At 60.1% G+C, this 56,940-nt stretch carries 54 protein-coding genes (1 of these 54 only partly in view); 36 read left to right on the plus strand and 18 right to left on the minus strand.

Annotated features, from left to right (window positions below; genetic code table 11):
• Positions 1-341: 341 nt before the first annotated feature.
• Complete coding sequence (locus DMP08_RS01345; protein WP_123191220.1) at positions 342-1,304, minus strand: AraC family transcriptional regulator; 963 nt, start codon at positions 1,302-1,304, stop codon at positions 342-344.
• Between the two features lie 202 nt (positions 1,305-1,506).
• Between DMP08_RS01345 and DMP08_RS01350 the strand changes: the two genes are divergently transcribed.
• From DMP08_RS01350 to DMP08_RS01370, 5 genes are all read left to right on the plus strand, one after another.
• On the plus strand, positions 1,507-2,124 hold the full coding sequence (locus tag DMP08_RS01350; protein ID WP_123191221.1) for an MptD family putative ECF transporter S component: 618 nt from the start codon (positions 1,507-1,509) through the stop codon (positions 2,122-2,124).
• A 37-nt stretch (positions 2,125-2,161) separates the two neighbouring features.
• Entirely contained in the window at positions 2,162-2,836 is a 675-nt protein-coding gene (locus tag DMP08_RS01355; RefSeq protein WP_161555396.1) for a CbiQ family ECF transporter T component, read from the plus strand.
• A complete protein-coding gene (locus tag DMP08_RS01360; RefSeq protein WP_123191223.1) occupies positions 2,833-4,212 on the plus strand; it encodes an ATP-binding cassette domain-containing protein in 1,380 nt (459 codons plus the stop codon). The genes DMP08_RS01355 and DMP08_RS01360 overlap by 4 nt, the downstream gene beginning before the upstream one ends.
• Positions 4,213-4,276: 64 nt before the next feature.
• Positions 4,277-6,106 (plus strand): ABC transporter ATP-binding protein, encoded by a 1,830-nt coding sequence (locus DMP08_RS01365; protein WP_123191224.1) that lies wholly within the window; start codon positions 4,277-4,279, stop codon positions 6,104-6,106.
• A complete protein-coding gene (locus tag DMP08_RS01370) occupies positions 6,099-7,853 on the plus strand; it encodes an ABC transporter ATP-binding protein (protein WP_123191225.1) in 1,755 nt (584 codons plus the stop codon). The genes DMP08_RS01365 and DMP08_RS01370 overlap by 8 nt, the downstream gene beginning before the upstream one ends.
• A gap of 100 nt (positions 7,854-7,953) precedes the next feature.
• Here DMP08_RS01370 and DMP08_RS01375 read toward each other — a convergent pair whose 3' ends face one another.
• Positions 7,954-8,814 carry a GGDEF domain-containing protein gene (locus DMP08_RS01375; RefSeq protein ID WP_123191226.1) on the minus strand — a complete coding sequence of 287 codons (861 nt, stop codon included), beginning with the start codon at positions 8,812-8,814 and terminating at the stop codon, positions 7,954-7,956.
• Between the two features lie 845 nt (positions 8,815-9,659).
• Between DMP08_RS01375 and DMP08_RS01385 the strand changes: the two genes are divergently transcribed.
• The 3 genes from DMP08_RS01385 to DMP08_RS01395 all read left to right on the plus strand — a co-directional run bounded on the left by DMP08_RS01385 (position 9,660) and on the right by DMP08_RS01395 (position 13,107).
• Positions 9,660-10,316, plus strand: a complete 657-nt coding sequence (locus DMP08_RS01385) for a hypothetical protein (protein ID WP_148042314.1) — start codon at positions 9,660-9,662, stop codon at positions 10,314-10,316.
• Between the two features lie 499 nt (positions 10,317-10,815).
• Entirely contained in the window at positions 10,816-12,723 is a 1,908-nt protein-coding gene (locus tag DMP08_RS01390) for a sensor domain-containing diguanylate cyclase (protein WP_123191229.1), read from the plus strand.
• 132 nt (positions 12,724-12,855) lie between these two features.
• Entirely contained in the window at positions 12,856-13,107 is a 252-nt protein-coding gene (locus tag DMP08_RS01395) for a GlsB/YeaQ/YmgE family stress response membrane protein (RefSeq protein ID WP_123191230.1), read from the plus strand.
• Positions 13,108-13,163: 56 nt separating this feature from the next.
• Here DMP08_RS01395 and DMP08_RS01400 read toward each other — a convergent pair whose 3' ends face one another.
• The 3 genes from DMP08_RS01400 to DMP08_RS01410 all read right to left on the minus strand — a co-directional run bounded on the left by DMP08_RS01400 (position 13,164) and on the right by DMP08_RS01410 (position 15,843).
• A complete protein-coding gene (locus tag DMP08_RS01400; RefSeq protein ID WP_123191231.1) occupies positions 13,164-14,240 on the minus strand; it encodes a DUF4179 domain-containing protein in 1,077 nt (358 codons plus the stop codon).
• Positions 14,230-14,724, minus strand: a complete 495-nt coding sequence (locus DMP08_RS01405) for an RNA polymerase sigma factor (RefSeq protein ID WP_123191232.1) — start codon at positions 14,722-14,724, stop codon at positions 14,230-14,232. Before DMP08_RS01405 ends, DMP08_RS01400 begins: the two co-directional genes overlap by 11 nt.
• 147 nt (positions 14,725-14,871) lie before the next feature.
• Positions 14,872-15,843, minus strand: a complete 972-nt coding sequence (locus DMP08_RS01410) for a helix-turn-helix transcriptional regulator (RefSeq protein ID WP_123191233.1) — start codon at positions 15,841-15,843, stop codon at positions 14,872-14,874.
• 241 nt (positions 15,844-16,084) lie between these two features.
• Between DMP08_RS01410 and DMP08_RS01415 the strand changes: the two genes are divergently transcribed.
• The 19 genes from DMP08_RS01415 to gluQRS all read left to right on the plus strand — a co-directional run bounded on the left by DMP08_RS01415 (position 16,085) and on the right by gluQRS (position 37,483).
• Complete coding sequence (locus tag DMP08_RS01415; protein WP_123191234.1) at positions 16,085-17,668, plus strand: YfcC family protein; 1,584 nt, start codon at positions 16,085-16,087, stop codon at positions 17,666-17,668.
• A 304-nt stretch (positions 17,669-17,972) separates the two neighbouring features.
• Positions 17,973-19,421, plus strand: coding sequence for an MATE family efflux transporter (locus DMP08_RS01420; protein ID WP_123191235.1), 1,449 nt, complete (start codon positions 17,973-17,975; stop codon positions 19,419-19,421).
• 313 nt (positions 19,422-19,734) lie between these two features.
• The gene (locus DMP08_RS01425) at positions 19,735-21,570 is read left to right on the plus strand and encodes an NADH-quinone oxidoreductase subunit 5 family protein (RefSeq protein WP_244596734.1); all 1,836 of its coding nucleotides are present in this window, start codon (positions 19,735-19,737) and stop codon (positions 21,568-21,570) included.
• 18 nt (positions 21,571-21,588) lie between these two features.
• Positions 21,589-22,476, plus strand: coding sequence for an NADH-quinone oxidoreductase subunit H (locus tag DMP08_RS01430; protein ID WP_114566070.1), 888 nt, complete (start codon positions 21,589-21,591; stop codon positions 22,474-22,476).
• A gap of 13 nt (positions 22,477-22,489) precedes the next feature.
• Positions 22,490-22,933, plus strand: coding sequence for an NADH-quinone oxidoreductase subunit B family protein (locus tag DMP08_RS01435; protein WP_114566071.1), 444 nt, complete (start codon positions 22,490-22,492; stop codon positions 22,931-22,933).
• 1 nt (position 22,934) lies between these two features.
• Complete coding sequence (locus tag DMP08_RS01440; RefSeq protein WP_123191237.1) at positions 22,935-23,621, plus strand: NADH-quinone oxidoreductase subunit C; 687 nt, start codon at positions 22,935-22,937, stop codon at positions 23,619-23,621.
• Between the two features lies 1 nt (position 23,622).
• Positions 23,623-24,711 (plus strand): hydrogenase large subunit, encoded by a 1,089-nt coding sequence (locus tag DMP08_RS01445; protein WP_123191238.1) that lies wholly within the window; start codon positions 23,623-23,625, stop codon positions 24,709-24,711.
• A gap of 8 nt (positions 24,712-24,719) precedes the next feature.
• Entirely contained in the window at positions 24,720-25,076 is a 357-nt protein-coding gene (locus tag DMP08_RS01450) for a 4Fe-4S binding protein (RefSeq protein WP_123191239.1), read from the plus strand.
• A gap of 439 nt (positions 25,077-25,515) precedes the next feature.
• The gene (locus tag DMP08_RS01455) at positions 25,516-26,175 is read left to right on the plus strand and encodes a CDP-alcohol phosphatidyltransferase family protein (protein ID WP_123191441.1); all 660 of its coding nucleotides are present in this window, start codon (positions 25,516-25,518) and stop codon (positions 26,173-26,175) included.
• Between the two features lie 288 nt (positions 26,176-26,463).
• Positions 26,464-28,434 (plus strand): VanW family protein, encoded by a 1,971-nt coding sequence (locus DMP08_RS01460; RefSeq protein ID WP_244596735.1) that lies wholly within the window; start codon positions 26,464-26,466, stop codon positions 28,432-28,434.
• A 54-nt stretch (positions 28,435-28,488) separates the two neighbouring features.
• A complete protein-coding gene (locus DMP08_RS01465) occupies positions 28,489-29,799 on the plus strand; it encodes a phenylacetate--CoA ligase family protein (protein WP_123191442.1) in 1,311 nt (436 codons plus the stop codon).
• Positions 29,796-30,221 carry an amino acid-binding protein gene (locus DMP08_RS01470; RefSeq protein WP_123191241.1) on the plus strand — a complete coding sequence of 142 codons (426 nt, stop codon included), beginning with the start codon at positions 29,796-29,798 and terminating at the stop codon, positions 30,219-30,221. The genes DMP08_RS01465 and DMP08_RS01470 overlap by 4 nt, the downstream gene beginning before the upstream one ends.
• Positions 30,214-31,629, plus strand: a complete 1,416-nt coding sequence (locus DMP08_RS01475) for a D-alanyl-D-alanine carboxypeptidase family protein (protein ID WP_123191242.1) — start codon at positions 30,214-30,216, stop codon at positions 31,627-31,629. The genes DMP08_RS01470 and DMP08_RS01475 overlap by 8 nt, the downstream gene beginning before the upstream one ends.
• A gap of 24 nt (positions 31,630-31,653) precedes the next feature.
• A complete protein-coding gene (locus tag DMP08_RS01480; RefSeq protein ID WP_123191243.1) occupies positions 31,654-32,094 on the plus strand; it encodes an FHA domain-containing protein in 441 nt (146 codons plus the stop codon).
• Positions 32,095-32,287: 193 nt separating this feature from the next.
• Entirely contained in the window at positions 32,288-34,042 is a 1,755-nt protein-coding gene (locus DMP08_RS01485) for a thiamine pyrophosphate-dependent enzyme (RefSeq protein WP_123191244.1), read from the plus strand.
• Complete coding sequence (locus tag DMP08_RS01490) at positions 34,035-34,646, plus strand: indolepyruvate oxidoreductase subunit beta (RefSeq protein WP_123191245.1); 612 nt, start codon at positions 34,035-34,037, stop codon at positions 34,644-34,646. The genes DMP08_RS01485 and DMP08_RS01490 overlap by 8 nt, the downstream gene beginning before the upstream one ends.
• Positions 34,643-35,080, plus strand: a complete 438-nt coding sequence (locus DMP08_RS01495; RefSeq protein ID WP_123191246.1) for an amino acid-binding protein — start codon at positions 34,643-34,645, stop codon at positions 35,078-35,080. Before DMP08_RS01490 ends, DMP08_RS01495 begins: the two co-directional genes overlap by 4 nt.
• A gap of 5 nt (positions 35,081-35,085) precedes the next feature.
• Positions 35,086-36,450, plus strand: coding sequence for a phenylacetate--CoA ligase family protein (locus DMP08_RS01500; protein ID WP_244596736.1), 1,365 nt, complete (start codon positions 35,086-35,088; stop codon positions 36,448-36,450).
• Positions 36,451-36,541: 91 nt separating this feature from the next.
• Positions 36,542-37,483, plus strand: a complete 942-nt coding sequence (gene gluQRS / locus DMP08_RS01505; RefSeq protein WP_123191248.1) for a tRNA glutamyl-Q(34) synthetase GluQRS — start codon at positions 36,542-36,544, stop codon at positions 37,481-37,483.
• 33 nt (positions 37,484-37,516) lie between these two features.
• Here the strand turns inward: gluQRS and DMP08_RS01510 are convergent, their stop codons facing one another.
• The 5 genes from DMP08_RS01510 to DMP08_RS01530 form a co-directional block, all read right to left on the minus strand.
• Positions 37,517-38,155, minus strand: a complete 639-nt coding sequence (locus DMP08_RS01510) for a VanZ family protein (RefSeq protein ID WP_123191249.1) — start codon at positions 38,153-38,155, stop codon at positions 37,517-37,519.
• Between the two features lie 243 nt (positions 38,156-38,398).
• The gene (locus DMP08_RS01515) at positions 38,399-38,836 is read right to left on the minus strand and encodes a lipocalin (protein ID WP_123191250.1); all 438 of its coding nucleotides are present in this window, start codon (positions 38,834-38,836) and stop codon (positions 38,399-38,401) included.
• 11 nt (positions 38,837-38,847) lie between these two features.
• Positions 38,848-40,053, minus strand: coding sequence for a MalY/PatB family protein (locus tag DMP08_RS01520; protein ID WP_123191251.1), 1,206 nt, complete (start codon positions 40,051-40,053; stop codon positions 38,848-38,850).
• Between the two features lie 9 nt (positions 40,054-40,062).
• On the minus strand, positions 40,063-40,956 hold the full coding sequence (locus DMP08_RS01525) for a prenyltransferase (protein ID WP_211328372.1): 894 nt from the start codon (positions 40,954-40,956) through the stop codon (positions 40,063-40,065).
• A 49-nt stretch (positions 40,957-41,005) separates the two neighbouring features.
• A complete protein-coding gene (locus DMP08_RS01530; protein WP_123191443.1) occupies positions 41,006-42,268 on the minus strand; it encodes an Mbeg1-like protein in 1,263 nt (420 codons plus the stop codon).
• Between the two features lie 41 nt (positions 42,269-42,309).
• Between DMP08_RS01530 and DMP08_RS01535 the strand changes: the two genes are divergently transcribed.
• From DMP08_RS01535 to DMP08_RS01550, 4 genes are all read left to right on the plus strand, one after another.
• Entirely contained in the window at positions 42,310-42,756 is a 447-nt protein-coding gene (locus DMP08_RS01535) for an acyl-CoA thioesterase (RefSeq protein ID WP_123191253.1), read from the plus strand.
• A complete protein-coding gene (locus DMP08_RS01540; RefSeq protein WP_123191254.1) occupies positions 42,753-43,229 on the plus strand; it encodes a low molecular weight protein-tyrosine-phosphatase in 477 nt (158 codons plus the stop codon). Before DMP08_RS01535 ends, DMP08_RS01540 begins: the two co-directional genes overlap by 4 nt.
• Before the next feature lie 425 nt (positions 43,230-43,654).
• A complete protein-coding gene (locus tag DMP08_RS01545) occupies positions 43,655-44,923 on the plus strand; it encodes a RidA family protein (RefSeq protein ID WP_114566090.1) in 1,269 nt (422 codons plus the stop codon).
• 692 nt (positions 44,924-45,615) lie between these two features.
• Positions 45,616-46,863: an L-lactate MFS transporter gene (locus DMP08_RS01550; RefSeq protein ID WP_211328366.1), complete on the plus strand. Its 1,248-nt coding sequence runs from the start codon at positions 45,616-45,618 to the stop codon at positions 46,861-46,863.
• Here the strand turns inward: DMP08_RS01550 and DMP08_RS01555 are convergent.
• Complete coding sequence (locus DMP08_RS01555; RefSeq protein ID WP_123191256.1) at positions 46,860-47,477, minus strand: response regulator transcription factor; 618 nt, start codon at positions 47,475-47,477, stop codon at positions 46,860-46,862. The genes DMP08_RS01550 and DMP08_RS01555 overlap by 4 nt on opposite strands.
• Positions 47,478-47,810: 333 nt before the next feature.
• Between DMP08_RS01555 and DMP08_RS01560 the strand changes: the two genes are divergently transcribed.
• Positions 47,811-48,119, plus strand: coding sequence for a hypothetical protein (locus DMP08_RS01560; RefSeq protein ID WP_148042315.1), 309 nt, complete (start codon positions 47,811-47,813; stop codon positions 48,117-48,119).
• Positions 48,120-48,261: 142 nt separating this feature from the next.
• Positions 48,262-48,486 carry a hypothetical protein gene (locus DMP08_RS01565; protein WP_123191258.1) on the plus strand — a complete coding sequence of 75 codons (225 nt, stop codon included), beginning with the start codon at positions 48,262-48,264 and terminating at the stop codon, positions 48,484-48,486.
• A 307-nt stretch (positions 48,487-48,793) separates the two neighbouring features.
• Here DMP08_RS01565 and DMP08_RS01570 read toward each other — a convergent pair whose 3' ends face one another.
• Positions 48,794-49,357 carry a hypothetical protein gene (locus DMP08_RS01570; protein ID WP_123191259.1) on the minus strand — a complete coding sequence of 188 codons (564 nt, stop codon included), beginning with the start codon at positions 49,355-49,357 and terminating at the stop codon, positions 48,794-48,796.
• A gap of 200 nt (positions 49,358-49,557) precedes the next feature.
• Here DMP08_RS01570 and fadK point away from each other — a divergent pair, with 200 nt between their 5' ends.
• Together fadK and DMP08_RS01580 are read left to right on the plus strand one after the other, a co-directional pair.
• On the plus strand, positions 49,558-51,192 hold the full coding sequence (fadK, locus tag DMP08_RS01575; RefSeq protein ID WP_123191260.1) for a medium-chain fatty-acid--CoA ligase: 1,635 nt from the start codon (positions 49,558-49,560) through the stop codon (positions 51,190-51,192).
• Positions 51,193-51,365: 173 nt separating this feature from the next.
• The gene (locus tag DMP08_RS01580) at positions 51,366-51,626 is read left to right on the plus strand and encodes a DUF4177 domain-containing protein (protein WP_123191261.1); all 261 of its coding nucleotides are present in this window, start codon (positions 51,366-51,368) and stop codon (positions 51,624-51,626) included.
• A gap of 93 nt (positions 51,627-51,719) precedes the next feature.
• On the opposite strand, the gene DMP08_RS01585 is transcribed toward DMP08_RS01580, so the two are convergent.
• The 5 genes from DMP08_RS01585 to nrdR form a co-directional block, all read right to left on the minus strand.
• Entirely contained in the window at positions 51,720-51,998 is a 279-nt protein-coding gene (locus DMP08_RS01585; RefSeq protein WP_123191262.1) for a hypothetical protein, read from the minus strand.
• Between the two features lie 301 nt (positions 51,999-52,299).
• Complete coding sequence (locus tag DMP08_RS01590; RefSeq protein WP_244596738.1) at positions 52,300-52,788, minus strand: hypothetical protein; 489 nt, start codon at positions 52,786-52,788, stop codon at positions 52,300-52,302.
• Positions 52,789-52,939: 151 nt separating this feature from the next.
• Positions 52,940-53,317 (minus strand): MerR family transcriptional regulator, encoded by a 378-nt coding sequence (locus tag DMP08_RS01595; RefSeq protein WP_244596740.1) that lies wholly within the window; start codon positions 53,315-53,317, stop codon positions 52,940-52,942.
• 117 nt (positions 53,318-53,434) lie between these two features.
• Entirely contained in the window at positions 53,435-53,881 is a 447-nt protein-coding gene (gene dut, locus DMP08_RS01600; protein ID WP_170158400.1) for a dUTP diphosphatase, read from the minus strand.
• The gene (nrdR, locus tag DMP08_RS01605; RefSeq protein WP_123191264.1) at positions 53,874-54,329 is read right to left on the minus strand and encodes a transcriptional regulator NrdR; all 456 of its coding nucleotides are present in this window, start codon (positions 54,327-54,329) and stop codon (positions 53,874-53,876) included. The genes dut and nrdR overlap by 8 nt, the downstream gene beginning before the upstream one ends.
• 562 nt (positions 54,330-54,891) lie before the next feature.
• Here nrdR and lexA point away from each other — a divergent pair.
• On the plus strand, positions 54,892-55,530 hold the full coding sequence (gene lexA, locus DMP08_RS01610; RefSeq protein WP_123191265.1) for a transcriptional repressor LexA: 639 nt from the start codon (positions 54,892-54,894) through the stop codon (positions 55,528-55,530).
• Between the two features lie 190 nt (positions 55,531-55,720).
• On the opposite strand, the gene hflX is transcribed toward lexA, so the two are convergent.
• Positions 55,721-56,940, minus strand: the 3' portion of a protein-coding gene (gene hflX / locus DMP08_RS01615) for a GTPase HflX (protein ID WP_123191266.1). The gene runs 94 nt beyond the window's last position; 1,220 of the gene's 1,314 nt are visible here — the last part of the coding sequence; its start codon lies off the right edge, out of view; the stop codon is at positions 55,721-55,723.

The raw sequence follows: 56,940 nt of genomic DNA on the forward strand, positions 1-56,940 counted from the left end.
TCAAGTCGTAACCGGACACACATTCCTGCCGGGCGGTTAAAAAGCGGCCAGAAATTTAAAACCCGATTTTCCGGTGGTTCATCAGGGTATATGCACAAAACCAGACACACATTTCTGCCTATAACCCGGATCGGGGCGGTCCTCCTCGATTCTCTTCCCGTAGAATCGTCCGACTTTCTTCTCGTAGAATCCTTCCATGACGGTCTCCTTCGGATAGGCTCGTTCTCGGAGGCTGCGGGGATCGGAGGCGCTGCTTCGTCGATGCGGGCAAGGCTGGCTGTTGGTCCAAGATCGCGACGGCGGATCGTGGGCCGGTCGTTTTCGAGCGGCGCCCGAACCTCTTAGCTGCTCATCCTGGACGAGCCCTTCAGCGCCTTGCGCACCTGCCCCGGGGGAGTGCCCAGGAATTTGGCGAACGCGTCGTAGAGGCTCTTCGCGCTTCCGAAGCCTACCCGGCGGGCAACTTCGGGAATGGGCGCGTCCGAGTCCGCCAGCATGAAGGAGGCTTCTTGCACGCGGACGCTCAAGACAAGTTCGTGCACGGTTAATCCCGTCAAGAGAAGGAAGCCCTCCTGCAGTTTGTTGCGGTTCAGGTTGAATCTCTCGCAGATATCCTGAATGCGAAGGTCTTCGCGGTAGTTCATCTTGGCAAACATGACAGCTGACCTTAGATGTTCGACTTCCTCCTTAGGTTTGCCTGGCCAGGCTCGTGCGGCGCCGTCTTGCAAAAGAGCCACGGCTTCAAGCGCCTTCGCTTCCAAGTAGATCGTTCCGAAAGGAGCGTGCAAGGGGAAGTGTCCCAGCTGCTTGGCCAAGACGGCGATCCTTGGATCGGCGGTTCTTCCCGGACGGGCACCGGTTGCCGTATCGGCCATCCGCTCTCCGAGGAAGCCGGGAACGCGTTCTCGGAGGAACCGCTCTCTTATCACGAGGGATCCTTTGCGAAACCTCGTTCCCGACGGAAACACTCGCAGGGCCTTTCGATCTCCGAGGTTGACGTGGCAGTTCGCCCCTCGCTCGACCTTGAGGCGCCGACCATCGGGGCTTTTTGAGTCCGCTGCATCCAAATTGACGCTTATCTCGACGTAGGGCTCCTCGACCGAAAAGAAAAACGCCATGTCCGACGAGTAGCAAAAATCCATTTCAAGGTAGCAGACGCTCTCGACGTTTCCGAAGACCCTGATGTTGCCGTGCCCTGCTTCGTCGCCCAGGCGGCAGTCGTAGCCTTCTCCGATGCTGGTCTTGCTCCATTCCGGCCCTTCGAACAGGCGCAGGTACCCTTCGATTGAATCTATGCGGACCACAGCGTCCTCCCTTCTTCACCTATTGTCACGAATCGTTTTCCGTTTTCGGCAGGATCCGACCTGCTCCGATGGGCGGGGCGCGGTCGAAGCGCCTCCTCGCCCTCACCGGAAAGCACGGGGAATTTCCTTGCTATCCAACGGTCCTTCGATATAGTAGCGATGTTTACTGCGTCTAACTTCTATAGAGAAAGGGGCCCATCGTATGAACAAAATGGACCTGAAGCAATTCTTCATCACGATCCTGCTCAGCATCGTGATGTTCGCGATCTACCTCGTTGGCATTCTGCCCGTCTTCGCCAATCAACAGCTGAGCATCGTGTTCCATGCCGGCATCACCGCCCTTGTCTGCGGGCCCGTGTTCGTCTTGATGCTGGCGAAGTCCAAGGCTCCCGGAACGCTGTTTATTTTCAGCGCCTTGTTCGCTCTGTTCTATTTGGCGGTCGGAAACGCTTATCTGTGCGTGTTCATGCTGGTCGTGGGCTTCGTTTGCGAGCTTGCAATGTTGAAGGGCGGCTACGCTTCCAAAATTCGCCCGGTACTCCCGTACTTCCTTGTGTGGGCGGCGGTCGGGCTCAAGAACATCTTCATGTTCGGCTTGTTCCGCGATGCCGTCCTGGAAACCTACTTGAAAACGGGGATGGACGAGCAGGCTGCGCAAGCGGCGATCCAGAATGCTTCGTCGGTCGTGATGTCCGTTCCTTTGAACCTCGCGGGGCTCGCAATGGTGGCGATCGGCGCTTCCTTGGGTTGCTGGATCGGCAGAAAGGCGCTCGAGAAGCACTTCTTCTCGGCGGGCGTTGCTGCAAGCGATGAGCGCTAGGGGCAGGTCGACGACGCTCGATGCGAGGATTATTCTTTTGGCCGGCCTTCTTGATGCGGTCGCGCTTCCTTTCGTTCATCGACTGGAGGAGGTAGCGTTCCTAGCAGTGCTGTCGTGCGCGTCGTTGATGCTGGAAGGGCACTTCAAGCGAGCCGGGATTCTGATTGCTCAGTTCGTCGGATGCGAGGCCCTTGCCTGTGCGGGAGCCCTTGTCGTGGCTAACGTACCCGCGTCGGCTTTGGGCGCGACGCTGACCGCTGCCGGAGTGCTGGGCGAGAGGGCCGTTCCTATCCTCGGGTACGTGTTCGTGCTGTCGCGGATCGGCAGCGGCGAGCTCGTGTCTGTGTTGATACGCGCAAAGGTCCCTCAACCGGTGGCTATCGGGCTTGCGAGCCTGCTTCGGTTCGTTCCGGCTCTCGGCCAGACTTTCACAGCTATGCGTCGAGCCTCTTTGTTCAGAGGCGACGGCTTCCGGGCAAAGAGCTTGGCAAGACATCCGGCCAAAAGCTCTCAGAACTATTTGCTGCCGTTCCTGGCCCGTCTTTCCTGCGTGGCCGACGATCTAGCTGCCGCCCTATGCGCACGAGGGGTGGGGATGGGCGGCGCCGTGACGACGGACGTGCGGGATCTTCGCGCTAAGCCTCGGGATTTGGCGGCCCTCGCGGCGCTTGCTTTTTCATACGGCGCAATGTTGGTCTGGAGGTCTCTATGAAGCTCGATTCCGTGTCTTTTTGCTACGAAGGCCGACGGAAGCCGGCCCTGGAGCGCATTCGCCTGCGCGCGGATCCCGGAGAGTTCGTTTTGCTGTGCGGGCCGAGCGGATGCGGGAAGACCACGCTGACCCGCGTTTTGAATGGATTGTGCCCGGAGTTCTACCCTGGAAGGCTTGTCGGGGGCTATGTCTTGGGCGAGACGGATATGACGGCTCTTTCCATCAAGGAAAAGTCGAGCATGGTCGGCAGCGTATTCCAAGATCCCGAAACTCAGTTTTTCGCCACCCGAGGCTACGACGAAATAGTGTTCGGATCCGAACAGCGCGCCGTGTCGGCTGGCCGGATCAGGGCTCGGCTGGAAGAACTGAATCGACTTCTACGGCTCGAGTCCTTGTACGGGAAGGATCTGTTCTCCATGTCGTCCGGCGAGAAACAGAAGATTGCCGTCGCGTCCGCGTGCATGCTTTCTCCTCGGATGCTGGTGCTCGACGAGCCTTCGGCGAACCTCGATACTCAAAGCGCTTTGAAGTTGGGGACGATTCTGGCGGGCTTGAAGGAGGCGGGCGTTTCCATCGTCCTGTCCGAGCATCGCGCGCATTACGTGAAAGGCGTTTTCGACCGGGCGCTCTACATCGAAGGCGGGAGGGTTCTCGAGGACTTTGCGGCAAGGGACGCTCTGGCGTTGAGCGGCGACGAGCTTGCAGACAGGGGCTTGCGCCCTTTCGAGGCTCCCGCATTGAGGCCCTTGCAGGATCCTTCGGCGTACGACGGCCCGTCTTTTTGCAAGACGGAGGCTCTCGGCTTTTCGTACGGCTCCGCTCGTGTTCTAGAGGGGTTGGATCTGACCATTCCCCAGGGAAGGGTAACGGTTGTTCTCGGAGGCAACGGCGCGGGAAAGACGACGTTGCTGCGGGTGCTTTCCGGATTGCTCGAGCCTTCTTCGGGCGCGATCGCCTTTCGCGGACGATCTCTGTCCAGGCGCGCGCGTATCGGGCAGTCCTTTTTGCTGGAGCAGAACGGGAGCAACCAGATTTTTTCGAATCGGGTCGAAAGGGAGTTCTTGATCGACGTCCCCGGGCAAAGCGCTCGGGACATCCGGCGGACTTTGGAAGACTTGGGGCTTTGGGAGAAAAGGGATCTGCATCCGCTTCGCCTTTCCGGTGGAGAGAAGCAGCGTCTTCTGGTCGGCGTGAGCTCTCTTTCGGCCAAGAAGCTGCTCTTGCTGGACGAGCCTACCAGCGGGCTGGACGCGGCGAACGCTCGTCGGGTGTCGGCCCTGCTCCGTCGCAACGCCCAGCAAGGGCAGACCGTGGTTATCGCTACGCACGACGTGGAGTTCGCTAACAGGACGGCCGATTTCGCGATCAGGCTGTGAAGTGCGCCCGACGGGATCTCTCGTTCCCCGGTTATTCGAAGAGTCGCTTCAACTAGGAGGATCCATGAACAAGGAAAAGACCGCGCCGAAAACTGGCTTGAGACGCCTTATGCAGCTTGCGGGGGATCGCAAAGGGCAGCTCGCGCTTGCTTGCGTCCTGAGCTCGCTGGCCGCCGCCGCACGGCTGGTTCCGTTCTTCACGATCTACGAGCTGATGAGATTGATTTTGCAGCATTACGGAAATCCGACGGCCATCCCTTCGGATGCCGCGCTGTGGCTGACGGGGGCGACGGCTGCTTCGGCTGCCGCCTACGCCGGCTTCGGTTTCGCGGCCGGGGCCCTTTCCCATCGGGCGGCTTACGACGTTCTCTACGAGATCCGCATGCGGCTCGTGGAGAAGCTGGCGCGCCTCCCATCGGGCTATTTCGCCAATTCCACGCAAGGCTCCCTCAAGAAGGTCGTGCACGACGACGTGGAGAAGATCGAGGAGTTCATAGCGCACGGCATCACGGATACGGTCGCCGCCGTGGTCTTGCCGCTCCTCACGCTGGCTTTCCTGCTCGCCATGGACTGGCGGCTGGCTCTTTGCACGGTTCTTCCGCTTGCCTTCGGCGTAGCCGTGCTGGCATCGGGCCTCAGGAATCCTGAAAACGCTCGTGCCCAAGCGGCCATGCACGAAACGAGAAGGTCCATGAGCAGCTTGATCGTGGAGTACGTTCACGGCATGCAGGTGATCAAGGCGTACGATCGCGATCGAGTTGCCCTAGGGCGACTCGAGGCGAGTATAGACGGAGCCTGCGCGGCCACCGAGCATGCTGCGCGATTCTTCGCCCCCCGCATGGGCGCGTACTTTTCATCCATGGGATCTCAGCTGCTGCTCTTGTTGCCGGCGGGCCTCGTCGTCGCCTCGAGCGCGCGCTCGTACGTCGACTTCCTTCCCTTGCTGCTGCTTTTCTTTCTCGTGGGATCCGGCCTCAAGGAGCCTTTGGAGAACATGATGTCGCTAGCTCTTTCCACGAAGAGCATAGCTTTTTGCGTGGCGCGCATCGACGAGGTTTTAGCCGAGGAAGAAGTGGCTGCTCCCGAGCATCCTGCAAAGCCCGACGGATGCGACGTCGTTTTCGACGACGTGAGCTTTTCCTACGTTGGCAACGGGTCCCTAGCCTTGGACGGCGTCAGCTTCTCGCTGCGCTCAGGGACGGTTACTGGCCTGGTGGGACCGTCGGGAGCCGGCAAGTCGACCGTTGCCCAGCTGCTGCTGCGGTTCAACGATGTTCGGTCCGGCAGCATCTTCATCGGGGGAGCGGATATCAAAGAGATGGCCCCCTCCGACCTGTCCGACCTTGTTGGCTGCGTCCTGCAAACGCCGATGATGTTTCACGATACGGTGGAGGGCAACGTTCGCATGGGCAACGAGGGTGCGGATCGGGCCGACGTGGAAGCGGCGTGCCGAGCTGCTTGCATTCACGACGTCATCGAGGCGCTTCCGATGGGGTACGACACGTTGCTTGGAAGCGGAGGATCCTTCCTATCCGGCGGGGAGATGCAGCGCATCGCTATCGCGCGCGTGTTCCTCAAAGATCCTCCAATCGTCGTTTTGGACGAGGCTACGGCCCATGCCGATGCCGAAAGCGAGGCATTGGTGCAGAAGGCGTTCGCCAGGATGGCCGTAGGCAAAACCGTGCTGGTGATCGCCCATCGACTCAAGACTGTCGAGCGCGCCGATCAGATTCTCGTTCTAGACGGCGGGCGCCTGTCCGCCGCCGGATCCCATGAGGGCTTGCTGGAGACTTGCCCGACCTACCGCTTGATGGCGGATGCCGATCGAAGCCGCGATACGTGGAGCATGAGGCAAGGCTCGGGCTCCGAAGGGAAGGAGGCGCGCCATGTCTAGGTTCGGATCCTGGTTCTCGAAGGTAACGCTGGGCAATCCGGGGAAATGCGCGAAGATGAGCCTGTGGCTGGTGTTCGATAACTACATCGCGGCGATCCCCTACGCAGTTATGCTTGCCGCGATTGCTCTGTTCCTCGTTCCCGTAGAGGATCCTGGGCGGGCTCTGCCCGTGGCCCAGATCGCTGTCCTGTGCGTCGTTCTCGCTGTTCACGCACTGGGATACTATTTTGTGGCGCGTAAAAGCTACATGGTCTCCACCGCCGAGTTCGCCCAGGTCATTCGCCGGTCGCGCAGGTCCATGGCCGAGCAGCTGCGACGTCTGCCCATGGGGTTCTACAGCGGGCGCGATGCCGGGGATCTGGTCACGGTTTTACTGAGGGATTTCGGAGTCGTGGAAGCCAACAACGACACCGTCATCCCGAAAGCGGCGGTGGTGATCGCAAGGACAAGCGCGGTCTTGGTTGCGTTTTCCGTGTTCGACTGGCGCATGACGATGGCTGCCTTTTCGGTCATCCCCTTATCGGTTCCCTTCGCCGTCGCTGCATATCGTCGGCTGAGCAGGACGAACGAAGGCTTGCTTGCCGCGCAGCAGGACAATTCCTCGCGTATTTTGGAATACGTGGAGGGCATGCAAACCCTGAAGGCGTTCAATCACGAAGGAACGATGTACCGTAGCCTGCAAGCTTCGTGCAACGATCTGAGGCGGCTATGCATCGAGGCGGAGAAGGCTAGCGTTTCCGTCAGCATGCTGGCCCGCGGCGTGCTCAATGCGGGAAGCGCTGTGGCAATGGCCGTCGGGCTTCGGCTTTTGTCGGAAGGAAGCCTCTCTCCGTTTGCGTTCATGGTGTTCCTCCTTCTTGCTTTGAGCTTGTATGGTCCCATTATGAGTTTCATGATGATGCTGGTGAACATCACGCAGCTGGATCGCTGCGCCGGTCGCGTGGACGAGATCATGCGTGAAAAGCCGCTCCCGAGTTCGAGTGAACCCGAGGTGCCGGATGACGGCGGCATACGGTTTGAAGACGTTAGCTTCGGTTACGGGAGCGAGGACGTTCTGCACGGGGTCTCTTTCGATATTCCGAACAAAGGCTTGACGGCTCTCGTCGGTCCTTCGGGCAGCGGGAAGAGCACCGTCGTGCGACTGATGGCACGATTCTGGGATGTCGGGTCGGGACGCATTGTTCTCGGAGGCGCACAGCTGAGCAATGTGGCTCCGGAGGAGGCGCTGCGCCATGTGAGCGTAGTGTTTCAGGAGACGTATCTGTTCAACGACACTGTCGAGGCCAACGTGCGCATCGGGAAGGCCGATGCTTCTCGCGAAGAGGTGGAGCAAGCGTGCAGGCGGGCCGCTTGCCATGATTTCATCAGCGCGCTGCCCGATGGGTACGAGACCGTTGTGGGCGAGGCCGGCGCAACGCTGTCTGGAGGGGAGAGGCAGCGCATAAGCATAGCGCGTGCGCTGCTCAAGGACGCTCCCGTGGTGCTTTTGGACGAGGCGACGGCTTCGCTGGATTCGGAGAACGAGGCTCTGGTTCAGCAGGCTATCGACGCGCTCGTGCGGAACAGGACGGTTGTCGTGATTGCCCATAGGTTGCGCAGCGTGCTGAACGCCGATCAGATCGTGGTGCTCGACAAGGGACGTGTCGTGCAAACGGGGACCCATGAAGAGCTTGCTGCGGAAGAGGGCCTGTACAAGAGGCTGTGGGACGCCCAGAGAAAAGCGAGCGCATGGGTTCTTGGCGGGTGACGCGCGAGACTCGCCGCTGGACGAAGCGGGGACGGTCGAGGCCAAGCGGTTTTGCGGGCTGTAGGGCTTCCCCTGTTTCGAACTCTCGCTTTTCGGCCCGTCAGGACTGCGGGTCGGCGGGGGCGAGGACCACGCGGCCCTTGCCTTCCTTGGCGCGGTAGAGGGCTTCGTCGGCGCGCGCTACGAGCTGCTCGATCCCGTCGGCTCCGCAGGCGCCGCCGATGCTGACCGACACCCGAAGGCCCGGGGTTTCGGGAAACCTCAGCGCCGCGACCTTGCGGCGCGCCTCCTCGAGCCTGCCGGCCAGGGCCGCCGGGAGCATCCCTCGAAACGCTATGACGAACTCGTCTCCTCCGATGCGGACGAGCGCATCGGAGGGCCTGACCGACGAGGCCAGGGCGGATGCGATCTCCTTCAAGGCGGAATCGCCTGCCGCATGGCCGAACGAGTCGTTGACCGACTTGAAGTCGTCGACGTCGACGAACGCCGCCGCGTCGAAGCCTTCGAGGCTCTTGATCTGCTCGTCGAAGTATCTCCTGTTGCAGACTCCTGTAAGCTGGTCGAGCCAAAGCTTTTTGCTGCAGGCTTCGACCATCTCGAGGAAACAGCTTTTGCCGTCGGCACCGAACAAGGCGTCTTCGCCCACTTTTCTCACGGTCTCGAGCACGTAGGGCGAGCCGCCGACCTCGACGTACGTGGACACGACGAAGAACGCCTCGTTGTTCGCGATCTCGAACTTGGACGCCTGTCCCTTGGACGAGAGCGCCCTTGCGGACGTGCAATCGCGACAACGCCGGCTCTTTCCCCAAATTGCGTGACATCGTCCCTCGCACGCGACGAGCCTGCCGTCCTCTGATACGTCCCAGGCTGCGGCTGCCGACGCGTCGACAAGCCTGGCTACGTCGAACAGCTCTCGCAGACCGGCCATGAAGCCTGGCAGCTGGTTCTCGGTCAGTTTCATGGAGACCCCTCTTTCCCGGATGAAGGCGCACGCGAGCCGTGCGGGCGGCCGTTTCCTTTGCGCGCGCCGAGGCGGCCGACAAGCGATGGCGCGCGGCTTTTAGATTCCCGCAACCTGCGGAAAAGACGCTGCCTATCGCTGGACGATATAAGTTAGCCAAATCTAATTAAAGTAGATCCAAGGTAGTCGAAGCTCGGTTCACGCCGGGCGGATCCATGAATTCTCCATCGCGAAGGCATGAATGGCCTGTCTTCGCCGGCCGTTCGGGGCGAGGGGCCTCTTCAACCCGAGTCTGAGAGAGGGTCTCAACAGGGTGCGCTTTGCCTGTCGCGTACGCAGCGGCCGGCCTGGGACATGGGCGCGCTGTTCGGCTTGGGTGCGCAGGAGGTGCGGTACGTCCAGGACGCGGAGCGCTTGCTTGGCTTCGCCGGCTGCTCGGCCGCGTCGCAGGGTGACTCTTAGCTTCACTGAACCGCCCGGAAGCAGCCAGCCCGTTTGCCGGATTTGCCACGCCCCTTTACCGGACGGCCATCCCGAAGCTGTTCCGGAAGAGGAGCTCGCTTGCGCGTCGAGTACGTGCGAAGAGCGCGCTCGGTGTACGATATCGGCATGAACGTGCGCAAACATCAAGCATCGAGCATCACCGGACAACGGCAGGCGCCGTGTCGTATTTCAGGGACTCGGCACGGCGCTGCTTCAGCTGCAGCGGTTGCGCCCTTGCATTCGTTGCGTAGTTCGAGGTTTTAAGCATGCTGGTTCAAAGCGAGTCGATTTCGGAAGAGACGCCGGAGCTGGTTCAGGCGGTCGAGCATCGGAGCCCTTATCTTATCCAAGCCTCTATCGCATTGGGCGTGTTCGTGCTGTTCTCTCAGCTTACTCGGCATATGCCGTTGGCTATCATTGCCCTGGAATGGGCCGCTCTAAGCACGCTGACTGCCGTTGGAGCGACCTATCAATACACGATTGCCAAGCAATACAGGCAAGTGAAGTACAAAGCGGGCACGACTCTTGCGCGGATCAACAAAGGTCGTCTCCTATGTTTTACGATATCGTTTCTTGTCCCTGCGGCTTGCATGCTGATGCTTATCCTGCAGTCGCCCCTGTGGTCTTGGTCGAACTGGTTGATAGCGCTGCTTGCCATTCCTCTGTACCGGTGCGTTGCCGCTGCGATCGACAAGACGTCGGGGCGGCAGATGGAAGACGATTATCGGGCTTCGCATGTTTTCTGGTGGAGCGTTCTGCTTGTGGCGCTCTTGCTTGGCATAGGCTATGCCGTGGATTCCGTCGCAACCAACTTGGGCGGCTACGCCGGCGAGAACGCCCTGTCGCCCGAAACGTCGAAAACGATTTTCGATACGGTCGCTTCGATTTCTCAGTGGATTCTCGACCAGCTGATCAATCGAAACTCCGATAGAGACAAGATCAAGGAAGCGATTGAAGTCGAGCGGGGGAAAGCGCTGAAATTGCTGTCGCATCTCGGCGAGGAAAGTGGAAATCGCTGAAACCTGCAGATCCTTGACTCAGGGGGGGGTGGAGCAGGAAGTTGCAGCAGGTCGATCCCGTCGAGTTCCGCTCGATCCCCCCGGACTCCTTCGGTTTTTTCCGGCGCGCAGACCAAGGCGGATGCTCTACGGTTATGAGGGGATCGTCATTGGCAAGAAGTGCCGCGTCGGCGTGTGCGGCGAGGGTCTTTGTCTCCTCGAGCGGGTTGCTCCCTAATGTTTGACTTGCCTATGCTCGAGAAGGGGAGCCGTCCGCGCGTCGCGGAGCTGGTTCGACTGGTGGGATCGATGCGATTCGCGCTTATAATATACGCGACAAGATGCGCAACGGACGAAAAACCGTCGACTCGCGCGCTTTCCCCGTCGACGTTGATTTACCATGGAACCTGCACCGCAGGTGTACGGATGTCGGCTGGAGAGGCGCTTCGATTCGGTTGCGGGTCGGACGAGCAGCTGTTTCGCATAATGAAGGGGGAGCCAGGTGAGGCGAGGAATTCTCATGCGGACCAACATCTTGGTCTGCCTGATCATCATCGGAGGATTCATCGTCACGTCCGCGCTGAGCTACCAGGCAAACTACGGGGCCTCCCTCCAAAACATCGAACAGGTGTCCCGCCTTGCGTCTGATAGCATATACCACCAGCTCAACACTGCGTTCTCGAAGCCGCTCAACGTGTCGCTCACCATGGCGAACGACAGCCTGCTCAAGCTTCTGCTCTCCGAGGAGCGCGACCGCGAGGACGATCCCAGCTACGCCGAAACGATCCGAACGTACCTGGGGGAGTACCATGAGCTGTACGGCTACGAATCCGTGTTCCTGGTATCGACGGAAACTGGGCGCTACTACAGCTACAACGGATCGGACCGGACGATAACGCCCGGCGATCCCGTCAACGATTGGTATTTCGACCTGCTGCAAAGCGGCGAGGCCTACGCGGCGAACGTGGATAACGACGACGCGGCGAACGGCGAGGTAACCCTGTTTGTGAACTGCGTGATCCGCGACTCGCAGGGCGACGCCATCGGCGTCGTCGGCGTGGGCATGCGCGTCGAGCATCTGCAATCGGTCTTCCAGCAATATCGCGACGACTTCGGCGTGAATGCCTGCTTGGTGGACGATGCGGGCACGGTGGAGGTGTCCGCGAACCACGACGTCGGGGAGAACCTCAGCTACTTCGACGCGCATCCGTTCACGGAGGAGCAGGAGGCGGAGCTGACGGACTGGGATTCTGCAACCGAATCCCTTGGGTTCTGGGCCGGCGAAAGGTCGAGCGTCATACCGGTAGAATCTGACTACGTGGTCGCGCGCTTGTTGCCCGATACCGGCTGGCATCTGATCGTCGAAAGGGACACGAGCGAGCTGTTGTCGGAGCTGCGCCTGCAGCTTGCCGAGACGCTTGTCGTGATCGTCCTCATCGTGGGAGTCATCCTGTTCGTCATCACGTCGGTCATCCGCAACTTCAATCGCAAGATTGTGAACCTGACGCAGTCGATCGAGCGAGAGCGTCGAACCTCGTTCGAGAAAGCCACGCAGTATCTGTTCGAGGACATCTACGAGGTGGACGTGACCAACGACCGTCCGGCGAACGAGGCAACCGAGAACTACTTCGAAAGCCTGGGCGCGCCGCGAGGGGCCTCGTTCAGCGAAGGCTTGACGATCATCGCGAATAAGCAGATCAAAGAGGAATTCCGCGAAGGCTACCTGAGCACGTTCTGTCCCGACAAGGTGCTCGAAGCGTACGAGGCCGGACGCGAGGAGCTGCGCTACGAGTGCATGATATCGAGCGGCGGGGAATACTACTGGCTGCGCATCACGGGCCGCATCGTGAAAAACGAGGAAGACGGCGCGGTGCACATGCTGGTGTATCGTCAGAACATCGATGCCGAAAAGCAGCGCGAAGACCACATGCGCCGCCTCGCGATGACCGATGAGATGACGGGGCTGTACACCAAATCCGCCACAGAGCGCGTTATCGAACACGCGCTCGAAGAGGATCGCACGGGATTGTTCGCGTTCTTCATTTTCGACATCGACGTGTTCAAGCAAGCGAACGACCGATTTGGCCACGCTTTCGGCGATACGGTTATCGAATCCTTCACCGCCTCCATTCGCTTGGCGTTCCGCAAAGACGATATCATCGGCCGCATCGGCGGCGACGAGTTCGTGGCGTTCGTCTCCGTGCCTGACGAGGCGTGGGCTAAGCGGAAGGCCGAGGAGCTTTCGCGCGAACTGGATCGCGACCACACCAGCGACGGCAAGACGTGGCACATGTCGGCGAGCATCGGCATCGCGTTCGCTCCTCGCGACGGCTCGGACTTCGAGACGCTGTACAAGCACGCTGACCAGGCTTTGTACCGTACGAAAGAGAAGGGTCGAAACGGGTTGACGGTGTACGGGGAGGAATAAGCCGCGCCGATCCCGGTCGTCGCGTCGCAGCGGCAACAATTCCATAACGACGGGGTTACCTTTAACTGCTCGACGGACGGTCGCTCCCTGCCTTTCCTATGCTTATAGCGCAGTCGATGGAAAGGAGCGATCATGAGCATCATCGTGTGGATAGTCATCGGCGGACTGGCGGGTTGGATTGCAAGCCTCATCATGAAAACCGACGGAGGCTTTCTCAAGAACATCGTTACCGGCGTGGTGGGCGCGCTCATCGGCGGGTTCCTCATGGACTTCCTCGGACAAGCGGGGTTCACCGGGTTCAACGTGTGGTCGTTCGTCGTCGCGCTGGTAGGATCCATTGTTCTTTTAGCGCTGATCAACCTGATCACCGGGAAGAAGTCGTAGAAAAAGCACGACCCGCACCGCAGAGCGCGCGGGTCGTGCGCGCGGGGCTTGCCGCTCTACGGCAAGGCGACCTCCGCTTTCCCGACCGTGACTGACGCCACTTCGTCAAGGTTGAGGAAGGTGTCGAACATGAACGTCTTGCTGCATGCCGTAGCCGAGCCCTGCTCTCGCATGCTGCCTGCAGCGTTGGACGCGTCGATCGACGTTCCGTCCTTCAGATGCACCGTCATCTTCACGTCGCGGAACCGATCCAGTTCCTTGGAGCGCGCTGCGGGATCTTGCTCGATCGTCCCTTGCACCGTGTAGTCCACGGCAAGCGAAAGGGGAGAAAGGGAGATCGCTTCGACGGTGGCGTCCATGCCGTCGACGTCGAGCGTCTGCCCGGCGGGAAGGGCGACGGATGTGTCCTCGTAGTCGATGGTGAACTTCATCTTCCACGTTCCCTCGGCCACTATCCGCCTGCCGCCTTCTGGATCGAGCGTGCAGAGGTCGCTCAGCTCGACATGCGCCGTCTTGCCCGCGATGGTGCCGTCGGAGGTGTTCACGGTCATCCGCTGCACGAATCGAAGGGCGTTGTCGGCCGGATCGGGATCATGGAAGCTGGAGCTGCCTCCGCTTCCCGTAAAACCTGGCACATGCAGCGTGGAGCCGTTTTCGAACCAGAGCGGCAGCAGGCCGTTTTCAAGAGGCTCGATGCCCTCGAACGCCGTGCCGTCGTCCTTCTCGACGCGAAACACCAGCGCGTAGCTACGCGCATCCCCTATGATCGCCTCGGCTGTGATGGTGACGCCGTTCGCCGTGGCGCTCACGCCAAGCGGATGCCCTATCTTGTCAATCACCTCGGTTTGCGCAGGAGGCCCTCCGAACACGTCGTCGAACACGTCTTCCATGCTCGAAAGCGCGCCGGATGCGTACGCGCCGCCGCAGATCGCAGCCGTCAAGCACGCGGCAGCTGCTATGGCGACGATCGTGCGACGGGTTCGCTTGCCGCCGTGTTGCGCCGAGGCTGCGAAGGCGCGCTTCTCCAAGCGCCCGGGTTTTTCGCAAGCGGCTGCGAGGCTGCGCGCTAAGCGTGCTTTCTCGTCGTCGGAGAATCGCAGGTCGTCCAGTGCGCGTCGGAGCTCATCGTTCATCGGATTCCTCCTTCAACATGGCGCGCAGCTTCGCGCGGCCGCGGCTTGCGTGCGCCGCTACGGCCGACTCGCTGCGTCCGGTCATCTCGGCTATCTCTTTCAGGGAGTATCCCTCGTAGTAATGCAGGTAGATGGCTTCGCGGTAGTTCTGCGGTAGCTGCATGACCTGGTCGAGCACGTCGCTTTCGGGCGGTTCGGGTGCGGGCGGGTCCGCCATCTCGTCAAGCGGGGCCGACGTTCGTCGAAACCCGCTGCGCAGCACGTCTTTGCAGGCGTTCGCCGCGCTGCGAATAACCCAGGATCTCTCGTGCTCGGTGCTTTCGAAGGGAACCGCGCGGCCCATGAGCTTGAGCAGCACGTTTTGGCAGATGTCTTCGGCGTCGTGCGTGGATTTCAGGTACGTGTAACTCAACCTCAGGATAAGGTCCGCGTACGCGTCCACCAGCCGTTCGGCTTCGGCTTGCGCCGTCCGTCTTTCGTCCATGATTCGGTTTGCTTCCTGTCGTGTGGGCCCGATCGTCGTCGAGCAGCAATGCTGCTTCACTGACAATACGAACGAGGCGCGCGAATCCTGACACCCGCGCGAAAGATTTCGAGAAAACGTGTCGAAGCTTCCGCGCCCTCGAAAAGCTTAAGAGAATTCCCAGAAGTCCTGCATGAGCTCTTTGCGGTTGCCTTTGCCCGTCTTCTGCAGGATGTGATGCATGTGCACTTTCACGGTTCCGGGCGCTAAGCTCAAGGTCGTTGCGATGTTCTGGTTGTCCTTGCCCAAGAGCACCAGCCGCAGCACGTCCTCTTCGCGTTTCGACAGGCGCCGGGCGGCGGTGTAGGCGCCGAGGTTGTGCTCTATGAAGCCCTGCAACGACTCCCCGCCTTGCGTGGGCGGATCGGCGTGGCGAAGGGAAAGGTTCCTCCAGGAACCGCGACAGGCTACGAACGCGCAGCAGAGAACCAGAAGATTCTCGGCGAAGTTGCGCTGCGGGAAGAAGGGGAGCAGTCCTTCGGCCACCATGGAGGGACCGACGATGAGCAGGAAGAGCACGTTTTCCAGAAGCACGAGCGTTGCAAGGATCCAAAGGCAGAGATACAGCTTCCGAAATCGCTTCATGCGGATGCGCCGCACTTCATCGTCGGAAACGGCATAGACGACGGCGGCGTATATGAGCATCCAGTACATCATGAGCTCGCGCATGCTGTAGAAAAAGAACTCCTGCACATTGCCCGGTTCCATGAGCAAAAGCGTCGCGACGCTTCCCAACACGAACGCCAAGCCCGGCAGCCATTGCGACAACAGGCGTCGTTCCTCGATGTACTCGCAGACTACCAGCCAAAACGACATAAGCGCCCCTCCGCCTATGATGATCGATGCAACAGGGCTGCCGATGAAGAACGGCGTAGCCGCAAGGTCGGCCGACCGCTGCACCATGAAGTCATCCTGGAACACCAACGCCACGTCGAAGAAATAGAACAAGAAGCCGAAGAACGCGTACAGGAGCGCTTTGGTATGCGACACCAGATACGATGCGATGCACGCAGCAGCCGTCAGGATAACGGCTAGAAGCACGAACAGCGTGTAATAGAAAAGCACAAGGCCCATATCCATAAAGCGTTCTCCATCGTCGTTGGCGCAACGGTTTCCTGCGAGCCCGAAGATCCAGAACAGTATAGGCTATATCGCATTCCACCGTCTCTGAACTCGTTATCATCAGACCTGATCACGCATTATCCTTTGGGTGTATTACCGAATTATACCCACCTATATCCCCTCGTTATACCTGTTCGATCGAGCATCGGCAGTACATCATGTGCCGCAGCAAGATCCAACGCCTACGAAAGGGGTCCCCATGTCGACGGAAGCGACTGCACCCGCCCGATCCGTCGGGCAGCGCGCGGGAAAGCCGAAGAAGAGTCGCAAGCTCAGCTTTCCCACCGCGTTTACCATCCTGTTTGCGCTCACTATCATCGCGGTAGCTGCAACGTGGTTCGTGCCCGCGGGCCAGTACGCGAAGCTCGCGTACAACGCGGATGCCAACGTGCTGCAGATCACCAGTCCCCAGGGCCAGGTTTCCGAAGTGGCCGCCACGCAAGACGAGCTTGACAAGATCGGCGTGAACATCGGTATCGAGCAGTTCACGTCGGGCGCGCTGTCCAAGCCCATTTCTGTTCCGGGCACCTACGAACAGCTCGAACAACAGCCCAAGGGCATCGCCGACATCACGGTGAGCATGGTGTCGGGAACCATCGAGGCGGCGGACATCATGGTGTTCATCTTGGTGCTCGGCGGCCTTATCGGCGTTGTCAACGCCAGCGGAGCCTTCGAATCGGGTCTCATGGCTCTCACCAAGAAGACGAAGGGACGCGAGTTTTTGCTCGTGTTCTTGGTGAGCGTTCTCATGGTGCTCGGCGGTACTACCTGCGGTTTGGAGGAGGAGGCCGTTGCCTTCTACCCGATCCTCGTGCCCATATTCCTGGCGCTCGGCTACGACTCCATCATCTGCGTGGGCGCCATCTTCTTGGCCGGGTCGATGGGCACGACGTTCTCGACGATCAACCCGTTCTCGGTCGTCATCGCGTCGAACGCGGCGGGCGTCAACTTCACGCAGGGCATCGAGTGGCGCGTGGCCGGTTGCATCGTGGGCGCGCTCGTGGTCATCGGCTACTTGTATTGGTACAGCCGCAAGATCAAAGCCGACCCCACGTTCTCCTACACCTACGAGGACCGCGAGAAGTTCGCGCAGCTCTACAACGTGGAGGCAGGCGAGACCGAAGAGGCCAAGGAAAGCGGGTTCACGCTTCGCAAAAAGACCATTTTGGTGCTGTTCGTGGTAGCGTTTCCCATCATGGTGTGGGGCGTCGTCAGCCAAGGCTGGTGGTTCCCTCAGATGGCTGCTTCGTTCTTGGCGATCGCTATCATCATCATGTTCCTTTCCGGTATCGCTGAGAAGCAGGTGGTGGACGCCTTCATCAACGGAGCGTCCAGCCTGGTGGGCGTGTCGCTGATCATCGGCCTGGCGCGCGGAATCAACCTCATCATGGAGCAGGGCCTTATTTCCGACACGCTGCTGCACTGGTCTTCGGGTTTGGTGCAGGGCATGCAGGGCCCGGTGTTCATCATCGTCATGATGCTGGTGTTTTTCTTCCTGGGCTTCGTGGTTCCCTCGTCGTCGGGCCTTGCGGTTCTGTCCATGCCCATCATGGCTCCGCTTGCCGACACCGTAGGCATCCCGCGTTCGGTGGTCGTGTGCGCCTACCAGTGGGGCCAGTACGCCATGCTCTACCTAGCGCCAACAGGCTTGGTGCTGGCAACGCTTACCATGCTGGACATGAAGTACTCGAAGTGGCTCAAGTTCGTGTGGCCTATGGTGGTGTTCGTGCTCGTGTTCGGCGGTATCCTGCTGGTTGCACAGGTCCTCATGTACAGCGCGTAATCCAACGCACATCCGCGGGCGCTTTGCAACTGTCGGACAACGGTATGCGCGCCCGATATTCGTCACGGCCCGGCAGCGTTTCGCCGGGCCGTTTTCCTGCGCCTGGCCGGGTTGTCGGACAAAGTCCGTTCCCGTATACTGATGTCTGCTCGGGATGACCCGAGACTCGATGCGTCGAGCCCTTCAAGGAAGCTCCGCAGTCGAGATCCCGTTAGCCGGGACAACCCGGAACGTTCATCGACCACGTATACGCCCTGATCGTCTGGGCGATGCGTGGTCTTTTTATCGAAAGCGGCGAACACCTATGGGCAAGACCGTACATGAATCGGGCGCGGAGGCGCCCTCGATCTGCGAAAACGTCGGATCTGCGGATCGCAAGATCGACCGCATGGGCACCGGGAACACGTTCAAGCTGCTCTTGGAGTTTTCCGTGCCTGCCGTGGTGGGCGTCGTCGTGCAGATGCTCTACAACGTCATCGACGCGGTGTACGTTGGCCATGCCGTGGGAGCGGACGGCCTTGCCGCCACCACGGTGGCAACCCCGATGATGACCGCCATGGTGGCGGTATCCATGTTGGTGGGCGTCGGCGGCAACGCGCTTGCCGCCATCAGATTGGGGGAGGGTCGAAAAGACGTCGCTCGGCAAGTGCTGGGGAACAGTTTCGTGCTCCTGCTTATCGCGGCTGCAGCGCTCTGGATCGTGGCGCCGTTCGCGCTCGAGCCGGTCTTGCGCTACTCCGGCGCCGATGACGCCGTTTTGCCTCTGGCGATGGACTTCATGGTTGTTATCGTGGCGGGCTGTCCTCTTCAGTTCATCGCGTTTGGCATGAACAACTTCATCCGCACTGCCGGGCATCCGAACCGTGCGCTTGGATCCATGCTGGTGGGCACCGGGGCGAACGTGGTTTTCGGCTACCTGTTCATTGTCGTTTTGGATGGAGGCATGCGCGGCGCGGGTCTGGCCACCGTGTGTTCGTGGGCTCTGTCGACCCTGTTCGTCATGCAGTTCTTCTTCAAGAAGAACTCGCCCATGCCCATGACTGCGCCGTCTCTCAAGCTTCGGCCGCGGCTTGCCTTGCGTATTTGCGCGCTCGGCGTTGCCCCCTCTGTCATGCAGTTGGGCTTCGCCGTATCGTCGGCCGTCGAGAACAACCTGCTCGTGTTCTACGGCGCCTCCGACCCTCTGGGCGTAGACGGTGCGCTGGCCATCATGCGCGTGCTTTCCGCCGTGGGACTGTTCACGTTCATGCCGGCTATGGGCATTGCCATGGGCGCGCAGCCTATCATCGGGTACAACTACGGCGCACGCAAGTTCGAGCGCATGAAGCGCGTGCTGGGGCAGGCTATTCTCATGGGCGTGGCCATTACCGTGCCGCTGTGGCTGACCGTCGTCATTGCGCCGAACATGTACGCCCATCTGTTCGGCCTGCCGGAAGCCTACCTGCCTGAAACCGCATGGGCGCTTGTGCTGTATCTGGTGTTCGTGCCCATCTTGCCTGTTCAGGCTATTGGGTCGAACTACTTCGATGCAACGGGGCAAGCCGTGAAGGCCACCGTGCTCACGCTGACGCGCCAGATACTGTTCTTGATACCGCTGCTGGTGCTCTGCCCGGTATTCCTTCCGTCCGTTTTGCCGATCACCCCGCTGGAAAGCGTTTGGTTTGCGCCGTCTTTGTCGGACATCACCTCGACGCTGCTGGTGTCGCTGTTCCTGTTCTTCGAGATGAAGCGGCTGCGCGCGCTGGAAGGGTAGGGGTTTTCCAGGGGGCAGGCGCCCTGTACGGCTCCCTGAAACCGTTCGCCTAAGACGTGTTGCCGCTTGCGCTGTCGCCGTTTTCTCAAAACGCCCTTTTACCGAGCAAACGCCCCCGACGCGGCCCTAGATACGACCTCTCTGCTTTTCTTTGATAGAGTGCTAGGCAAGCGACACGGGTCGCTTTTATTGTTCGCAAGCAATCGGTAAAGGTGAAGGGGGAAGTTACGTGGCTATGCTCGGGTTTTTAATCCTTTTCCCGCTGGTTGTTGCAGGCGTCCTATTGGTCGTGCGCAACAATCGAGCGAGAAACGTGATTGTGGGAGCCTCGGCCCTGGTCATCGGACTGGTGTCCGTGTGGCTGGTGGTGGCCTACCTAGGAGCTCCGTGGATAACGTACGAATTCTACTCGCCCGTGGCGGATTACGCCTGCATGGCGATCAGCGTGCTTATCGCGGTCGTCATCTTGTACTTCGGCATCAAGTACAAGAACGTGTGGGCATGCGTCCTGGCCGGCGTGCAGGTGGTCGGATCGCTCGTGTTCGAGTTCGGGTTCGCCCATGACATCCTGGTGACCGAAGGTTTGTACCTCGACTCGCTGTCGCTGCTCATGGCGTTCATCATCGGCGTGGTGGGCTCCGGTATCTGCGTGTACGCGCTCGGGTACATGGAAGACTTCCAGGCGCATGAGCCGGAAGGCGCCAAGGACCGCCGGCCGATGTTCTTCGCGCTCATGTTCGCCTTCTTGTCCGCCATGTTCCTGATCGTGTTCTCGAACAACATGATGTGGGTGTTCACGGGCTGGGAGATCACCACGGTGTGCTCGTTTTTGCTCATTGGATTCACCCGTACCGAAGAGGCTATCAAAAACGCGTTTCGCCAGATCATCATGAACCTTCTGGGTGGCATCGCCTTCTTGGTGGCGCTGTTCGTCATGGCGATCCAATTCCAGACGCTGTCGTTTTTGGAGTTCTTGCAGATCGGCATCCAGAACCCTGCAATAGTGGCCCTGCCGGTGACCGCGCTCGCGTTCGCGGGTCTTACCAAGGCCGCCCAAATGCCGTTTCACACCTGGCTTTTGGGCGCTATGGTGGCGCCTACGCCCACCTCGGCGCTGCTCCACTCGTCCACCATGGTGAAGGCTGGCGTGTTCATGCTCATCAAGCTGGCTCCCATCATGATGGCATGTCCCGTTCCGGCGGTCATGGTCATCCTCGTGGGCGGCTTCACGTTCCTGTTCTGCTCGTGCATGGCAATTTCGCAGAGCAACGCCAAGCGTGTCCTGGCATATTCGACCATCGCCAACCTGGGCCTGATCGTGGCCTGCGCCGGCGTCGGCACGCCCGAGGCCGTTTGGGCCGCATCGTTTTTGGTGCTGTTCCACGCTATCGCGAAGTCCTTGCTGTTCCTGTGCGTCGGCACCGCCGAGCATCATATCGGCAGCCGCGACATCGAGGACATGGACCTTCTGTTCGAGCGCATGCCCCGCTTGGCGCGCTTCATGATGCTCGGCATCATGGTCATGTTCATCGCCCCGTTCGGCATGCTCATCGCCAAATGGGCAACGCTCGTATCGTTCGCCGAAACCGGCCAGGTGGCGCTCATCATCATCTTGGCGTTCGGCTCGGCTGCCACGTTCATGTTCTGGGCGAAATGGCTGGGCAAGCTTTCCGGCATTGCCGCGCAGCCCGAGAACGTCGAGGTCAGCGTGCATAAGAGCGAGTGGGTTTCCATTATGGTCATGGCCGTGCTCGTCATCCTGTGCTGCGTGGGCCTGCCCGTGATCTCTTGGACCGTCATCGATCCGTACGTCTACAGCGTGTTCGGGACCATCGGCCAGGACATTTCCACCACGAACCTGTGGATCGGCTCCATCCTGTCGGCGCTCGTGGTCGTGGTGCTGTTCGCGGGCCTGGGCCGCAGCAAAGCCAAGAAGGCCGACATCTACCTTGCCGGCGTGAGCCGCGACAACGAGGCGCGCACGTTCCGCAACTCGCTGTCGGGCGAATCCACGGCAACCGCGCGCAACTGGTACATGGAGGACTACTTCGGCGAGAAGCGCCTCTCTCCGGTTGGCACCGCGCTGTGCACTGTCGTCATCATCGTGGCGTTCGCGGCTTCGGCCGTGGCTGTTCCGGGACTGTTCTAGGAAAGGGTGTGATTTGATATGTCTTTGCTTTTCGTTCTCATCGGCACCCTTGCCTTTGCCATTCTGGCTCCCATCCTGGGCTGTCTGCTCGCGGGCCTCGATCGCAAGATCTCAGCGCGCATGCAGGGACGCGTAGGCCCTCCGCTGTTGCAGCCGTATTACGACGTGCGCAAGCTCATCGAGAAGGACAACGTGTCGGTCAACTCCACCGAGGGCACGTACGTGACCTGCGCTCTCGTATTCACGCTCATCGCTGGCGGCATATTCTTCTCCGGCGGAAACCTGCTGATGAGCGTATTCGTGATCACGTTGTCGGCTCTGTTCTTCATCGTGGCCGCGTACTCCACGCGCAGTCCCTATGCCGAGATCGGCGCAGGCCGCGAAATGCTGCAGGTCATGGCGTACGAGCCCATGATCCTGTTCATGGCCGTGGCGTTCTTCATGTCCACTAGCCTGATAGGCCCCATCGGCACGTTCAGCTCGGCCGGCGCCCTGCTGCTCGACGCGCCCGTTATCACTAATATATGGCTTGTGTTCCTGGGCTTCCTGTTCGTGCTGACCATCAAGCTGCGCAAGTCTCCGTTCGACCTGTCCTACTCCCACCATGCTCACCAAGAGATCGTCAAAGGCATCACCACCGAGATGAGTGGCAAGACGCTTGCCAAGGTCGAGGTCATGCACTGGTGCGAGAACATCCTGTTCCTCGGTTGGACCGGCCTGTTCTTCGTCTGGAGCAATCCGCTGTCCATCTTGCTCGCGGTGGTCGTGGCTCTGCTCGTGTACTTCCTGGAGATCTGGATCGACAACAACTTCGCCCGCGTGAAGTGGCAGTTCATGCTCAAGTCGGCTTGGATCGTGGCCTTCGTGGCGGGCGGCGTGAACATCGCGGTCCTAGCGTACCTGTAAAGGAGCTGCAGCTATGACGTATGCAACCAAATCACCGTGGGTCATCCACTACGACGGTTCCAGCTGCAACGGCTGCGACATCGAAGTGCTGGCCGCGCTGTGCCCGGGTTATGACGTTGAACGTTTCGGCATCATCAACACCGGCAACCCCAAGCACGCCGATATCTTCCTCGTCACGGGCAGCGTGAACGAGCAGAACATCAAGGTAGTGCAAGAGATCTACGACCAGATGATCGAGCCGAAGGTGGTCATCGCGTGCGGCATCTGCGCATGTTCCGCCGGCATCTTCCATGATTGCTACAACGTGATCGGCGGCGTCGACCAGGCCATTCCGGTCGACGTGTACGCACCGGGCTGTGCCGTGCGCCCCGAAGCCATCATCGACGCCGTGGTGCAGGGTCTGGGCATTCTGGAAGAGAAGTCCAAGGCGCTCCAGGCGCAGAAGAAGGGAGCGTAACATGACGCTTGCAACCGAATTCCTCCCTTTGACCGTAGAGGGCCTGCCCGCCCTTGCGGCCGAGAAGAAGGCCGAGGGTTGGCGCTTCGTTCAGATCCTGGCCGTGAACACCGAGCAGGGCATCGACCTGATCTACTCCTTCATGAAGGACGGCCTGCTGGTCAACTACCAGATCTCAGGCGTCCAGAAGGGCACGGTCGTTCCCAGCATCACCGACCAGTTCCTGGCTGCGTTCGTGTTCGAGAACGAGACGCACGACCTGTTCGGCGTGGACATCAAGGGAATCGCCATCGATTTCGGCGGCAACTTCTACGCCGTGTCCCAAAAAGAGCCCATGACCATCATCTCGCCCGAGCAGAAAGCCGCGCGCGAGAAGGCCGCGAAGATCGCGGCCGCCAAGGCGGCCAAGGAGAAGGGCGCCGCCGCAGGGGAGCAGCCTGCTGCGGACGATGCCGCGGCCATGGAGGCGAAGCTCGCCGGTATGGACCCCGAGAAAGCCGCCAAGGTTCGCGCGGCCATGGAGGCCAAAGCCAAGAAGGAAGCCGCCGCCAAACAGGCTGCCGCTGAAGACAAGATGAAGGACCTGGATCCTGAAAAGGCCGCCAAGGTCAAGGCTGCGCTCGAAGCGAAGGCTGCGCGCGACAAGGCGAAGGCCGATGCCGAAGCTGCAGAAAAGGAAGGTGAGTAGCATGGGAAAGGCGACCGTCATCCCGTTCGGCCCCCAGCACCCGGTGCTGCCCGAGCCCCTGCACCTCGACCTGGTGGTCGAGGACGAGACCGTCATCGAGGCTATCCCGCAGATCGGGTTCATCCATCGCGGGCTTGAGAAACTGGTCGAAACGCGTGACTACAACCAGTTCATCTACGTGGCCGAGCGCATCTGCGGCATCTGCGCGTTCGGGCACTCCATGGGCTACGCCGAAACGGTCGAGAAGCTCATGGGCATCGAGATCCCCACGCGCGCCGAGTACCTGCGCGTCATCTGGCACGAGCTGAGCCGAATCCACTCGCACGTGCTGTGGATGGGCCTCGCGGCCGACGCGTTCGGCTTCGAAAGCCTGTTCATGCACTGCTGGCGTCTGCGCGAGCGCGTGCTCGACGTGTTCGAGAAGACCACCGGCGGCCGCGTCATCTTCTCGGTCGTCAAGGTGGGCGGCGTGGTCCGCGACATCGACGACGCCCAGTTCGCCGAGATGCGCCGCGTGCTCGAGGGCATCAAGGACGACTACGCGCAGCTGTGCAACGCGTTCCTCAAGGACACCTCGGTCAAGAACCGTACCGTGGGCGTAGGCTACATCAGCCACGAGGACGCCCTTGCGCAGAGCATGGTGGGCCCCTTCGCGCGCGCCTCCAACGTCAACTACGACGCACGTATGCTCGGCGGTGGCGGGTACGGGTACCTGTCCGACTTCCAGCCCATCCTGGACGGCCAGGGCGACTGCTATGCGCGCGTCAAGGTGCGGGCGCTCGAAGTGCTGCAATCCATCGACATCATCGAGGAGATGATCGCCAAGATTCCTTCGGGCGATATCGCCGTGGACGTGAAGGGCGCGCCCGCAGCCGGGTCGCAGGCGGCCAACGTGGTCGAGCAGCCGCGCGGCGAGTGCTACTACTACGCGCGCGGGAACGGCTCCAAGAACCTGGAGCGCATGCGCATGCGCACGCCAACGTCGCAGAACCTGGCCGGCATGACCACGGCGCTGGCAGGATGCGATCTGGCGGACGTGAACATGATCGTGCTCACCATCGACCCCTGCATCAGCTGCACGGAAAGGTAGGAGGGACCATGGGAAGCTTCAAACTAGGCAAGATGACCCTCGGGGGCCTGTTCAAACAGCCCGAGACCATCCAGTACCCGGTTCAGACCAAAACGCCGCCGCCCGGCCTGAAGGGCCATGTGTCCAACGACGTGGAAAGCTGCATCCTGTGCGGCATCTGCCAGAAGCGCTGCCCATGCGGCGCCATCACGGTGGACAAGCCCGGCCGCACGTGGACCATCGACCGCTTCCGCTGCGTGCAGTGCGGCAGCTGCGTGCGCGAATGCCCGAAGGACTGCCTGACGATGGAGCCCTCGTACGCTCCTCCGGCGGCCAAGAAGCACGTGGACGCCTTCGAGGTGCCCGACGCCAAGAAGACGGCGTAGGGTCAAAGCCAAGGCGAAACGTTCGAACATGAGGAGCCGCATCGGAAACGATGCGGCTCCTTTGTCAAAACGGACGAGTTTTTCTGGTCCTCAAACCAGGATAATAGGAGGTGGTGAGCTCTTGACCTGGCATGATGTAAAACGCCTCAAGCAAGTTTGTTCCGAAGAGGCGAAAAACCGCCGCAAAACTCGTTCGTTTTGACATGAAGGCCAGCCGCTGCGCCCGGCTGGCGGGCGAGCGTCGATGCCGACTTGCAACGGCGTTTGTCGCCCTCGCCCCAGCAGCGCCTGATGTAAAACCTGTCGAAGCGCGAAACCCTGCGGGGGCCTGATCGAAACCTGCTAGAATGATCCAGTGAATTCAAAGGAAAAGCCGGGCCGCTCTCAACGCGCCCGGCTTTTGTTGAAGCGCGATCGGCAAGCGACGAGGGAAGAGGATATGGCGAAACGCAGCGAGGAAGCAACGATCGAGGACGTGCAGGTTTCTGACAGGATATTCACCGTGCCGAACGTCATATCGTTTATTCGGCTGTGCCTCGTTCCCGTGTTCTTCGTCCTGCTTATGAACGGCTACAACCTGGTAGCCACGCTGCTCTACGCCTTGGCCGCCGGCACCGACTGGGTCGACGGGCAGATCGCCCGTCGGACGAACCAGGTGTCGAAGCTCGGCCAGCTGCTCGATCCCGCCGTCGACCGCATCCTCATGATATCGGGCGTTTTGGGCCTGTTCCTGGTAGGACGCCTTCCCTTGTGGATCATCCTCGTGGTGATCGCGCGCGACCTGTTCCTTCTTGTTGGAGGCGCATGCCTCATCAAGCGCTTCCGCATTCGCGTAGCGGTCGTCTATCCCGGCAAGGTCGCCACCACGCTTTTGTTCATCGGGTTCGCCGGCTTGCTTCTGAACTGGCCTTTGCTGCCCGGCCTGGGCATCGTCGACGTCGCCTGGCTGCCCGGATTCAATGCCGACGCCTGCTCGTGGGGCATCTGGTTCGTGTACGCCGGCCTTGTCCTGGCGTTAGCTACCACGGCTTACTACGTCGCGTCGGCGCTTCGTCAGCTGCGCGAGGCCAAAGGCGCTACGTCGGAGGGCGGACGATAGCGGATGGATCGACGCACGCCAAGAGAACCAGCGCGCAGGCAAGGCGGCGCCGCGCGGCAGCCGCGTTCGAATCGTGCGCCCGAGCGGCGCGAGGCTTCTCGGCGATCGTCGCGCCCGCAGGCGGGGCGCGACGCGCAACGCTCGGCGCGTTCGTCCCGAGCGTCTTCAGGTCGACCCGCTTCTTCCAGCCGATCTCGAACCAGGGATGCCGGCGCCTACAACGCGCCTTCGCTTTGGACGAAGGACGCGCCGCGGTCCCCGTCGGACGAAAACCTCGCTCTGCGGATCTTGCGTATTCTCGGACGCGCGCTGCTTGCCCTGATCGGCCTATTGGGAGCGGCTTTGCTCGCCCTTCTGCGCGCGATGGTCTCGCTTGCCTCGCGCAGCCGCGCCGCGCTCGCCGTCATGGTGCTCGCCGCGGTCCTGCTCGTCGGCGGCGCGGTTGACTTCGGCCTGAATTACGGCAAGGCGTATCCGGGCGTGCGCGTGGGGGAGATCGACGTCGCCGGGAAAACCGTCGACGAGATCGAGACATCCATCGAGCAAGCTTACGGGCCGCGCCTGGAATCGAACACCGCCATCGTATACGCCAACGACGATGCCGAAGCGCGCGTGAACGACGAGATGACCGCCGCCCAGGATGCCGCTCTTGCCGAGCAGTTGGCAGTGGAGGAGGCGCGTGCGAACAAGCTGGCATGGACCACGAGCGCCTCCGACCTGGGCGCCACCCTTCCTGCCCGCGCTTTGGCCGAAGAGGCCGTTGCGGCCGGGCGCAGCGACGGCGGCATCTTCGCGCGCATCGGGGCGCTGTTCGGAGGGCGCACCATCCAGCCGCGAGCCGACTACGCGAGCGACCGGCTCGAGCAGCTTGCCTCCGACATAGACGCAACCATCGGCGATCCGCGCGTCGATTTCAACGTGGCGGTCAACGGCGGCGTCGCGACGGTGGTGCGGGGCCACGACGGCTCCATGGTCAACCGAGGAGATTTCGCTCGTTCGCTCGACCAGGCTCTGCTCGCACAGGAAGCCGGGCAGGGGTCGTTCGTCGCGCGTGCCGAGCATGCGCCGCTGCGCATCGACGAAACCGCCGCCCAGGCGGTCGCGGATGCCGTGAACCGCGCGATCGCCGACGGAGCGCAGTTCAATTACAACGGATCGACCTGGAAGGCCACGCCCTCGGATATGGGCGCATGGATCGCCACGCGCATCGACGAGGGCGAGGGGTCCTTCGCCCTGTCTGCGTACATAGACGAGGCGCAAGCCAAGCCGTCCCTTCTCACCCACGTGGAAAAGCTCAACACGAACGACCCCGTCCGCGTGACTTTCGAAGCGAACGAAGGGGATGTGGCGGTGCATACGGACGGGACGGGCACCATGCCGCTCGTCGCCGAAGGCGTCCATGCGCTCAACGACGCCCTGTTCGGGCCGGGCGGCAAGGCGGAAGGCTCGACGCCCGGCGGATCTCCCATAGAGGTATCCATAACCGAAGGCCCGGCGCCCGCGACCCTTTCGTTCGACGAGGCGATGGACCTTGGCATCATAAGCTCGATAGCCTCGTACACCACGCAGTTCACTACGGGCGCGGGGACGGAGAACCGCAACCATAACATCAAGCTGGTGTCCCAGCTGCTCTCCAACTCCGTCGTGAAGCCCGGCGGCTCCTGGTCGTTCAATAAAACGGCAGGGGAGTGCAACGAGGAGAGAGGGTTTTTGGGAGCCGGAGCGATCATCGACGGCCAGTACGACGATGCAGTGGGCGGCGGCATCTGCCAGGTGGCGACCACCATGTTCAACGCCGTGTACGAAGCCGGGTACCCGGTGAAGACGCGCCACAACCATTCCCTGTACATATCCAGCTACCCGGCCGGCCGCGATGCTGCGGTCAGCTGGCCCGACCTGGATCTTGTGTGGGAAAACGACGGCGCGAGCGATGTTTTGGTCCGTCTTTCTTGTACAGACGGGTCGGTAACGGCTACACTGTACGGTGTTGATCCCGGCTACCAGGTCGCCTCGGTCGCGGGCGAATGGAGCGAGGGCAAGCACTACTCGACGAAAACGAAGGTTGACGAATCGCTTGCTCCCGGTTCGAGCTACATCAAAATCCGCGGAACCGACGGGCGCAAGATAACGGTCGTTCGCACGGTCAAAGACGAAACGGGCTCCATCCTGCACGAGGACCCGTTCTATTCTGTGTACGATCCCGTGACGGAAGTCGTGGTGAAAGGCCCTGACGCCGATAGCGACGAGACCAACACCTGACGGAGAGATCTCCGCCGACATCCGTATACAACAGTAGGAGAGGTGATTCTCAAGGTGTACTACCAGCCCGAAATCGAGACCATGCCCGTCGAGCAGCTGCGCACGCTGCAGCTCGACCGCATGAAGAAAAGCGTGCAGCACGCATACGATAACGTGGAGTTCTACCAGAAGTCCTTCAAGGAAGCAGGCGTGGAGCCGGGCGACCTCAAGAGCCTCGCCGATCTTTCGAAGTTCCCCTTCGTCGTCAAGCAGGACATGCGCGACGCCTATCCTCGCGGGCTGTTCGCCGTCGGCCAGAAAGAGGTGTCCCGCATTCACGCGTCTTCCGGCACCACCGGCCAGGCGACCGTGGTCGGACATACGGCGAACGATCTCAAGAACTGGGGGCACTGCTTCGCGCGCGGGATCTACATGGCCGGCGGCGGCCCGGAATCCACCATCCAGGTATCGTACGGATACGGCCTGTTCACCGGTGGTTTGGGTGCGCATTACGGCGGCGAGGCGGCTGGCTGCACGGTCATCCCCACGTCTTCGGGCAACACCAAGCGGCAAATCCAGATGATGAAGGACCTCGGCACGGACATCCTGGCCTGCACGCCCTCCTACGCGCTGCTCATAGCCGACACGGCACGGGAGATGGGATACGATCCTGCAACCGACTTCAAGATTTCCGCCGGCATCTTCGGCGCCGAGCCGTGCTCCGAGAACATGCGCCAGGAAATCCGCGAGAAGCTGGGCATCCGCTATTGCGACATCTACGGGCTTTCGGAGGTCATGGGGCCGGGCGTGGCCGTGGAGTGCTCCGAATCGAACGGCCTGCACCTTGCCGAAGACCAGTTCTACGCCGAGATCGTGGATCCCGACACGCTCGAGCCCTTGCCCGACGGCGAATGGGGCGAGCTCGTGTTCACCACGCTCGTACGCGAGTGCTGCCCGCTCGTGCGCTATCGCACGCGCGACATCACGCGCATCGTCCCCGAGGCATGCGCATGCGGGCGCACCCATCGCAAGATCGACCGTATCGTCGGCCGTTCGGACGATATGCTCATCCTGCGCGGCGTCAACGTGTTCCCGTCGCAGATCGAGCAGGTCATCACGGAATTCCCGGAGATTGCGGCGCAGTACCAGATCGTTCTGACCACGCGCGGCTCGCTCGATCACGTGGAACTCAACGTCGAGACCGTTCCCGAGTTCCCGTTCGACGAGATCCGCAAGCTCCAGGATCTCAAGCGTCGTCTGGCCTCGGAGTTGAAGAGCAACTTGCAGATTGCCGTCGAGATCAAGATCGTCGAGCCCAAGACCATCGAGCGCAGCGAGGGCAAGGCGAAGCGCATCATCGATCTGAGAGAAGGGAAGAAGGCATGATTTCGCAACTGACCGTTTTCCTCGAGAACGAGAAGGGTCGTCTGGCGGCCGCTTGCCGCGCCGTTTCCGACGCCGGCATCAACATGCACGCGCTCAACCTGGCCGACACCACCGAGTTCGGCGTAGTGCGCATGCTGTGCGACACGCCCGAAGCCGCTGCCGAAGCGCTCAAGGCGCAGGGTTGGCGCGCCGCTGTCACGCCCGTGCTGGCCGTGCGCGTTCCCAACGAGCCCGGCGGCCTTGCCAAGCTGCTGGAGTTTTTGGACGAGCAGAACGTGAACGTGGAGTACGGCTATTGCTTCTCGGTCAATCAGGACACCGCCGTCGACGTGCTTAAAGTAAGCGATGACGCCGTGGAGCAGAAACTGACCGATGCCGGCTTCCAGCCGGTTCGACCGGAGGATATCTACCGCATTGACTAGCACCGTTCAACATATCGCCCAAAACGGGCGCACGCGCATCCTCGCGTGCGCCCTGGCGCTTTTGCTTGCGTTCGCGAGCGCTGCGGCCTTTCCGGCCGCTGCGGCGGCGGACGTGCGCAAAGCGGACATCGTTTACGGCCAGACCGTCGACGCGCGCGGCTTGTCGGTCGCGCAAAGCCCCAACATCGATGCCGAGTACGCCATCGTGATGGATTCAGAGGGAACCGTGTACTTCGAGCGCAACGCGTCCTCGCCCACGCAGATCGCCTCCATAACCAAGATCATGACGGCCGTCGTGGCTCTTGATGGGGTGTCGAACGGCATCGTATCGCTCGACACCCCGATCACGGTGTCCGCAACCGCCGCGGCGGCGGGCGAGTCGTCGGCGGGGCTGCAGGAAGGCGACGTCATGAGCCTGCGCACGGCCCTGACGGCGCTGCTCGTCCCGTCGGGCAACGACGCCGCCGTCGCCATTGCCGAGACGGTGGGCGCTGCGCTTCAGTCGAACGGCACGGCGTCGGGCGATACCGCCCAAAGCGCGTTCGTCGCCCAGATGAACGCGAAGGCTGCAGAGCTCGGCTGCACCGATTCGGTCTACGAGAACCCCCATGGCCTGGACTTCGACGCGTACGCGGGCAACCTGCACAGCACGGCTGCCGACGTGGCTAAAGTGGTGCAGTACGCCATGAAGAACGAGACGTTCCGTACCGACGTTTCGCAAGGCGACACTGTCATCCAGGTGACGCGCGGCGGCTCGAAGGCGGACATCAGCCTCGAGACCACGGACGGCTTCCTCGATATCTACGAGTACGCCATCGGGGTCAAGACCGGGTTCACCGCGCTTGCAGGCTTCTCGTTCGCGGGCGCTGCCAACAACGGCGAGAAAGAGCTGTACGCCATCGTCGTCAACTCCTCGTCCGAGCCCCAGCGCTTCAGGGATGCGCAGGCGCTTTGCGAATGGGTCTACCAGCACGAGGTGAAGTATCCGCTGGCCCACAGCAAGCAGACCGCCACCATGAACGGAGCCGAGGTTCCCGTAATCGCCGAAGTGGCGCATGAGGGGTGGATCGACAAGACCGTGAAGGCCACGCTTGCGGATCCTGCAGCCTCTGCCACGATCTTCGACCTGAACGGCAACGTCAGCCAGTCGCTCTCGTTCGATCAGCTGACTACCGACGTGCGCGCAGGCGACAAGGTGGGCACCATTACGTTCAAGCAGCGCAACGCTGAAATAGCTACCATGGACTTGGTCGCATGCGAAGACGTTGCAGCCCCCAATTTCTTCGAGAGCGTGGGAATCTGGTGGGATCGCTTGTTCAGAGGGTTCTCCGGGCAGAGCACCGTGGCCCAATCCGTGACGATCAACGAAACGCCGCTGGTCGTAGACAAGACGGCCCCCGCCGCGTAAGGCGCGCCGCAGAGAGGAATTGCCATGAGCACCATGTGCCCCGTTTGCAACAATCCGGTTGACGCCCAGGCGGCTGCATGCCCGACCTGCGGGTTCAAGCTTCTTGGCAGCACGCAGCGCTTCGAACCGGTGGCGCTGTCGGACAACCCGTTGACTTCGACGGCTCAGTCCCAAGCGAGCGCCGTGCTGCATGTGGTGCGCGGTCCGCAGACCGGCGTCAGCTTCCACCTTGCCGACACGCCGCTTTCTATCGGCCGCAGCCCTCAGTGCGACGTGTTCCTCAACGACATGACCGTGTCGCGCTCCCATGCGTCGGTCGAGCCTGCGAACGGGGGCTATGTCATCCGAGATTCCAACTCCTTCAACGGAGTGTGGGTGAACAACGCGAGCATCGACGAGCGCCAGCTCGAAAACGGCGACGTCATCCAGATCGGGGCGTTCTGCCTGGTCTACAAAGAAGAGTAACGCGCCCTTTCGCGCGTCGTCGTCCTGAGGCCGAGCTGAAGCCGAGCTTCGCGTTTCAGGGCGACGACGCGCCGTCGGGCGCCCAGCGTCGAATAGCGCGCCGCTCGGAACGGTCTTCCTTCTTTGACCGGGCCGCGCGGCGCGCTTTGCCGTATAATTCCCTGCGGGTCAGCATTCAAGGAAGGTTCGTCTAATGGAATTGATGTCAGGTAACGAGGCGATCGCCCAAGGGGCGTGGGAAGCCGGCGCCCATATCGGCGTGGCGTACCCCGGAACGCCTTCGACGGAAACGCTCGAAGCGTTCGCGAAGAAGGACGGCGTGTACGCCGAATGGGCCGTCAACGAGAAGGTGGCCGTGGAGGTGGGCATCGGCGCGTCTGCCGCCGGCGCGCGCGTTCTCACGACGATGAAGCACGTAGGCGTGAACGTGGCGGCCGACCCGCTGTTCACCGCCGCATATGCGGGCGTGGGAGGCGGCCTGGTCGTGCTGGCCGCGGACGATCCGGGCATGTACTCGTCGCAAAACGAGCAGGATTCGCACTGGTACGCCCGCGCAGCGCATATTCCCATGCTCGATCCTGCGGATTCCGCCGAAGCCCTGCGCTTCACGCGCGAAGCGTTCGATCTGTCCGAGCGCTTCGACGTGCCCGTGTTCATTCGCTCGACCGTGCGCGTTTCGCACACGAAGACCCCGGTGGAGCCTGGCGAGCGCACCGACGTTCCGGTCAAGGCCTACGAGAGCAATCCTGCCAAGTGGGTGATGATGCCCGCATTCGCGAAGCCGCGCCGCAAGGTGCAGCTCGATCGCATCGACGCGTTGCGCGCGTGGGTCGAGGAATGCCCGTACAACAACGTCGTGCATAAGGAAAGCGCCGTCGGCGTGGTCTGCGCCGGCGCGACGTACCAACACGTGACCGAGGCGCTGCCCGACGCGTCGGTGTTCAAGCTCGGGGTAACGTGGCCGCTGCCCGCTCGTGCGCTGCGCGACTTCGCTGCCAGCGTCGATGCGCTGTACGTGGTCGAGGAAGCGTCCGAATACCTGACCGACTCCGTGCGAGCGCTCGGAATAACGGTTGCCGAGTTCGAGAACCCGTTGCCGCGCGACGGCGAGCTTTCGCCCGGTCTGATTCGCGTCGCGTTCGGACTCGACGAGCCTGCGCACGCATCCATGCCCGAAGGCCTTCCAGGCCGCCCGCCTGCGCTGTGCGCCGGGTGCCCCCACCGTTTGGTGTTCAAGGAGCTTTCGCGTATGAAGGCCGTGGTCACGGGCGATATCGGATGCTATACGCTCGGTGCGCTGCCGCCCCTTTCCGCCATGGACACCACCATCGATATGGGCGCGTCCGTTTCGATGTCGCACGGCTTCGAGCTGGCGTGGGCCGGAGCCGACCATCGTCCCGTCGTGGGCGTGATCGGCGATTCGACCTTCGCGCATTCGGGGCTTTCGGCGCTCATCTCCACCGTGTACAACCAGGGCGGCGGCACCGTTTGCGTGCTCGACAACCGTACGACCGCTATGACGGGCCGTCAGGGAAACCCGTTCAACGGCGAAACGCTTCAGGGACGTCCGTCGCGCGAGATGGACTTGGAGGGCATCGTGCGCGCGCTGGGCGTGGAGGACGTTCGCACGATCGATCCCAACGATGCGAAAGCCGTGCGCCGCACGCTCAAGGAGGCCGTGGCGAACGAGGACCTTTCCGTGCTGGTGTTCCGCAGCCCGTGCGTGCTCATCGATCGCATCAAGAATCCGGTGTACGCCGTAAGCGACGCCTGCACGGCGTGCGGCGTTTGCTCGACCTTGGGCTGCCCTGCCATATCGAAGGATCCCGAAACGGACCATGCGATCATCGACGCCGGCCAGTGCGTCGGGTGCGGCCAATGCGCGCAGTACTGCGCCTGGAAGGCCATCGCGCAACCTGCTCTGGAGAAAGGGGGCTGCCATGAATAAGGCGACCACAGTGCTCCTGTGCGGCGTCGGCGGGCAGGGAACCATCCTCGCCGCCGATCTGCTTGCACATGCGGCTTTGGAATCCGGCTTCGACGCCAAGGTTTCGGAGATTCACGGTATGTCTCAGCGCGGCGGCGCGGTTACCACGGTAGTGCGCTTCGGGCGCGACGGCGTGCAGTCCATGGTGGCTGACGAGGGGTGCGCCGATTGCGTCGTGTCGTTCGAGACGACCGAGGCGCTGCGCAACCTTTCCTTCGTGCGCGAAGGCGGGTACTTGCTGGTGGCCGACGAGTCCATCCAGCCTTTGCCCGTGCTCATCGGACGTGCGTCCATGCCCGAGAACGCCCGCGAAACGCTGGTCGACGCGGGTGCCACGCTCATTTCCGCCGGTGACATAGCCGCAGGCGTCGGCAGCCCGAAGTCGGTTAACGTCGTGCTGCTGGGCGCGCTTGCCACGCGTTTGGAGTTTCCGCAGGACGCATGGGAGCGGGTCATCGCAAAGCGCGTGCCGCCCAAAACCGTCGAAGCGAACCTGGCCGCGTTTCGCGCCGGCTTCGCCTTCGCCGAGGAAGCGGCCGAGAGCAGGGAAGGGGATCGAGCATGAGCGTACAGCAGATCAGCGTGTTTCTTGAGAGCAGGCCGGGGCATCTGCGGCGCGTGCTGGACGCCTTCGAGGCCGCCCACGTCAGCGTTCGCGGATACAGCGCGTCCGACACGGGAGACTACGGCATCGTGCGCTTCATCGTGAGCGATCCGGACAAGGCGTTGGCCGTGCTCACCGACATGGGCGCCGCCGCCACGAAATCGGAGGTGCTGTGCGCGCGCCTGGACGACACGCCCGGCGAGTTGGCGCGCGTCATGGGCGTCATGGCCGATTGCGGCATCAACGTCACGTACAGCTATTCCCTCATCTCCACTTACATCGCGCTATCCGTCAAGGATCTGGCACGTGCCGAGGAATTGCTGGCCGGCGAACCGGTGGAGCTCATCGGGCAGGACGATCTCGCGCAGCCGCTTGCGCCCGCTGAAGGGCGGTGAACGTCATGGCCGATATGACCGTCAAGGGCGCGGCGCTGGCTGCCGCCCAAGCCGGGGACTTCTCCAGCCTGCCCATCTACAACCCTGCCGTCGAGTGCGCCTCGCGCCAGGAGATTCGCGCGCTGCAGCTCGAGCGCCTGATCGAGCAGGTGCGTTGGACGTACGACCGCGTGGCCTGGTACCGCGAGCGCATGGACCGCGACGGCGTGAGCCCCGATGACATCAAGACGCTTGAAGACGTTCGCAAACTCCCCTTCACCGACAAGTCGGTCCTGCGCGACACGTTTCCGTACGGGCTGTTCGCCGTACCGCTCGACCAGGTGAAGGAGCTGCATTCGTCCTCGGGCACCACGGGCAAGCCCATCGTGGTCGGCTATAACGATCATGACATGGAGCTGTGGGCCGACTGTATCATGCGCCTTGTGCAGATGGCGGGCGTCGTGCCGGGCGATCGAGCGCAGATGGCGTTCGGATACGGCATGTTCACAGGCGGCTTCGGCTTGCACTACGGGTTGCAGAAGCTTGGCTGCATGATGATTCCCGCAGGGTCGGGCAACACCGAGCGCCACATCGCCATGATCCAGGACTACGGCACCACCGTGCTCGTGGCCACGCCTTCCTACGCCCTGCACATGTGCGAGGTGGGAGAGCGCATGGGCTTCGATTGGGAGCGGTCCACCCTGCGCGTGGGCCTGTTCGGCGGCGAACCCTGCCCGCCGGGCCTGAAGGCCGAGATCGAAAGCCGTATGCACATCGTCTGCACCGACAACTACGGTCTGACCGAAGTCATGGGTCCAGGCGTGTCGGGCGAATGCCTGGCGGCGCGCGACATGCAGCATATTGCGGAGGATCACTTCCTGTGGGAGGTCATCGATCCCGAAACGGGCGAGCCCGTCGCCGATGGGCAGATGGGCGAGCTGGTGCTCACGCCCCTTGGCAAGCAGGCTATTCCCGTGCTGCGATACCGCACGCACGATCTGACGCGCGTGGTCACGGAGCCGTGCGCGTGCGGGCGCACGACGGCGCGCATGCAGAAGGTGCGCGCGCGCTCGGACGACATGCTGATCATCCGCGGCACGAACGTGTTCCCCAGCCAGGTGGAGGATGTCCTCACCGGCATCGAGGGGGTCACACCTCACTACCGCATCGTGGTGGACAACGAGGGCGGGCTCGACCGCATGGCGGTGCACGTGGAGCTCAAGCCCGAGGCGTTCAGCGACTCCTTCGAGGAGATGGACCGCTTCCGCCGCGCTATCGAGGAGAAGCTCAAGGGCGTTCTTCTGGTGGGCGTGCGCGTGAAGCTGGTCGAGCCCGGCGGCATCGAGAGGTCTCTGGGCAAGACGAAGCACGTCGAAGATCGACGCAAGTAGATCGAATGCAGGAGGCCTCCGTGCGGAGGCCTCCTGTCGGCATTGCGGTGCGGCCGTCCGCACGCGGAAAGGACCAACGGGAGATCGGCCCATGCAGGCAGCCCCTTCGCATAACGAAATCGTCGGGAGGTTCGCCCCTTCTCCGACCGGGCGCATGCACGCGGGAAACGTGTTCGCGGCGCTCGTGGCGTGGCTTGTGGCGAAATCGCAGGGCGGACGGATTGTCCTGCGCATAGAGGATCTTGATGCCGAACGATCGAAACCGCAGTTCATCGATGCCGTACAGCGCGATTTCGAGACATTAGGGCTCACTTGGGACGAAGGGCCGTACTTTCAGCACGACCGCACGGAGGCGTATCGGGCCGCCTTCGATTCGCTGGCTGAGCGCGGGCTCGTGTACCCCTGCTTCTGCACGCGCGCCGACCTGCATGCGGCATCTGCGCCTCATCGTGGCGAAAAGCCCGTGTATCCGGGAACCTGCCGTGCGTTGACGGTCGAAGAGCGCGCCGCACGGCGCGCTCAGCGCGTCCCGGCGCAACGTCTGCTGGTTGTCGACAGGGCCGTTTCGCTTGATGATCAGGTGCAAGGACCGTATCGTCAAAACCTTGCTCGCGACTGCGGCGATTTCCTGATACAGCGCTCGGACGGGGCGTTCGCGTACCAGCTGGCCGTGGTCGTAGACGATGCGGAACAGGGTGTGAACTCGGTCGTGCGCGGCGTTGACCTGCTCTGTTCCACGCCGCAGCAGCTGTACCTGCAGGAACTGCTCGGTCTGGGGCATCCTGCGTATGCCCATGTGCCGCTTATCGTTGCGGAAGAGGAGCGGCGCCTTTCGAAGCGCGATCACGACGCGGCGCTCGATGCGCTTCTGGATCGGTTCGAAACGCCCGAGGGAGTTATCGGCCATATTGCGGGAATCACGGGACTTGCCCCCACGTGCGATCCGGCATCGCCCGAAGAGTTGCTAGGCTTGTTCGATCCCGGCAAGCTTTCGACCGACCTGAAGGATCTTACCCAGATACGCTGGCGATAGAGCGTATCGGCTTGGCGCGGAGGGCGCAGGTGCTTAGAACCCGTAAAGCAGTTTCGCAAAGCCCATTTCGTTGAACAAAAGGAAATGCCCTGCAAAGGTGACGGCCAGGTACAGGGCGGGCTCGCGTGCGCTCGGAAGACGCTCCGAGACGAAAACATGTTTGCTGCGCGCCGCATTCGCGCGATTCGACCAAAGTCGATACAGTACGAAGCCTAAAAGCGCGCCCAGCGTGTTCAGTATCAAGTCGTCGATGTCGGTTGCACGATGGTTGAGAAGCTGGCTCAGCTCGATGGCAAGCGAAAAGGAGAAGCCCATCGCTCCTATGGTGAACGCCCGGTCGACCCGCTTCCAGATGAGCGGGATCGAAAAGCCCAAGGGGAGGAACAGCACGACGTTGAGAGCGCATCCGATCGGGTCGGCGGCAAGAAACGGAATCAAGTACAGGTCATTCGGCCCCCAGCTGGCCGTTTGCCGCAGCAGGTCGTACAGCGTGCCCGATCCTGTGACGTACAGCACGGCAAACACGTAGAGCACGAACGCGAAAGCGGGCGCGAACTCAACGGGAATGGAACGCGTTCGTCGTGAGTGGGCATGCCGTATCGCGTAGGCTACAAGAAACGGCGCGAGCACCGTCGCCAGCTCGTACGCGGCCAGCAGCGCGCTTTCGACCATCGTGTCCGTACCTTTCGCCCAGATTCATCCCTCAAACACCGTATCCTAGCAGCTTGCTTCGACGTTTGAAGGGGCGGATACCGCAACGTTGAGGATCGTTAAGGATTTCGTTGCCGAAACCGTCGCGGGAGCACTCTTTAAGATCCGGACGCAAACCAGAGCTGATGGTTTCGGCTGTGCGATAGGAACCCGACTTGCAGCTTCGCGTCAACTCCCGCTTAACGGCAAATAAGCCCTACGCGACTACGCGAACAGGAGCGACACGAGCGTAAGGACCACGCAGCTTCCTAGCAGTAAAAGCGTCAGGCGCATGTTGTCGCCGCCGAAGTTCAGCTTGCCGTCTGCGCCTTTCGAGCGGGAAAACAGGGTCCATACCGCCAATGCGCAGAATCCAACCAGCATCACGTTGCACAGCACCGAAGCGATCTGCGCGAACAGGACGAGTCCGGTCATCTTCGCCATTTCGAACGCCATGAGCGTCGCGACCACCGCGAAGCATGCGACCATGACCCAGGCTGCGCGCTGCCCTGACTTGCGTGTGCCCTCAGGGTAGAACGTACCTTTTTTCGTGGTCGTGGGCTTTGCGATCAGCGATAGCCAGTTGCCGTTCCATAATTGCACCGTCAACGCACCTGATGCAATCAACAGCACCAACCCTACGCCGAAACGAACGATTTCCATAGCGTGCTCCTTTATCTTTTCCGGTTGGCCGCGCGCTGCGCGCGCACCTTTCCGACAGCTGATTCTATCTGCTCGAGGGCGCGTTCGAGGGTGGCGCGCGGACAGGCTATGTTCACGCATTCGAACTGCCCCGAGCGCGGTCCGAACATGCTGCCAGAATCAAGCCACACGTGCGCGTCGTCCACCATGAGCTCTTCAAGCCGCGCATCGTCTAGGCTCAAGCCCGAGCAATCGAGCCATGCAAGATACGTGCCTTGCGGCTCGACCAACGCGATCTCGGGCATCCGTTCGCTCAGGAAATTTCTTAAAAACCTCAGGTTCTCTGCCAGGTAGTCCTTCAGCTCGTCCAGCCAAGGGCCGCCGTGAGTGTAGCACGAACGGCACGTTTCCAGGGAGAGCGGACTTGCTCCGAAGTAGCCGATCCGCTCCAAAGCCTTGCGATAGCGCGTACGCAGCTCCTCGTTCGGGATGACGATGTTGGCTATCTGCAGCCCGGCGATGTTGAACGTCTTGCTCGGCGCCGTGCATACTACGCAGCGTTCGGCGAACGAAGGATCTACCGTGGGAAACACGTGGTGGCGATACCCTGGGTAGGTGAAGTCGGCATGGATCTCGTCCGAGATGACCAGCACGTCGTGCGCGCGGCAGATGCGCCCGATCCGATCCAGCTCGTCGTGCGTCCATACCCGGCCGACCGGGTTGTGGGGACTGCATAAAATGAACGCCTTCACCCGAGAGGACGTGATTTTCTTCTCGAAATCATCGAAGTCTATCCGGTATCGTCCCTGTTCGTAAACGAGCGGGCTGTCAACAAGCTTGCATCCGTTCGATTCGATGAGCTGTGCGAACGGGTAGTAAACGGGCTGCTGGATCAGCACGGCATCGCCTGGATTGGTGAACGCCTGCAGAGCGATTCCCAGCGCGAACACCACGCCGGGAGTTTGCGTGAGCCACGAGCGCTCCACGGTCCAGTCGAAACGATCCGAGTACCAGGCTAAAACCGATTCGTAGTACGCAGCTCCTGCGAACCCGTAGCCGAACACGCCATGGTTCACGGCTGTGCGCATATCGTCAAGCACTTCATCGGGCAGCGCGAAATCCATATCGGCGACCCAGAGCGGCAACAGATCGTCGCGCCCTTTGAGTTGCGGCCCGCAGTCCCATTTCTCGCTATTGGTTCCACGTCGCTCGATTATCCGATCGAAATCGTACGTCATGGCGGCCTCCTATGCGAACAAGGTGAAACCGCTTGCGAACAGCGCCGCCGCATAGAACGCGCCCAACGCAATGTTCAGGCTGCATACCTGCGCCATGGCGCCTATGCGCGAAGGCGGCGCAAGCGGATTCGCCATGAGCGCCTTCACCAATGGATACGACGCAAGCAGCATGAACGGAACCACGATGACGCCGCTCGTGAAGAACAGGGCCACCAGCGCTACGATCGAGATCATCCAGGCCGCCACCACGCCGTGGTACAGCTTGCGCGCGCGGTCGCGTCCCAGCAGCACCGACAGAGTGCGGCGTCCTGATTCGACATCTTTCTCGATATCGCACGTGTTGTTCGTGAACATGATCAGCCCGACGCCCAGCACGGTGGGCACCGCCCACAGCAGCGCGCGCAGGTCGAACGCTCCGGTCAGTGCTTGGTAGCAGGCAAGGGGAATGAGCCCGCCCATGACGAGCCCGCTGACAAGCTCGCCAATGGGCAGGTAGGAGATGGGCGTTTTCCCCGCCGAGTACAAAACCACGATGATCGCGCCGACGACGCCCAAAGCCAGCGGAATCCATCCGGCTTGCCAGATAACGTAAATGCCCAGTCCGAACGCCGCAACCAGAAACCCAACGGCAAGTCCGAGCGCTGCGCGCGGATTCACGTTGTTGTATACCAGCACGGCATCGGTCGGATCCACGTTGTCGTCAGCCGAGTCCGCGCCTTTCACGTAATCGTAGTAGTCGTTGAACGTGTTGACCGAGGCCTGCATCAGTACGCAGATGATCAGCAGTACGCACGCCATCACGGCGGAAACGGCTCCCGTTGTGGCAGCGGCCGCTGCGGTGGCCACCAGTACGGGCAGAATGGCTGCCGGCCATGTGTGAGGGGCCGCCAGCTGCACCGCCATGCGCAGCGTGAACCTTCCGTATGCGCTCTTCGTTACCGCGTTCCCTTCGTCAGCCGTCCTTGCGGGCGCTTCTGCGCTCATGCTTCGCTTCCTTCCTCGTCCTCATTGCATACGCTTCGCGACGGCGCGGCAGCCACATGGGCGGCGACGACCTGAAGCGCTTGATGGTCTCTTCCTTCAGCACGCTGCCCAATCCTCCCAGCGTCTTCCAGATGAAGCTCTTCGTTTCCGCGTCCAACTTGGATCCCGATCCCAAAAGCTGCCGGGTGTTCGCGAACAGGTTTTCCTGGAACTCGGCCCAGGTGTTCGCCTCGGTCGAGGCGAACAGGTCATAGATCGAATCGATGAACCGCTCGCGTTCGGACGCGTTCCTGCTGCGCAACCATGCATCAAGCGTTTCGTCGAAGAACACGGCTGATGCGTTGAGCTCGTCCTGATACAGGAAGTCCGACCCCTCGGTCTGCCAAGTGAACGGCTCGTGCTGAAACACCGAAAGCGCCGATGATCTTACTACGCGGTAGTCGGCGCGCCGTTCTAATATCATGCCGAATGCTGAAGATTCGGGAACGCTCTTGTGCAGAAGCGTGCAGAACGCCGGATCGTCGATGCGCGGGGAGGGGTCGTCTAAAAACGACGGGCCGTCATGGTTGAACACGCCTTCAAGGCGCGTGAACGTGCCGTCGTCTGCAACCAGAGCCGCATACTCGGCAAGGTTGCCGCCCTTTGAATGACCGCCAACCAGAAGCGGGCACGCACAGGCCGATGCCACGCCTGAAAGATAGGCCGCCGCCGTGCATTGCGAGGGAATGACGTCTTTGAAGCACAGGTTGAAGTCTTCTTTCCAGCCGGCGAAGCTGCCGTCCGTTCCTCGAAACGCCAGATAGGCATGCTCTCCTTCAACGGCGGGAAAGAACAAAGTTACGGCGCTGAACTGTTTCTCCACCACCTCGGAGCGTTCGTTGGCGTAGAAGGCGACCTGCACGTCGCGCAAACGACGGCTCGCCATTGCCGTGTGCAGAAAAGCCACGGTGTCCCGCGCATCCTCCATCCAGCTGTGAGCGGTAAGGGCCTCCCAGTTCGACAGGGCCAAAACGTCGTGCAGGCGCACGCGCCGGGGACCGCTTGCGTCGAGCAGCGCCTCCCAGGGGGCGGCGATCGAGCCGTCCGAGCGCAAGGCGTCAGCCTGGTCGCGTCCGGCTTCTTCGTAGTTGAGGTAAGCCAGGGTCGAGAATACGAGGGAGTCCACCGGGTTGAACGGTAATTCGGAGAAAGTCCGCTGCTCTTCTGCTATATACGATACGATATTGCGCATGCTCACATTGTAGCCGATTGCGAAAGGCAGGGCCGCCACCCATGCGCGTCTGCACGCCAATAACCATACGCTATGCTGAAACCGACATGATGGGCATCGTCTATCATGCAAACTACCTGCTGTACTTCGAAGACGCGCGCACCTCGTTTCTGGAGGCGATCGGATTTCCGTACGCGCGCATCGAAGAGGCAGGCTACCTTTCTCCCGTCACGCATTTCGAATGCGACTACGGCATGCCCTTGCGCTACGGAGACACGGCCATCGTGCGCACGCGTGTCGTGCTGTCGCGGCCGACGAAGACCGTGTACGCCTACGAAGTGTTCAGAGAAGGGCAGGACATGAATACGGAGAAGCCGTGCTGCACGGGGCGCAGCACCCATTGCTTGGTCGATGCGACTACGTTCAAGCCTGTTAGCATCAAACGCGTCATGCCCGACCTGCTTGCCTGCTACGAAGAAGTGCTCGAGCCCGAGGAGGCTGCCCGATGAGCGCGCCGTACCGTATCCTGTTCGTATGCCACGGCAACATCTGTCGCTCTACCATGGCGGAGTTCGTCATGAAGGACCTGGTTGCCAAACGCGGGCTGGCCGGTGCGTTCGTCATCGAGTCGGCGGCCACCCACGATGACGAGATAGGAAGCCCCGTGCATTCAGGAACGCGCGCCGTGCTCGCGGCGCAGGGGATCGACTGCTCCGACAAGAGGGCGCGACGCCTCAAGCGGGCTGACGCGGGGGAGTGGGACCTGTTCGTGGGCATGGACGAGGCGAATATGCGCGACATGAGTCGTCAACTGGGTAGGGAGGCCGAAGGCCGCTGCGTCAAGCTGCTCGAATTCACGGACACGGATCGCGATGTGGCCGACCCGTGGTACACGGGCGACTTCGAAACCACGTACGACGACGTGCTGGCCGGTTGCACGGGCTTGCTGGCCTGGTTGAACGCCGGAGGAAGGCGAGGGTAGCTTCGGAAGCGCTCGTCGTACATTGACGAAGGCGCCCCTCTGTCGCTTTTTGCGCAGGAGGGCGCCTTCGTTTCGTTGCGGGACGAAGTTCGGTATATTCCGTGGTGATATTGCGGTCATGCGCACGTGCGCGAAAATTAATCGGTGAACGGTAGGTGCGATAATCCTGCATGAAACAAGGGCAACGCACCCGTTTTTTGCATGCCAGCTTTCAGCCTTCCATATTTTGCGGCGAACGGTCGGACGGACCCGGCAAGGCTGCGGGGAAATCTGCCGAAAAGGGATTTGTGCACCTGCACAAATAGGTATAATGCAGCCCTCCCAAAAAGACTAGGAACGTCCCTTGGACGATCCGCCTCGGGAACAGGGCCCATGCGGTCCGATCGCAAGCATCGTAAGCGAGACACTCTAAAAGGAGGGTACTAATGAGCGGCGATAACGTAGTACTGGCAAGGAACACGGAAGATGCCCCGGTGAGCGATCTGTACTCGCAGACCGTGGCCTTCTCGCACTACAACAACCTTTCGGCTCAGCTGCCGATCGATCCCGCCACCGGCGAGTTGGTGCCCGGCGGCATCACGGAGCAGGCCGTGCAGTGCTTCGAGAACATCGAGACGATTATCGACAGCATCGATCACGTCATGAACGATGTCATCCGCATCACCATCTTCGTCAAGGACATCCAGGACATGGATGCCGTCGACGAGGTGCAGAAGGTGTTCTTCCCGACCTACGTGCCCACCCGCACGGTTGTCGCTGTTGACGCCCTGCCCATGGATGCCCTGATCCAAGTCGAGGCTTTGATCTCCAACGGCGAAGGCACCATCCCCAACGCTCCGCAGGCTGGCGACATCCTGAAGTACACGAACAACACGCACAACGCTCCGCTGGACGTCATGTCCACGCAGTCCGTGGCGTTCTCGCACTACAACAACATCTCCGCCCAGCTGCCCATCGACCCCAAGTCGAACCAGATCGTGGTCGGCGGCGTGCGCGAGCAGACCGCTCAGTGCCTGAAGAACATCAAGGCCGTGCTCGAGAGCATCGACGTGCCCTTCGACGACATCGTCAAGGTGAACGTGTTCCTCAAGGACCTCGCCGACACGGACGCCATGAACGAGGCGTACACGCGCTTCTTCCCGGATTCGGGCATCGCCCGCGCGGTCGCCTACATGCCGGCTCGCACGGTGGTCGAGGTTGCCGGCCTTCCCATGCATGCGCTCGTGCAGATCGAAGCCGTGGTTTCCCATGGCGACGGCACGCCCCCGCAGCTGGTCGAGGACCGTCACGGTCTCATCCTCGAGGCTAACAACACGGACGCTGCGCCGAAGTGCAAGCTCTCCACGCAGACCGTCGCCTTCTCGCACTACAACAACATCTCCGCTCAGCTGGGCATCGACCCCGCCACGGGCGCCATGGTTGCTGGCGGTGTCAAGGAGCAGGCCGAGCAGTGCTTCAAGAACATCAAGGCCATCATCGAGTGCGTCGACCACGTGATGGAGGACGCCGTCAAGGTGAACATCTTCCTGAAGAACATCGACGACCTTGATGCGGTGAACGAAGTGTACGCGACGTTCTTCCCGGGCGGCACCCCTGCTCGCCGAGTCGTGGGCGCCTCCGCTCTGCCCATGGACGCCCTGGTGCAGATCGACGCCATCTTCGGCAACGCCGAGGGCACCCCTCCGGTGGCGTAAGCTTCCAGCAGGAGTCGATTAACCTGATATATAAGGAGTTGCTGAAGCTCCTTGACAGGAAGGCGAGGCCGACGCGGTCTCGCCTTCTCCGTTGTCTGTGCGAAACCCTGCCTGTTCGTCGTCAGGCTCAGGTGGCGGAGGGGGGTCGACTTTTGGCCCCAAAACGGGACCTGTGACAATTTCCACGGTATTTAGAGCCGCATATTAGCCATAGCTTACATCTGATCAGGCCTTTTGCTAACGAGCTGTTCTAAGGCGCGGTTGCGGCGATCGATTTTTTGTCACAGGTCCCGTTTTGGGGCCACATGTCGGGATTCCGACGTTCGATCGACGTCGGCGCGGCTTAGGTGCGAAGGTTTTCGCTTGTTGGCTCTCGTATTTTCAATGAGCCGCAACGGCTGTGCGGGTCGTCCGCCGACAACCGTTCGCCGATTGGCGTATTCCTCACGTAATGCGACCCTGGCGCCCGCTTTCGCATAATCAAAAGCATTTTACTAGGTTATATGCATGTTCTTGTCGATCCTTGCTAGAAACGACGGCTCGCGACGTAAACGATGCGCTTGCCGCTTATCGGAAAAGGATGAGCAAGCATCAAGACCCCGAACGTCGTTCGCTATACTGCGTGCTTTCCCCCAAGACGAGGAGGATCTATGCGCCGATCAAGGACTCAAGGAAGAGCAAACGTCGTCCTGATGGCAGGAGTTCTGTTCAACCTCTCCATCAGCTTGCTGTATTCATGGAGCGTCATCAAGTCAGGGCTGACTGCCGCGCCCGACGTAGGCGGGTTCGGTTGGTCGAGCGCGCAGGCGGGATTGCCGTACACCATCGCTATCGTGTTCTTCGCGCTTGGATTGTTGGGCGGCGGCATCGTGCAAGACAGGATAGGGCCTCGCAAAGTTATCACGGCAGGAGGCTTGCTGGCTGGCTTGGGCATGGTTCTTTCGTCGTTTGCGGGGCAAAGCGTGCTCGGGGTGTGCCTTGCGTACGGAGTTCTTACTGGAACGGGAATCGGATTGGGCTACGGCTGCGTTACGCCGTGCGCTTTGAAGTGGTTCGATCCGTCCAAGAAGGGACTTGTCGCAGGACTCGTCGTCGGCGGTTTCGGGTTGGCGGCGGTTTATCTTGCACCGGCTACGCAGATGTTGATCGAAGGCTTTGGCATTTCGCAGACGTTCCTGATCCTGGGCATTGTCACGATTGCCGTAAGCGTGCCCATCGCCCAGCTTATCAAGAACCCCGAAGCTGATTACGTTCCCGCTTCCGCCTCCGTTCGCAAAGCGGGAAGGGCATCCGTCGAGCGGACCCCGGATCGTACGTGGCGTCAAATGATCCGAACCAAGGAGTTCTACCTGCTGTTCGCGTTGTTCGCGCTGTCGTCTTCGGTGGGGCTCATGATCATCGGCAACCTTTCGAAGATCGCGACCATCCAGGATCCTGCGAGCGCTGCAGGCTACGCAGCCTTGCTCGTTTCTCTTCTAGCCCTGTTCAATACGGGCGGTCGTGTTGTGGGCGGCATCCTGTCGGACAAGATCGGGTGCATCAACACCCTTGTTCTAGTGTTCGCCATCCAGTGCCTCAATATGTGCTTGTTCGCGCTGTACGGAAGCTTCGCGCTGCTGACGCTGGGGGCTCTGTTCGTTGGATTCTCGTACGGGACGCTCTTGAGCGTGTTTCCCTCGATGACGGCGGATCTGTACGGTTTGAGGAACTACGGGACGAACTACGGCATTCTTTATCTTGCCTGGGGACTTTCGGGCGTGCTGGCGCCGGTCATGGCCGATGTGGTGTTCGACGTCACGGGCACGTTCGATGCAGCCTATCTGATATGCGCCGCAATCCTGGCGTTGTGCATCCTGCTCGGCGTGATCTTGAAGCGTCGGCTTGATGGCGTGAAGAGGAAAGCGGTGAGCCTTGAGCACGAGGATTCGCCTATAGGCTAGTCTTCGGCAGTTCGGGATGTCGCATTTCGTTTGCGCGACGTCCCGAACGACTCCGCTTTCCTGAACAGCTCGTCACGACTGCGGACGCCGAGTTTGCGATAGATATGTCGTACGTGGGTTTTAACGGTGTTTTCCGCTATGCAAAGCTCGGTCGGCAGATCTGCTTGAGCGTACCCGTCAAGGAGCAGCCCCAAGATCTCCTCTTCGCGACGGGTTAGATCGTATGCGCGCGCCATGTGCGCTCGCAGCGTCGCATCGTCAAGCTGCATCGCGCAAGGATACGGCCCGCCTGCAGGAACGTTCGCGTCGATCCTGCAGGCGGGCTCGGTGTCAGGGCTTGTTTGCCGCTGGGTTCGATTCACCGCAGCCAACAATACCGTAGTCGCTGCGAAGATTGTCGCGGAGCATGCGGCGGCAGCTTCGGGTCCGAAACCGTCCGAAAGCGCCAAGCATCCTATGATCGACGTTGCAAAGCAAGCTGCTGCAATCCCTGCGCTGCGCAAAGCTGCATGATCGTGGGGCTTGAAAACAAGCGCGCGGGTCGTAAGCCAGCAGCTTGTCAGGCACAGCACCCCAACGCAGGCCAGCATGAGCAGGGTGGGGGCATCCAGCATTGACGTGCATCCTTTCCGTTCGTCTTATTGCATAAGCATACCCCAGCGCATGTCGCTTCGAATTCGCAAAGATCGCAATCGATGCCGTGCGGTTGGGTGAAAAATATCACCATTGTCCTATGTCGCTGATCAATGCTAGAGTCAACCCAAGTAAAGGACGATACGAACGAAGGTGCTTGCATGACATCGACCTCGAAAAGAACGCGCATACTGCTTTGCGTTTGCTGCGTTGCGGTATTTCTGCTTACGATGGGATGGTTTGCGGGGCGCTATATTCCCGGTCAACCGAATAGTCCCGCTTCGCAAGACTCCGGCGCTCGAGAGGTTTCCGCGGTGGGCGTTCGATCTGAAATGATCGTGGATACGGTTGTCGAAACCGCGTTCGGCGATTCGCTCGATTTGACTGGCATCACGCAGGGAAAGGCATATAGCCGGGGCGATTTCGATGAAAGCGAATGGGCGATGGTTCCTGACGACGTGAAGCCTTTCGTCGAAGCCGGTCTTCCTTTGCTGAGCGTACAGAAGGACTCCGGGGAAGGGCTCTGGCCTCGATACCTGCGGGTTGCTTCTGATTTGCCGACCTTCAGTATGAAGGTGACCGGAGCAAGAACGGTTTCGTCTGCTTCGTTTGCGGAGTTTTGATTACGATCCAGATAAAACAGTTGTACTTGTCGATATCGAAGCATCCAATCCTTCGCTTGAAGCGGCGGCGACTATTCCGATATTGAACCTCCGGTGTTCGGACGACGCTTCGGATGCCAATGTCAGTCAAAGCGAGATAGGCATGGACAAGCATTTGCTCGGGGCGCTGTATCCGGCGAATCCCGAAGATGCCGGCATAACCTGCAATGCGCACGACGAATCGTGGAACGCTCTTGCGCCAGGCGAAACGCGCGAGCTCACGCTGCCGTTTCTGATGTCTTCGGTACAACCTGAACTCTCGCGATGGAACGTCCAGATATTCGACTACAGCCCGATAATCTGCTATCGATTCTCGTTGGTTCCGTAGCTTAGAGTAACTCTAAGCTACGGATGGATAGTTTTACCAGCGATGCAAAAGGCGGGCTGCCTTCGCAACCCGCCTTTCTTAATCGAGCTTTTTGCCGCTATGCAAGGCGCCGAACAAATGAAGCGCACATTACGGCCCCCATAAAGCATAACAGGCCTATGACGTATCCCATTGCATCCTCCTTGCGTGCCCGCTAAAGCCCTAGGCGCAGAATACGCTTAAGGCATGGCCGTCTGCAACGTGAAACGCGTTCGGTTGCCAAGCGGTAGCCGAACCGTAGCGTGCATCGAGTAGCCTCAACCTGCATTTAGTTGCCGAAAAGCGCGTTTGAAACAGCCTGCTCGGCATTGGAATCGGGCATCCAGGCGTCATCTTTGAGTTCGTATCCGATGGTGATGGGCGCCGTTTCGGCCGGCTGAAGAGTCCCGAGCGTATCCATGATGATTTGGCCGATCTTCGAGGTGATTTCTGCTTCGGTCATGTTGGCAACAGTTTCATCGGATGCGAGCGCTTGAGTCGCTTCTGCGAATCCCTTCTCGAATTCCTTGAGGTTCTTGCAGGTGAGAACCACGCTGGCCTGGGCTTTGTCGCCATCTACTGTTACGCTGTCAACGCGATAGTCGAAACCTGCCAGATACGACGTGACGAACTCTTTAGGATCTATCCCGTATGCGGCCATTTCAGCCGTGCCTGCGCCTGTGGCGAGCTCGTCGAGCAAAGCGGGATCGAGCGTTTTGATAGCTTCGAGCTGTTCGATGACGCCTTCGCGAATGATCTCCTCGTCGCTGGGTCCGCATCCTGTGAGCGCAACCGCCCCGAACGCCATGAACATTGCGGCCGCACATGCGACAAACGCGTTCCTGATCTTCATGCTTACCCCTCCTTCGTAGGCCGCCCTTTTCGGCCTCTACCAGGAAGGATACCTCGTTTCAGCAGATCAGTCCAGACCAGCGGACCGCCCAGGCGAACCATTGAACCAGGTGGCAGACCGCGCGAAGCCACGCGTTTGACCGGTGATTCTCCTTACGTGGAACGCTAGGATGGTACCAGGGCTTTCATGAAAGGGGCGTCATGATCACCGAAGCAAGAATCAACGAGAACCGGAAATCGCGGTACTACCGCGAGGGGCTGTGGACTGAAAAGACCATCCTAGATGTGTGGGAGGCGCAGGCGGCAGCTTGCTGGTCGGATACGTACGTTACCGACAGCAAGGGTTCCAGTTTTACGTACGGCGAAGTGGACGAATCCGCTTCGAAACTTGCCTTTTGGCTGATCGATCAGGGGATAGAGCCTGGGGACGTCGTTTCGTTCCAGATGCCCACCTGGGCAGAGTTCTGCATCGTCTACGTTGCCTGCCTGAAAGCGGGCGCAGTTATGCATCCGCTTTCCATTGATCGTCGGAGACGCAGCGTAGTTCAGAACATGAACCAAGTTGCATCAAGGGCTTACATAGGCCCCACGTTGTTCGAATCCACTGACTTCGAGTCGTTGGCGCTCGATGCCCGACACGAGGTCCCCTCGTTGCGCTCTCTGCTGTTCGTCGATCGTCTTGCGCCTGCGCAACGGGGCACGGCTTTGTCCGCTGTTCTTCAAGACGTCCGGCAGACTCCTAGTCGGCCTGACGTCTCTTCTGACGACGTGGCCTGCATTCTCTCAACGTCCGGCTCTACAGGAAAACCGAAGGCAGCCATGCTCACGCATAATAACATCCTGTTTTCCGAAACCTCGTTCATTTCTGGCGCCGGGAGGGCAAAGCAGGATGTGATGTACATGCCGTCGCCGCTCAATCATGCTACGGGGTTCTTTCACGGGCTGCTTTCTCCAATGATCCTTGGCGGACGTGCTGTGTTGCAGGAGCGATTTGATGTCAAAGAAGCTGTTGACTTGGTCAATGAGGAGCGGTGCACGTGGTCCATGGGGGCGACGCCCTTCATATTCGACCTGTTGAACGAGCTTGATCGGACCGGCAAAAAGCTCGAATCTCTCGAGTTGTTCCTTTGCGGCGGTGCTCCTGTTCCAGGCTCCCTCGTCCAACGCGCATGGAGGCACGGTGTGCTGCTTTGCGAGGTGTACGGCTCGACCGAGAGTTGCCCTCACGTATACGTGCCACCCGCGGATTGTCTTGCTTGGAATGGAAGCTGGTCGGGAATTCCGTATCCGGGAATCGAGGTGCGCGTGGTAGACGAGCATCGCAACGAGGTTCCGCGGGGGACGCAGGGAGAAGAGGCTTCGCGCGGACCGCATCAGTTCGTCGGCTATCTGGGAGATCCCGAACGCACTGACAAGGCGCTTGACGACGAAGGATGGTTCTACAGCGGGGATCTGTGCTATCAGGACGAACAGGGTCGAATTCGCATCAATGGACGAAAGAAGGAAATCATCATCCGCGGCGGCGAGAACATCAGCGCGGTTGAAGTGGATCATCTTGTCGACGGCTGTCCAGGCATCGGCGACCATGCAGCAATTGGCATGCCCGACGAACGCTTAGGCGAAGTGGTGTGTCTCTTCGCGGTTCCAGAGAATGGGAGGTGCGCAACGCTCGCGAAAGTGCAAGACTATATGCGCGCTCAAGAGGCGCATGAGCACCTGCTTCCCGTGCGCCTGGAGTTTATGGACGAGATCCCTCATACCGCAACGGGAAAAACGCGACGGTTTCTGCTGGTTGAAGAGTTGAAGCGTCGAACGGAGGGGGAGGTTCGGGGTTAGAAGAGCGAGGCCTTCGGCGCATCGTCTCCCTGGGGAGCTCCTTTCGGACAAGTTTCTTCTCCTGACGATCGTTGCGCGCTTGAAAAGCGTCTATACTGACGAGAGATGGTGTTCTGATCAGGGGCAGCGCACCTTTTACGGGTGCGCTTGGCAACGACTAGGGGAGTGCGACCATGGGTTTTATGGACAATTTCAATGACGAAGCAGGAAAGACCAACTTCAACGAAGGGCAATACCGCGTTATGCAGGTGGTGCTGAGGGAGAAGTTCGTCGGCAAAGGATCGAAGAACTTCACGGAAATCGAGGAGATTTGCAATCAGCAATATGCGCAAGGATATCGCCTGCATACTTTCGCTCAGTCCACGGCGGCTTCTGCTGGATTCGGTGGCGGCGACAGAACCGTATGCAACCTGGTTTTCGAGAGGATGATGTAGCGGAAACGCTTGACAGCGCTACGCACCTGCAGCGGCAGGGAGCCGTAGGTAGATGCGCTGCGAGAGGGAAGCGCTACGCATTGCAGGCAATCGTCAGATCATCGCCCGCAATGCGTAGCGCGGCTCCGCTTCGACCACCGGGCGGGCGAAGCCGCCGAACGAGCCATGTCCATTAAGTGCGTCCAGGGCGAACTGCACGAGTTCGATGGCCGTATCGGAGCGCTGGAACGTTACGACGATCTGCCCGTTGAAAGGATTGCAGGACAGTTCGAGCAGGTTGCCGCGAGGGATGCCGTCGGGCGCGGCAGGGTAAAGCTCTCGAAATCGAGGGTACTGCAGAATCCCGAAGCAAGTAGGCCGCATGGCGATCACCCAGACGCTTTCGCGCGCATAATCATCACTCCTAAACGGTTTGCATATTCAGAAGCCATTGAGGCGACATGACCTGAGGCGACATAATGTGATAATTTTAGTTTATTTTACATAAGATATGTTATCAATAAATTATGAAGCGCATGAAGGGGAGTGATAAGGAGTGATAAAGGGGCTGATGGAAGGCATGGTTCGTGAGCGCATTAGTTCCTTTAAAGGAACTAATGCCGACGGCTTCGTAATGCTTTATGCATACGATTGCCGTCGGCATGCAAAACAGACTGGTTGCGAATGCGCGACTTTAGCCCCACGTCGTGCTGGGACCCGCAGCTCCGCTTCCGACATCGGCTGCAAGTCCAGTGTAGTCACCGCTTTCGACTAGCTGCATGACTTCTGGAAGCAGGAAGTACAGGGAAACCGCATTGAGGACGAGTGCGATGCCGCAAATAACCATGCCTACGACGCTCGATCGCCTTAAACGAGATGCAACGGCAGCAACTTCGGTCTGCCTCTTTGCGAGCGCGCTCAATTTTCTATAGCCGATTATTCCGCATATAAGCCCCGTACCGCTCAACAAGACGCCGCCGATGAACAACGAAACGGGCCCGGCGATATTTGCGACCATGATCAGCGTCTGGGAAGATTTCAGTTCGCGATAATCCTGCATGTTCGGCTGAAACGGCGGTGGCGCAATCGACATCCGCGGGCCGGTTGGAGGTTGATACTCTTCTTCCTGATTGCTTTTCGGCGCTGGAGGCGCTTCAGGAGCCTTGTTTTCTTCGTCTGTCATAAATACCCTCTATTTCATGCCTCTGACCAGGCTTTTTATAAACGACGCTCTGAGATCCATTCTAAGGCCCTATATTGACCTTTTGCGACTCCTAGGTCATGGAAATCGCAGTAATTTTCGACGATCTGTTATCAAACTATACCATGATGCACTATTGGCTCGAATTGCTTACCGACAACTCCATACTCGCTGCATGCAAGCGCTTCAAACTCTCCTGCAATTCGATGATTTGATACTCGAGAACCGCTTCCTGGTCTCTGACGATTCCTAAGCGTTCAGCCTGCGTCGCAATCCCACGTTTTTGGAGCTTCACAAAGTACTGAATACCCTCGATCGAAAGCCCGCTTTTTCTCAGCGCATCCACAAACAGCAATTGCGTTATGTCAGCCTGAGAAAACGAACGCACACCACGATGGTCGCGTGCGAGATCTGGAAAGAACCCGCACTTGTCGTAATAGCGAATCGTAAATGCAGAGATACCCGTCGTGTCAACGACATCGCTTATGCTGTAGCATGGCACGCCGCTCACGTCGAATCCCTTTCGTTCGTGTCCCAGTGTCTATTCAGTCGAGAATTTTAGCACTTAGAGTTACTCTAAGTGCTTTTGTACTGCGACTTAGAGTAACTCTAAGATGATCGTATCGCCTTACGACCGCACGCCGCTGCTGCCGAAACCACCCGTACCCCTATTGCTTTCAGGAAGCCCTTCTGCGGATTCGAAAGCGATGTCCGGCACCTTCATGATAACCAGCTGAGCAATACGATCACCGCGCTTGATCTCAAACGGTTCCTGGGGATCGAGATTCACAAGAACTGCTTTTATCTCCCCACGGTAGTTGCTGTCGATCAAACCGGGTGCATTTACCAGAGAAATACCGTGCTTGATGGCAAGGCCGCTTCGCGGCAGAACGAAGCCCGCATAGCCTTGCGGTATTGCCATCGCGATGCCGCAAGGAACAAGCTTTCGCTCAAAAGGTTGCAGCATTTCATCGCAGGTGGCACGCAAATCAACTCCCGCATCTCCTGCATAGGCATACGCAGGCACGGGTAAACCGGAATCGAGTTGCTTTACCGGTATTGTAAGGTCAGTCATGATATCGCAACCCTTCAAGTGCAGCCGAGAATTCTTCGACGTTCTGAAAGTCCTTGTACACGCTTGCAAAGCGAACGTAGGCCACATCGTCGAGCTTAGCTAGGCGGACAAGCGCCATATCGCCTAGCTCTTTAGATTTAATCTCGCTCTTGGAGGCGTTGCGGAGTTCGCTCTCTATGCTGTCGATAAGCGATCCGATCTGCTCAGGCGATATAGGCCTTTTCGCACAAGCCATAAGCAAGCCGCGCATGAGCTTCTGGCGGTCGTAAGCTTCGGATGATCCGTCCGTTTTGATTATGAGCAAGGGGTTGTCACCCAGTCGTTCGTACGTGGTGAACCGTCGACTGCAATCAAGGCATTCACGACGGCGCCGAATAGCCGTGCCGTCTTCGGAAGGTCGGGAATCGACAACCTTCGATTCAGGATTTCCACAGGCTGGGCAACGCATAGGCTGGACTCCTTCTCTCGAATTTGCCCTAGCCTAACATACTACATATAGTGGTTCAATTACGTTCTTTGATCACTGCAAGAAAACCAACGCTTCCACTGCGTAATCGCATGCACCGCTTGAAAACCGTCGTTGTTACAGACTCAAGAGTACGCTGGCAAAAGAGCAAGCGGTAAGCACAATTCCACCCGTAACAGCCTGCCGCGTATTAAAGCGGTCATAAGCCCGTCCGCGACAATTGCCTTGCCGCAAAATCCGAACAAGACCCTCAAACGTACCGCATGATCCTGGGCAGGAGCGAGAAACCGATCGAACTTCAAAACCGCCTGAAGAGGCCGCACGATTCGGAAAAGAAAGTATGCGAGCGTTTTTTACCGAGCAATCATGAAGCTCGGGTTGCAAAGCAGACGTGCCGTCGGTCGGGTAGCGCATCTCGAAATTCCTCACCTTTCTGCCTCCTTGCTCTTGCTTAGAACCTTTGTTCGCGTATATAATAGAGCGAACAAAGGTTCATGTCAACATGTAATCAAAACATTTGTACGCTTTTAGGAAAGGATGAAGTATGTCCGAAAAAGTGACGAAGCGCCAGCAAGCTGTACTTGATTGCATCGAAGAGTGCATTCGCGAAAAGGGGTACGGCCCTACCGTGCGCGAGGTTTGCCAGAGTCTGGGGCTCTCCTCCCCTTCCACAGTGCACGTTCACTTGAAAGCGCTTGAAGACAAGGGGCTTATCAGGCGCGACCCGCTCAAATCCCGTTCCATAGCGCTTACCTACCCCCTTGAGGATGCTGCGCTTGCAACGAATGTCGTACAGCCGAGTTTCAGCAAGATCGTGAACGTTCCGCTGGTTGGAAACGTTGCAGCAGGCTCTCCCATCCTTGCAGAAGAGAACATTACCGACACTATCTCCCTCCCGACTGACATAGTGGGGGATTCTCCCTCGTTCCTTCTATCGGTTCGCGGGGAAAGCATGATTGAAGCTGGAATCAACGACGGCGACTATGTTGTGGTGAAAGAACAGCCTGTTGCGAACAACGGGGACATCGTTGTGGCTATTATCGATGACGGTGCAACTGTCAAGCGCTTCTTTAAAGAGCAGGATCATATTCGACTGCAACCGGAAAACTCTTCAATGGATCCCATCATCACCCGCGATTGCTCCATCGCGGGCAAAGTTGTCGCAGTGTTTCGCCGTCTTTAACCGTAATCAGTTCTTTCGAGAGAGACACTTCCCTATGGTGGCATGGCGACATGGCGGCGAAACGATGTCAGGCCCATGTTAGAGTAACTCTAACATGGGCCTGACGCGTGGATCTTCTCGTGTGCTGCGATGCGGTTAGCAAGCATTCGCATGATGCAGCAAGCACGCAACCTGGAGACTGCCCGTCGTTTTACTCTTCGCAAACGAACGGCGCGAACAATCCGGAAAACGACGGCGACACCAGCATGGTGATCTTCGTTCCCTGCTCTTCGTGAGTCTCCGATAGAATATGGCAACGCTCGTGCGCAAGCGAAACAAGATCTCCCCGGTGGTACGGCAGCAACACGCTCAGGTGATCGTCATGCGCCGAAGCAACGCGCGCGATATGCTCGATTAGCCCTGCAATCCCCTCCCCTGTTTCGGCGGAGACGAACCGAGCTTGAGCATGACGCGTCTCGAGGGCATTTTGATGCTCCTGGTCAAGCAGGTCGCATTTATTAAACACTAGAATGCGCTGAAGATCTTGAGCGCCAATTTGACCCAGAATGGCATCGACGGCATCTATCTGACCTTGGTACTCCTCCGAAGAAGCGTCCACTACATGCAACACCAAGTCCGCACCCGTAATCTCGTCAAGCGTCGATTTGAATGCCTCGACAAGCGTCGTCGGAAGCTTTTGAATGAACCCAACCGTATCGGTAATAGTTATTTCCCGGCCTTCGGGAAGCTCGAACTTGCGGGTCGTGGAGTCCAGCGTTGCAAACAGCTTGTCGTACGCAAGCACATCAGCCTTCGTCAGACGATTGAGCAGGCTCGACTTGCCCGCATTCGTATAGCCCGCCAACGCCACCTTGAACATGCCGCTCTCATAGCGACTTTCACGCTGCACGGCACGCACCTCGGAAAGATGCTTGAGCTCGCGCTTGATCGAAGTGATTCGTTTGCGAACCATGCGTCGGTCGACTTCAAGCTGGCTTTCGCCTTCGCCGAAGCGCGAGCCCACGCCGCCGCCCATACGGTTCGAAGCCAAGTGGGCCCACATACCGCGTAAGCGAGGCAACAGGTACTGGTTCTGAGCTAGCCGCACCTGCAAACGACCTTCCTTGCTGGTTGCATGCAAAGCGAAGATATCCAAGATAAGGGCTGTTCTGTCGATGACCTTCACATCGCGCCCTACCACCTTCTCCAGATTCGCCTGCTGAGAAGGCGTCAGCTCATCGTCGAAAACGACGAGATCTGCAGCATGGGCCCGCGCCAGCTCGGCAACTTCTTCTGCTTTGCCCGTACCCACGAAGGTGCGAGGATTCGGTGCCTCGAGTTTTTGCGTAGTACTGGCAACGACATCGGCTCCCGCTGTATCAACCAACCGCTCGAGTTCTGCCAAAGACGAGGCGAGCGGCCATGCGGTTC

Origin of the sequence: Paraeggerthella hongkongensis, from assembly GCF_003726035.1 — a bacterium.
Classification (GTDB): domain Bacteria; phylum Actinomycetota; class Coriobacteriia; order Coriobacteriales; family Eggerthellaceae; genus Paraeggerthella; species Paraeggerthella hongkongensis.

Excerpts from the sequence above, each read along its gene's own strand:
- DMP08_RS01350 (WP_123191221.1), top strand. The coding sequence starts at position 1,507 with ATGAACAAAATGGACCTGAAGCAATTCTTCATCACGATCCTGCTCAGC.
- DMP08_RS01360 (WP_123191223.1), top strand. The coding sequence starts at position 2,833 with ATGAAGCTCGATTCCGTGTCTTTTTGCTACGAAGGCCGACGGAAGCCG.
- DMP08_RS01365 (WP_123191224.1), top strand. The coding sequence starts at position 4,277 with ATGAACAAGGAAAAGACCGCGCCGAAAACTGGCTTGAGACGCCTTATG.
- DMP08_RS01370 (WP_123191225.1), top strand. The coding sequence starts at position 6,099 with ATGTCTAGGTTCGGATCCTGGTTCTCGAAGGTAACGCTGGGCAATCCG.
- DMP08_RS01375 (WP_123191226.1), bottom strand. The coding sequence starts at position 8,814 with ATGAAACTGACCGAGAACCAGCTGCCAGGCTTCATGGCCGGTCTGCGA.
- DMP08_RS01390 (WP_123191229.1), top strand. The coding sequence starts at position 10,816 with ATGCGGACCAACATCTTGGTCTGCCTGATCATCATCGGAGGATTCATC.
- DMP08_RS01395 (WP_123191230.1), top strand. The coding sequence starts at position 12,856 with ATGAGCATCATCGTGTGGATAGTCATCGGCGGACTGGCGGGTTGGATT.
- DMP08_RS01400 (WP_123191231.1), bottom strand. The coding sequence starts at position 14,240 with ATGAACGATGAGCTCCGACGCGCACTGGACGACCTGCGATTCTCCGAC.
- DMP08_RS01405 (WP_123191232.1), bottom strand. The coding sequence starts at position 14,724 with ATGGACGAAAGACGGACGGCGCAAGCCGAAGCCGAACGGCTGGTGGAC.
- DMP08_RS01410 (WP_123191233.1), bottom strand. The coding sequence starts at position 15,843 with ATGGATATGGGCCTTGTGCTTTTCTATTACACGCTGTTCGTGCTTCTA.
- DMP08_RS01415 (WP_123191234.1), top strand. The coding sequence starts at position 16,085 with ATGTCGACGGAAGCGACTGCACCCGCCCGATCCGTCGGGCAGCGCGCG.
- DMP08_RS01420 (WP_123191235.1), top strand. The coding sequence starts at position 17,973 with ATGGGCAAGACCGTACATGAATCGGGCGCGGAGGCGCCCTCGATCTGC.
- DMP08_RS01430 (WP_114566070.1), top strand. The coding sequence starts at position 21,589 with ATGTCTTTGCTTTTCGTTCTCATCGGCACCCTTGCCTTTGCCATTCTG.
- DMP08_RS01435 (WP_114566071.1), top strand. The coding sequence starts at position 22,490 with ATGACGTATGCAACCAAATCACCGTGGGTCATCCACTACGACGGTTCC.
- DMP08_RS01440 (WP_123191237.1), top strand. The coding sequence starts at position 22,935 with ATGACGCTTGCAACCGAATTCCTCCCTTTGACCGTAGAGGGCCTGCCC.
- DMP08_RS01445 (WP_123191238.1), top strand. The coding sequence starts at position 23,623 with ATGGGAAAGGCGACCGTCATCCCGTTCGGCCCCCAGCACCCGGTGCTG.
- DMP08_RS01450 (WP_123191239.1), top strand. The coding sequence starts at position 24,720 with ATGGGAAGCTTCAAACTAGGCAAGATGACCCTCGGGGGCCTGTTCAAA.
- DMP08_RS01455 (WP_123191441.1), top strand. The coding sequence starts at position 25,516 with ATGGCGAAACGCAGCGAGGAAGCAACGATCGAGGACGTGCAGGTTTCT.
- DMP08_RS01470 (WP_123191241.1), top strand. The coding sequence starts at position 29,796 with ATGATTTCGCAACTGACCGTTTTCCTCGAGAACGAGAAGGGTCGTCTG.
- DMP08_RS01480 (WP_123191243.1), top strand. The coding sequence starts at position 31,654 with ATGAGCACCATGTGCCCCGTTTGCAACAATCCGGTTGACGCCCAGGCG.
- DMP08_RS01485 (WP_123191244.1), top strand. The coding sequence starts at position 32,288 with ATGGAATTGATGTCAGGTAACGAGGCGATCGCCCAAGGGGCGTGGGAA.
- DMP08_RS01490 (WP_123191245.1), top strand. The coding sequence starts at position 34,035 with ATGAATAAGGCGACCACAGTGCTCCTGTGCGGCGTCGGCGGGCAGGGA.
- DMP08_RS01495 (WP_123191246.1), top strand. The coding sequence starts at position 34,643 with ATGAGCGTACAGCAGATCAGCGTGTTTCTTGAGAGCAGGCCGGGGCAT.
- DMP08_RS01500 (WP_244596736.1), top strand. The coding sequence starts at position 35,086 with ATGGCCGATATGACCGTCAAGGGCGCGGCGCTGGCTGCCGCCCAAGCC.
- gluQRS (WP_123191248.1), top strand. The coding sequence starts at position 36,542 with ATGCAGGCAGCCCCTTCGCATAACGAAATCGTCGGGAGGTTCGCCCCT.
- DMP08_RS01510 (WP_123191249.1), bottom strand. The coding sequence starts at position 38,155 with ATGGTCGAAAGCGCGCTGCTGGCCGCGTACGAGCTGGCGACGGTGCTC.
- DMP08_RS01515 (WP_123191250.1), bottom strand. The coding sequence starts at position 38,836 with ATGGAAATCGTTCGTTTCGGCGTAGGGTTGGTGCTGTTGATTGCATCA.
- DMP08_RS01520 (WP_123191251.1), bottom strand. The coding sequence starts at position 40,053 with ATGACGTACGATTTCGATCGGATAATCGAGCGACGTGGAACCAATAGC.
- DMP08_RS01525 (WP_211328372.1), bottom strand. The coding sequence starts at position 40,956 with ATGGCGGTGCAGCTGGCGGCCCCTCACACATGGCCGGCAGCCATTCTG.
- DMP08_RS01530 (WP_123191443.1), bottom strand. The coding sequence starts at position 42,268 with ATGCGCAATATCGTATCGTATATAGCAGAAGAGCAGCGGACTTTCTCC.
- DMP08_RS01535 (WP_123191253.1), top strand. The coding sequence starts at position 42,310 with ATGCGCGTCTGCACGCCAATAACCATACGCTATGCTGAAACCGACATG.
- DMP08_RS01540 (WP_123191254.1), top strand. The coding sequence starts at position 42,753 with ATGAGCGCGCCGTACCGTATCCTGTTCGTATGCCACGGCAACATCTGT.
- DMP08_RS01545 (WP_114566090.1), top strand. The coding sequence starts at position 43,655 with ATGAGCGGCGATAACGTAGTACTGGCAAGGAACACGGAAGATGCCCCG.
- DMP08_RS01550 (WP_211328366.1), top strand. The coding sequence starts at position 45,616 with ATGGCAGGAGTTCTGTTCAACCTCTCCATCAGCTTGCTGTATTCATGG.
- DMP08_RS01555 (WP_123191256.1), bottom strand. The coding sequence starts at position 47,477 with ATGCTGGATGCCCCCACCCTGCTCATGCTGGCCTGCGTTGGGGTGCTG.
- DMP08_RS01565 (WP_123191258.1), top strand. The coding sequence starts at position 48,262 with ATGGACAAGCATTTGCTCGGGGCGCTGTATCCGGCGAATCCCGAAGAT.
- DMP08_RS01570 (WP_123191259.1), bottom strand. The coding sequence starts at position 49,357 with ATGAAGATCAGGAACGCGTTTGTCGCATGTGCGGCCGCAATGTTCATG.
- fadK (WP_123191260.1), top strand. The coding sequence starts at position 49,558 with ATGATCACCGAAGCAAGAATCAACGAGAACCGGAAATCGCGGTACTAC.
- DMP08_RS01580 (WP_123191261.1), top strand. The coding sequence starts at position 51,366 with ATGGGTTTTATGGACAATTTCAATGACGAAGCAGGAAAGACCAACTTC.
- DMP08_RS01590 (WP_244596738.1), bottom strand. The coding sequence starts at position 52,788 with ATGACAGACGAAGAAAACAAGGCTCCTGAAGCGCCTCCAGCGCCGAAA.
- dut (WP_170158400.1), bottom strand. The coding sequence starts at position 53,881 with ATGACTGACCTTACAATACCGGTAAAGCAACTCGATTCCGGTTTACCC.
- nrdR (WP_123191264.1), bottom strand. The coding sequence starts at position 54,329 with ATGCGTTGCCCAGCCTGTGGAAATCCTGAATCGAAGGTTGTCGATTCC.
- lexA (WP_123191265.1), top strand. The coding sequence starts at position 54,892 with ATGTCCGAAAAAGTGACGAAGCGCCAGCAAGCTGTACTTGATTGCATC.